General features: G+C 71.4%; 58 protein-coding genes (1 of these 58 only partly in view). 26 read left to right on the forward strand and 32 right to left on the reverse strand.

Annotation, left to right across the window (positions count from 1 at the left end; translation table 11 throughout):
- Positions 1-336: 336 nt before the first annotated feature.
- The 6 genes from LNK82_RS09410 to LNK82_RS09435 form a co-directional block, all read right to left on the reverse strand.
- Complete coding sequence (locus tag LNK82_RS09410; protein ID WP_372470459.1) at positions 337-1,491, reverse strand: sensor histidine kinase; 1,155 nt, start codon at positions 1,489-1,491, stop codon at positions 337-339.
- Positions 1,481-2,158 (reverse strand): response regulator transcription factor, encoded by a 678-nt coding sequence (locus LNK82_RS09415; RefSeq protein WP_230566547.1) that lies wholly within the window; start codon positions 2,156-2,158, stop codon positions 1,481-1,483. Before LNK82_RS09415 ends, LNK82_RS09410 begins: the two co-directional genes overlap by 11 nt.
- 365 nt (positions 2,159-2,523) lie before the next feature.
- Complete coding sequence (locus tag LNK82_RS09420) at positions 2,524-3,156, reverse strand: slipin family protein (RefSeq protein WP_230566548.1); 633 nt, start codon at positions 3,154-3,156, stop codon at positions 2,524-2,526.
- A gap of 230 nt (positions 3,157-3,386) precedes the next feature.
- Positions 3,387-5,285, reverse strand: coding sequence for a 1-deoxy-D-xylulose-5-phosphate synthase (dxs, locus tag LNK82_RS09425; protein WP_230566549.1), 1,899 nt, complete (start codon positions 5,283-5,285; stop codon positions 3,387-3,389).
- Positions 5,286-5,359: 74 nt separating this feature from the next.
- On the reverse strand, positions 5,360-6,589 hold the full coding sequence (locus LNK82_RS09430) for a class I SAM-dependent RNA methyltransferase (protein WP_230566550.1): 1,230 nt from the start codon (positions 6,587-6,589) through the stop codon (positions 5,360-5,362).
- Positions 6,586-8,595, reverse strand: coding sequence for an APC family permease (locus tag LNK82_RS09435; RefSeq protein WP_230566551.1), 2,010 nt, complete (start codon positions 8,593-8,595; stop codon positions 6,586-6,588). Before LNK82_RS09435 ends, LNK82_RS09430 begins: the two co-directional genes overlap by 4 nt.
- Before the next feature lie 247 nt (positions 8,596-8,842).
- On the opposite strand from LNK82_RS09435, the gene LNK82_RS09440 reads away from it, so the two are divergent.
- Complete coding sequence (locus LNK82_RS09440) at positions 8,843-9,505, forward strand: potassium channel family protein (protein ID WP_230566552.1); 663 nt, start codon at positions 8,843-8,845, stop codon at positions 9,503-9,505.
- On the forward strand, positions 9,506-10,162 hold the full coding sequence (locus tag LNK82_RS09445) for a potassium channel family protein (protein WP_053717165.1): 657 nt from the start codon (positions 9,506-9,508) through the stop codon (positions 10,160-10,162).
- A gap of 192 nt (positions 10,163-10,354) precedes the next feature.
- Here LNK82_RS09445 and LNK82_RS09450 read toward each other — a convergent pair whose 3' ends face one another.
- The 3 genes from LNK82_RS09450 to LNK82_RS09460 form a co-directional block, all read right to left on the reverse strand.
- Positions 10,355-10,540 carry a hypothetical protein gene (locus tag LNK82_RS09450; protein WP_230566553.1) on the reverse strand — a complete coding sequence of 62 codons (186 nt, stop codon included), beginning with the start codon at positions 10,538-10,540 and terminating at the stop codon, positions 10,355-10,357.
- Between the two features lie 131 nt (positions 10,541-10,671).
- Entirely contained in the window at positions 10,672-11,439 is a 768-nt protein-coding gene (locus tag LNK82_RS09455; RefSeq protein ID WP_230566554.1) for a DUF3159 domain-containing protein, read from the reverse strand.
- Positions 11,436-11,813, reverse strand: a complete 378-nt coding sequence (locus LNK82_RS09460) for an OB-fold nucleic acid binding domain-containing protein (protein ID WP_033437072.1) — start codon at positions 11,811-11,813, stop codon at positions 11,436-11,438. The genes LNK82_RS09455 and LNK82_RS09460 overlap by 4 nt, the downstream gene beginning before the upstream one ends.
- Before the next feature lie 105 nt (positions 11,814-11,918).
- On the opposite strand from LNK82_RS09460, the gene LNK82_RS09465 reads away from it, so the two are divergent.
- On the forward strand, positions 11,919-12,596 hold the full coding sequence (locus LNK82_RS09465) for an alpha/beta fold hydrolase (RefSeq protein ID WP_230566555.1): 678 nt from the start codon (positions 11,919-11,921) through the stop codon (positions 12,594-12,596).
- On the opposite strand, the gene LNK82_RS09470 is transcribed toward LNK82_RS09465, so the two are convergent.
- Positions 12,593-13,219 (reverse strand): DUF3710 domain-containing protein, encoded by a 627-nt coding sequence (locus LNK82_RS09470; protein WP_230566556.1) that lies wholly within the window; start codon positions 13,217-13,219, stop codon positions 12,593-12,595. The two genes, LNK82_RS09465 and LNK82_RS09470, sit on opposite strands and share 4 nt — an antisense overlap.
- Before the next feature lie 5 nt (positions 13,220-13,224).
- The gene (dut, locus tag LNK82_RS09475) at positions 13,225-13,692 is read right to left on the reverse strand and encodes a dUTP diphosphatase (protein WP_053717169.1); all 468 of its coding nucleotides are present in this window, start codon (positions 13,690-13,692) and stop codon (positions 13,225-13,227) included.
- A gap of 24 nt (positions 13,693-13,716) precedes the next feature.
- Here dut and LNK82_RS09480 point away from each other — a divergent pair, with 24 nt between their 5' ends.
- A complete protein-coding gene (locus LNK82_RS09480) occupies positions 13,717-14,181 on the forward strand; it encodes a DUF3093 domain-containing protein (RefSeq protein ID WP_230566557.1) in 465 nt (154 codons plus the stop codon).
- A 152-nt stretch (positions 14,182-14,333) separates the two neighbouring features.
- On the opposite strand, the gene LNK82_RS09485 is transcribed toward LNK82_RS09480, so the two are convergent.
- Positions 14,334-14,633 (reverse strand): DUF4193 domain-containing protein, encoded by a 300-nt coding sequence (locus LNK82_RS09485; protein ID WP_053717171.1) that lies wholly within the window; start codon positions 14,631-14,633, stop codon positions 14,334-14,336.
- A gap of 430 nt (positions 14,634-15,063) precedes the next feature.
- On the opposite strand from LNK82_RS09485, the gene cei reads away from it, so the two are divergent.
- Positions 15,064-15,786, forward strand: a complete 723-nt coding sequence (cei, locus tag LNK82_RS09490; protein ID WP_230566558.1) for an envelope integrity protein Cei — start codon at positions 15,064-15,066, stop codon at positions 15,784-15,786.
- A gap of 119 nt (positions 15,787-15,905) precedes the next feature.
- Here cei and LNK82_RS09495 read toward each other — a convergent pair whose 3' ends face one another.
- Positions 15,906-16,706: an inositol monophosphatase family protein gene (locus LNK82_RS09495; protein WP_230566559.1), complete on the reverse strand. Its 801-nt coding sequence runs from the start codon at positions 16,704-16,706 to the stop codon at positions 15,906-15,908.
- 95 nt (positions 16,707-16,801) lie between these two features.
- Between LNK82_RS09495 and ppgK the strand changes: the two genes are divergently transcribed.
- The 8 genes from ppgK to LNK82_RS09535 all read left to right on the forward strand — a co-directional run bounded on the left by ppgK (position 16,802) and on the right by LNK82_RS09535 (position 23,714).
- Positions 16,802-17,563 carry a polyphosphate--glucose phosphotransferase gene (gene ppgK / locus LNK82_RS09500; protein ID WP_308257186.1) on the forward strand — a complete coding sequence of 254 codons (762 nt, stop codon included), beginning with the start codon at positions 16,802-16,804 and terminating at the stop codon, positions 17,561-17,563.
- Positions 17,564-17,733: 170 nt separating this feature from the next.
- On the forward strand, positions 17,734-19,062 hold the full coding sequence (locus LNK82_RS09505) for an RNA polymerase sigma factor (protein WP_211363475.1): 1,329 nt from the start codon (positions 17,734-17,736) through the stop codon (positions 19,060-19,062).
- A 176-nt stretch (positions 19,063-19,238) separates the two neighbouring features.
- A complete protein-coding gene (locus tag LNK82_RS09510) occupies positions 19,239-19,667 on the forward strand; it encodes a hypothetical protein (protein ID WP_230566561.1) in 429 nt (142 codons plus the stop codon).
- Entirely contained in the window at positions 19,664-19,951 is a 288-nt protein-coding gene (locus LNK82_RS09515) for a hypothetical protein (RefSeq protein WP_230566562.1), read from the forward strand. Before LNK82_RS09510 ends, LNK82_RS09515 begins: the two co-directional genes overlap by 4 nt.
- Before the next feature lie 26 nt (positions 19,952-19,977).
- Entirely contained in the window at positions 19,978-20,493 is a 516-nt protein-coding gene (locus LNK82_RS09520) for a phosphatase PAP2 family protein (RefSeq protein ID WP_230566563.1), read from the forward strand.
- Between the two features lie 415 nt (positions 20,494-20,908).
- Complete coding sequence (locus tag LNK82_RS09525; RefSeq protein ID WP_015800348.1) at positions 20,909-21,088, forward strand: DUF7455 domain-containing protein; 180 nt, start codon at positions 20,909-20,911, stop codon at positions 21,086-21,088.
- A gap of 150 nt (positions 21,089-21,238) precedes the next feature.
- A complete protein-coding gene (locus LNK82_RS09530) occupies positions 21,239-21,592 on the forward strand; it encodes an RIP homotypic interaction motif-containing protein (RefSeq protein WP_230566564.1) in 354 nt (117 codons plus the stop codon).
- Between the two features lie 7 nt (positions 21,593-21,599).
- Positions 21,600-23,714: a tetratricopeptide repeat protein gene (locus LNK82_RS09535; RefSeq protein ID WP_230566565.1), complete on the forward strand. Its 2,115-nt coding sequence runs from the start codon at positions 21,600-21,602 to the stop codon at positions 23,712-23,714.
- Here the strand turns inward: LNK82_RS09535 and LNK82_RS09540 are convergent.
- The 5 genes from LNK82_RS09540 to LNK82_RS09560 all read right to left on the reverse strand — a co-directional run bounded on the left by LNK82_RS09540 (position 23,607) and on the right by LNK82_RS09560 (position 30,175).
- Positions 23,607-24,779 carry an ROK family transcriptional regulator gene (locus LNK82_RS09540; RefSeq protein ID WP_230566566.1) on the reverse strand — a complete coding sequence of 391 codons (1,173 nt, stop codon included), beginning with the start codon at positions 24,777-24,779 and terminating at the stop codon, positions 23,607-23,609. The two genes, LNK82_RS09535 and LNK82_RS09540, sit on opposite strands and share 108 nt — an antisense overlap.
- Before the next feature lies 1 nt (position 24,780).
- Complete coding sequence (locus LNK82_RS09545; RefSeq protein ID WP_230566567.1) at positions 24,781-26,208, reverse strand: sugar ABC transporter permease; 1,428 nt, start codon at positions 26,206-26,208, stop codon at positions 24,781-24,783.
- A gap of 37 nt (positions 26,209-26,245) precedes the next feature.
- Complete coding sequence (locus tag LNK82_RS09550; protein WP_230566568.1) at positions 26,246-27,019, reverse strand: ATP-binding cassette domain-containing protein; 774 nt, start codon at positions 27,017-27,019, stop codon at positions 26,246-26,248.
- Between the two features lie 124 nt (positions 27,020-27,143).
- The gene (locus LNK82_RS09555) at positions 27,144-28,280 is read right to left on the reverse strand and encodes a sugar ABC transporter substrate-binding protein (RefSeq protein WP_230566569.1); all 1,137 of its coding nucleotides are present in this window, start codon (positions 28,278-28,280) and stop codon (positions 27,144-27,146) included.
- Positions 28,281-28,459: 179 nt separating this feature from the next.
- Entirely contained in the window at positions 28,460-30,175 is a 1,716-nt protein-coding gene (locus LNK82_RS09560) for a DEAD/DEAH box helicase (protein WP_230566570.1), read from the reverse strand.
- Positions 30,176-30,348: 173 nt separating this feature from the next.
- Between LNK82_RS09560 and LNK82_RS09565 the strand changes: the two genes are divergently transcribed.
- Positions 30,349-31,509: a YihY/virulence factor BrkB family protein gene (locus tag LNK82_RS09565; RefSeq protein ID WP_372470448.1), complete on the forward strand. Its 1,161-nt coding sequence runs from the start codon at positions 30,349-30,351 to the stop codon at positions 31,507-31,509.
- Between the two features lie 6 nt (positions 31,510-31,515).
- On the opposite strand, the gene LNK82_RS09570 is transcribed toward LNK82_RS09565, so the two are convergent.
- Entirely contained in the window at positions 31,516-31,764 is a 249-nt protein-coding gene (locus LNK82_RS09570; protein ID WP_141978007.1) for a DUF3039 domain-containing protein, read from the reverse strand.
- 31 nt (positions 31,765-31,795) lie between these two features.
- Between LNK82_RS09570 and LNK82_RS09575 the strand changes: the two genes are divergently transcribed.
- Positions 31,796-32,704 (forward strand): pseudouridine-5'-phosphate glycosidase, encoded by a 909-nt coding sequence (locus LNK82_RS09575; protein WP_230566572.1) that lies wholly within the window; start codon positions 31,796-31,798, stop codon positions 32,702-32,704.
- Entirely contained in the window at positions 32,701-33,591 is an 891-nt protein-coding gene (locus LNK82_RS09580; protein ID WP_230566573.1) for a carbohydrate kinase family protein, read from the forward strand. The genes LNK82_RS09575 and LNK82_RS09580 overlap by 4 nt, the downstream gene beginning before the upstream one ends.
- On the opposite strand, the gene LNK82_RS09585 is transcribed toward LNK82_RS09580, so the two are convergent.
- Entirely contained in the window at positions 33,573-33,887 is a 315-nt protein-coding gene (locus LNK82_RS09585) for a DUF3099 domain-containing protein (protein WP_230566574.1), read from the reverse strand. The two genes, LNK82_RS09580 and LNK82_RS09585, sit on opposite strands and share 19 nt — an antisense overlap.
- Before the next feature lie 150 nt (positions 33,888-34,037).
- Here LNK82_RS09585 and LNK82_RS09590 point away from each other — a divergent pair, with 150 nt between their 5' ends.
- Positions 34,038-35,531 (forward strand): PucR family transcriptional regulator, encoded by a 1,494-nt coding sequence (locus LNK82_RS09590; RefSeq protein ID WP_230566575.1) that lies wholly within the window; start codon positions 34,038-34,040, stop codon positions 35,529-35,531.
- On the opposite strand, the gene LNK82_RS09595 is transcribed toward LNK82_RS09590, so the two are convergent.
- Complete coding sequence (locus tag LNK82_RS09595) at positions 35,521-36,201, reverse strand: TetR/AcrR family transcriptional regulator (RefSeq protein WP_230566576.1); 681 nt, start codon at positions 36,199-36,201, stop codon at positions 35,521-35,523. The two genes, LNK82_RS09590 and LNK82_RS09595, sit on opposite strands and share 11 nt — an antisense overlap.
- 49 nt (positions 36,202-36,250) lie before the next feature.
- Here LNK82_RS09595 and LNK82_RS09600 point away from each other — a divergent pair, with 49 nt between their 5' ends.
- The 4 genes from LNK82_RS09600 to LNK82_RS09615 all read left to right on the forward strand — a co-directional run bounded on the left by LNK82_RS09600 (position 36,251) and on the right by LNK82_RS09615 (position 39,858).
- Entirely contained in the window at positions 36,251-36,631 is a 381-nt protein-coding gene (locus LNK82_RS09600) for a hypothetical protein (RefSeq protein WP_230566577.1), read from the forward strand.
- Between the two features lie 122 nt (positions 36,632-36,753).
- Positions 36,754-38,241, forward strand: a complete 1,488-nt coding sequence (locus LNK82_RS09605) for a DUF7782 domain-containing protein (protein WP_230566578.1) — start codon at positions 36,754-36,756, stop codon at positions 38,239-38,241.
- Complete coding sequence (dtd, locus tag LNK82_RS09610) at positions 38,238-38,663, forward strand: D-aminoacyl-tRNA deacylase (protein ID WP_230566579.1); 426 nt, start codon at positions 38,238-38,240, stop codon at positions 38,661-38,663. The genes LNK82_RS09605 and dtd overlap by 4 nt, the downstream gene beginning before the upstream one ends.
- 202 nt (positions 38,664-38,865) lie before the next feature.
- Complete coding sequence (locus LNK82_RS09615; protein ID WP_230566580.1) at positions 38,866-39,858, forward strand: sigma-70 family RNA polymerase sigma factor; 993 nt, start codon at positions 38,866-38,868, stop codon at positions 39,856-39,858.
- Between the two features lie 184 nt (positions 39,859-40,042).
- On the opposite strand, the gene LNK82_RS09620 is transcribed toward LNK82_RS09615, so the two are convergent.
- A complete protein-coding gene (locus tag LNK82_RS09620; protein ID WP_230566581.1) occupies positions 40,043-40,963 on the reverse strand; it encodes a phosphotransferase family protein in 921 nt (306 codons plus the stop codon).
- Positions 40,964-41,065: 102 nt separating this feature from the next.
- Here LNK82_RS09620 and LNK82_RS09625 point away from each other — a divergent pair, with 102 nt between their 5' ends.
- On the forward strand, positions 41,066-42,724 hold the full coding sequence (locus LNK82_RS09625; RefSeq protein ID WP_230566871.1) for a fumarate hydratase: 1,659 nt from the start codon (positions 41,066-41,068) through the stop codon (positions 42,722-42,724).
- A 5-nt stretch (positions 42,725-42,729) separates the two neighbouring features.
- Here LNK82_RS09625 and LNK82_RS09630 read toward each other — a convergent pair whose 3' ends face one another.
- Together LNK82_RS09630 and LNK82_RS09635 are read right to left on the reverse strand one after the other, a co-directional pair.
- Positions 42,730-42,918 (reverse strand): DUF397 domain-containing protein, encoded by a 189-nt coding sequence (locus LNK82_RS09630; RefSeq protein WP_230566582.1) that lies wholly within the window; start codon positions 42,916-42,918, stop codon positions 42,730-42,732.
- A complete protein-coding gene (locus LNK82_RS09635) occupies positions 42,915-43,763 on the reverse strand; it encodes a helix-turn-helix domain-containing protein (protein ID WP_230566583.1) in 849 nt (282 codons plus the stop codon). Before LNK82_RS09635 ends, LNK82_RS09630 begins: the two co-directional genes overlap by 4 nt.
- 127 nt (positions 43,764-43,890) lie before the next feature.
- Here LNK82_RS09635 and LNK82_RS09640 point away from each other — a divergent pair, with 127 nt between their 5' ends.
- Complete coding sequence (locus LNK82_RS09640) at positions 43,891-44,124, forward strand: hypothetical protein (protein ID WP_230566584.1); 234 nt, start codon at positions 43,891-43,893, stop codon at positions 44,122-44,124.
- Positions 44,125-44,128: 4 nt separating this feature from the next.
- Here the strand turns inward: LNK82_RS09640 and LNK82_RS09645 are convergent, their stop codons facing one another.
- The 6 genes from LNK82_RS09645 to LNK82_RS09670 all read right to left on the reverse strand — a co-directional run bounded on the left by LNK82_RS09645 (position 44,129) and on the right by LNK82_RS09670 (position 50,168).
- Positions 44,129-45,478, reverse strand: a complete 1,350-nt coding sequence (locus LNK82_RS09645) for a jacalin-like lectin (protein ID WP_230566585.1) — start codon at positions 45,476-45,478, stop codon at positions 44,129-44,131.
- 96 nt (positions 45,479-45,574) lie between these two features.
- Positions 45,575-46,093 carry a RodZ family helix-turn-helix domain-containing protein gene (locus tag LNK82_RS09650; RefSeq protein ID WP_230566586.1) on the reverse strand — a complete coding sequence of 173 codons (519 nt, stop codon included), beginning with the start codon at positions 46,091-46,093 and terminating at the stop codon, positions 45,575-45,577.
- Positions 46,094-46,181: 88 nt separating this feature from the next.
- On the reverse strand, positions 46,182-46,661 hold the full coding sequence (locus tag LNK82_RS09655; RefSeq protein WP_230566587.1) for a hypothetical protein: 480 nt from the start codon (positions 46,659-46,661) through the stop codon (positions 46,182-46,184).
- A gap of 215 nt (positions 46,662-46,876) precedes the next feature.
- On the reverse strand, positions 46,877-47,998 hold the full coding sequence (locus LNK82_RS09660) for a hypothetical protein (RefSeq protein ID WP_230566588.1): 1,122 nt from the start codon (positions 47,996-47,998) through the stop codon (positions 46,877-46,879).
- A gap of 14 nt (positions 47,999-48,012) precedes the next feature.
- Entirely contained in the window at positions 48,013-49,269 is a 1,257-nt protein-coding gene (locus LNK82_RS09665) for a glucarate dehydratase family protein (protein ID WP_230566589.1), read from the reverse strand.
- Complete coding sequence (locus tag LNK82_RS09670) at positions 49,266-50,168, reverse strand: 5-dehydro-4-deoxyglucarate dehydratase (protein ID WP_230566590.1); 903 nt, start codon at positions 50,166-50,168, stop codon at positions 49,266-49,268. Before LNK82_RS09670 ends, LNK82_RS09665 begins: the two co-directional genes overlap by 4 nt.
- Before the next feature lie 727 nt (positions 50,169-50,895).
- Here LNK82_RS09670 and LNK82_RS09675 point away from each other — a divergent pair.
- The 3 genes from LNK82_RS09675 to LNK82_RS09685 are packed head-to-tail and all read left to right on the forward strand — an operon-like array spanning position 50,896 to position 54,016.
- Complete coding sequence (locus tag LNK82_RS09675) at positions 50,896-51,678, forward strand: IclR family transcriptional regulator (protein ID WP_073895339.1); 783 nt, start codon at positions 50,896-50,898, stop codon at positions 51,676-51,678.
- A gap of 29 nt (positions 51,679-51,707) precedes the next feature.
- Positions 51,708-52,529 (forward strand): NAD-dependent epimerase/dehydratase family protein, encoded by an 822-nt coding sequence (locus LNK82_RS09680; protein ID WP_308257187.1) that lies wholly within the window; start codon positions 51,708-51,710, stop codon positions 52,527-52,529.
- Positions 52,526-54,016: an aldehyde dehydrogenase (NADP(+)) gene (locus LNK82_RS09685; RefSeq protein WP_230566591.1), complete on the forward strand. Its 1,491-nt coding sequence runs from the start codon at positions 52,526-52,528 to the stop codon at positions 54,014-54,016. Before LNK82_RS09680 ends, LNK82_RS09685 begins: the two co-directional genes overlap by 4 nt.
- A 420-nt stretch (positions 54,017-54,436) precedes the next feature.
- On the opposite strand, the gene LNK82_RS09690 is transcribed toward LNK82_RS09685, so the two are convergent.
- Both LNK82_RS09690 and LNK82_RS09695 read right to left on the reverse strand, forming a co-directional pair.
- Entirely contained in the window at positions 54,437-55,498 is a 1,062-nt protein-coding gene (locus LNK82_RS09690) for an acyl-CoA dehydrogenase family protein (protein WP_230566592.1), read from the reverse strand.
- A gap of 13 nt (positions 55,499-55,511) precedes the next feature.
- A protein-coding gene (locus LNK82_RS09695; RefSeq protein ID WP_230566593.1) for an aldehyde dehydrogenase family protein crosses the window boundary here: on the reverse strand, positions 55,512-56,649 show its 3' portion. Its footprint extends 401 nt past the window's final position; the window shows 1,138 of its 1,539 coding nt (coding positions 402-1,539); the start codon falls outside the window, past its right edge; the stop codon is at positions 55,512-55,514.

Genomic DNA, 56,649 nt, shown 5'->3' on the forward strand with positions numbered 1-56,649 from the left:
GATCGCTCCGAACAACACTGACAAGTAATGTCAGTTGTCCAGTAACAATCTCAAAGGAAACCTCTTGACGAGGTTCATAAATTTACTGGCTATTCGGCACGCTGTTGAGTTCTCAAAGAACACGCGCTCACCGTAACTCACCGCCGTGAGGCGACTCGATCCGGGGCTGATGTTCGCCGCGCTCCGTTCCGGTCTCTCTCCGGCCCGTTCCGCGCTGGCAGAGAGAAAGTTACACCCCGCCCAACGCGGAGACAAATCGGGGGTCCGGAGGCACGTCTGTGCAGGTAGTACCCCCTACGGCGACCCTCAAACCGGATCACGTGTGATCGGGACCACTCAGACCAGTTTTCCATGCGGCGTGGACGGCAGGTGCACGGCCACCGACAGCCCTCCGCCGGGCACCGCCATGGCGTGCGCCTGACCCTCGTGAGCTGCGACGGCGGCCCGCACGATGGACAGCCCGAGCCCGGTGCCGGTGCGGGCGGTCCGGTCGGTGCCACCCCGGCGGAACGGCTCGAACAGCTCCTCCACCCGGTCCGGAGCGATGACGGGCCCGGACGACGACACCCGCAGCAACGTCCACTCGGGCCCGCCTTCGGTGCGCACCTCGATCCACCCACCGGGCAGGTTGTGCCGCACGGCGTTCTCCAGCAAGTTCCCCGCGATCCGCTCCAGCAACGCCGGGTCGCCCACGGCGGGCGCCGGCGCCGTCACGAACGAGACCCGCAGCTGGCGCTCCTCCGCCTCCCCCCGCACGGCACGCCACGCGGACTCGACCACGGCGTTGAGGTCCACCGGCTCGCGCACCGCCAACCCGAGCCCGTCCGTGCGCGCGAGCAGCAACAACGCGCTGACCAACTGCTCGGCGCGTTCCGTCGCGGCGCGCACCACCGCCGCCATGCGCCGCAGCTCCGCGTCGTCGGCGTCCGGGTCGGCGAGAGTGACGTCGAGCTCGGTCCGGATCACGGCCAACGGTGTGCGCAGCTCGTGGGAGGCGTTGGCGACGAACCGCCGTTGCGACTCGAACGCCGCCTGGAGCCGGTCGAGCATCTCGTCGAACGTGTCGGCCAGCTCGGCGACCTCGTCCCGAGGACCGGCCAGGCGCAGCCGCTCGCCGAGGGACTCGGCGGACAGCCGACGGGCCGCGTCGGTCACGTCGTGCACGGGCTGGAGCACGCGGCCGGTGATGGTCCACGCGAGCAGGGCCGCCGCGGCGACCACGCAGAGGAAGGCGATCGAGCCGGATCGCAGCACGTCGTCCCGTGCCTGTTCGCCGAGCAGGTCCATCAGCGCGTCGGCGCCGACTTCGCGGCCGTCCACGATCACGGTGCTGCCCTCGGCGAAGCGGGGCGAGGAGGCGATGACCCGGCCGACGAGCAGCCAGCCGAGCAGGAGCAGCAGGCCGCTGACGAACGCGACCAGTCCGGTCGCGAGGAGGGTGAGCCGCGTCCGCAGCCCGGGTCCGCGCCTGCGGGCCAGCTCAGAGTTCAGCGGAACCTGCCGTGGGCACGCGGTAGCCCGAGCCGACCACCGTGTCGATGATGCCCGGTTCGCCGAGCTTCTTGCGCAGCGTCATCACGGTGACGCGGACGGTCGTGGTGAACGGGTCGGCGTTCTCATCCCACACGCGTTCCAGCAGCTCCTCGCTGGAGACCACCGAGCCCTTGGCGGCCAGCAGCACCTCCAGCACGCCGAACTCCTTGCGGGTCAGGTCGACGGGCTGGCCGGCGCGCCGCACCGTGCGGCGGGCCGGGTCGAGCTCGACGTCGCGAGCGGTCAGCAGCGGCGGGGTGGCCGGGGTGGCGCGGCGGGCGAGGGCCCGGACGCGGGCGACCAGCTCGGGAAAGGCGAACGGCTTGGCCAGGTAGTCGTCGGCGCCGAGGGACAGGCCCGCGACGCGGTCGTCCACGCCGGCGCTGGCGGTGAGCATCATGACCCTGGTCAGGGCGCCTGAGCTGAGGATCTCCTTGCAAAGCTCGTCGCCGGACATGCCGGGTAGGTCGCGGTCGAGCACGACCACGTCGTACCGGGTCACGGTCGACTTCTCATGGCCGGTCTCGCCGTCGTAGGCGACGTCGACCGCCATGCCTTCGCGCCGCAGGCCACGCGCGATCGCGTCGGCCAACGGCACCTCGTCCTCGACTACCAGGATCCGCACCCCACAAAGGTGCCACAGATCCCTGAGAAGGTGCTTAGCGTGAAGCTGTCGGTCGGCTGTTGAGGTGCTGTCGACGGTTGGACGAGGCGCGGGTGAAAGATCAGAAGAGTCCTCGCCGGACTGGCAGATCAGCAGGATGACCCCGGGTTGGTGGTTATGCGCCGGGTCCGTTGTTGGTCGGGTTGCGTGTCATCCCACCGACCTCCCTACGGGCTACCAGACGTATCAAGGGGGCGGTCATCAGTGCACGACCGGGTAGGGGACGCACAGCCCCCTTGACACGCGCGGTAGGGCGGAGCCAGGTCGGCGGGATGACACGAAGCCCTCCCTTTGGGAGGGCGACGGCGTGCCAGTGGACCGGTGGGTTAGCGGTTGCGTTCGACGACGACGGTGTTGGCGGATTGCAGGGCGCGTAGTTGGAGCAGGGCGGGGTGGTCTTCGGCCAGGCGGGCGGCGTTGAGGAGGGTGCGCAGCGCCGCTGTCTCGCCGCGGGCGCGTTCGAGGGACGCTCGGGCTTCCGAGCGGGCCAGGAGTTCGGCCAGGGCGGCTTTGCGGAGTTCGGTGGGCATGACGACGTCGCGGACGGCCACTTCGCGCAGGTCGATGCCCAGGTCGGCGGCGCGGGGGGCGACGGCGGCGAGGATCTCGGCGGCGATGGCCTGGCGTGCCGGGTCGACCTCGTCGTGGGCGCGGGTCAGCACGGCGGTGCGCAGCGCGATCTGGGTGGCGAGGTGGAGTTCGACCTCGGGGGTGGCGGCGGCCTGGACGTGCTGGGCGGGGTCGGAGATTGCCCACACCAGGACGAGCGTGACGCGGATCAGGACGCCGTCGGAGGTCGGGATGTCCTGCCAGCCGGGGGTTTGGGACCGGGGGCGGACGTCGAGGTAGCGGACCTGGTGGCGGAAGCTGCGGCGGTGGCGACCCGGGTCGAGGACCTCGACCAGTTTGCCGTGCCTGAAGACCACGCCGCGTTCCCACGGCATGAGTGTGTGCTTCACCGGTCCTCCTCCTGCGTTGCGCGGACCGCGACCCCGGCCTTGGGGCGGTGGGCGGGAGCACGGGGCTCGCAGGGCCCTGCGCCCCGTGGTCGGCCGGGGTCGCGGCTTGGGTGTCGCAACCCGCCGCGTTGGCAACGCGCCTCTCTGAAAGGTCGCCCGGCTGTGATCGCGGGACTCGGGTTCGGCAGTGCCGTCCGAGCCGCTGACCGGGCGGGAGGAGGGTAACCGGGCTACTTCCGGACCGTCGCGCCCATTTCCGCGGGCTCGCCGGCGACGACCCACTCGGTGATGCGGCGGGAGACGTCCTGGGCGGTCAGGCCGATGTCGGAGAGGACCTCGGCGCGTTCGCCGTGCTCCTGGAACGCCTGGGGGATGGCCAGGTCCCGGAGCGGGGTGTCGACGGAGGCGTCGCGGAGGGCGGCGGCCAGCGTCCAGCCGAAGCCGCCGTGGCGGCCGTTGTCCTCGACGGTGACGACCAGGCGGTGGTCGGCGGCGAGGGCGACCAGGTCGTCCGAGACCGGGAAGACCCAGCGGGGGTCCACGACGGTGACGCCGATGCCCTGGTCGGCGAGGCGTTGGGCGGCGGCCAGGCCGAGTTCGCCGAACGCGCCCACGGTGACCAGGAGGACGTCGGAGCCGGAGCGGTGCAGGACGTCGACCGTGCCGATGCGTTCGAGGGCCGGCAGGTCGGGGCCCACCGAGGCCTTCGGGTAGCGGATGACGGAGGGTCCGTCGGAGATGCGGACGGCTTCGCGGAGTTCTTCGCGCAGCGTGGCGGCGTCGCGTGGGGCGGCCACGTGGATGCCGGGGATGAGGCCGCAGATGGACAGGTCCCACATGCCGTGGTGGGAGGCGCCGTCCGGGCCGGTGATGCCGGCGCGGTCGAGGACGACGGTGACGCCCTGCTTGTGCATGGCGACGTCCAGCAGGAGCTGGTCGAACGCGCGGTTGAGGAACGTGGCGTAGATCGCGACGACCGGGTGCATGCCGCCCATGGCGAGGCCGGCGGCGGAGGTCATGGCGTGCTGTTCGGCGATGCCGACGTCGAAGCAGCGCTCCGGGTAGAGGCCGGCGAACTTGTCCAGGCCTGTCGGGCCGCGCATGGCGGCGGTGATGGCGACCAGGTCGGGGCGTTCGCCGCCGAGGGTGGCCATTTCGTCGGCGAAGACGTGGGTCCACGTGCGCTTGGACGGGCCGATGTTCTCGCCGGTGATCGGGTCGATGACGCCGGTGGCGTGCATCTGGTCGGCTTCGTGGTTCTCGGCGGGCGCGAAGCCGTTGCCCTTGCGGGTGACGGTGTGGACGATCACGGGGCCGCCGAAGGACTTGGCGCGGCGCAGGGCCGATTCCAGCACGGCGTGGTCGTGGCCGTCGACGGGGCCGATGTACTTGAGGCCGAGGTCTTCGAACATGGCCTGCGGGCTGAGGGCGTCCTTGATGCCGCGCTTGGCGGCGTGCAGGGCGGCGTAGACGGGCTTGCCGACGATCGGGGTGCCCTGCAGGGCGTTCTTGCCGCGCTCCAGGGCCCGTTCGTAGCCGGGCTGCAGGCGCAGCGACGAGAGGTGGTCGGCCAGTCCGCCGATGGTGGGCGAGTAGGAGCGGCCGTTGTCGTTGACCACGATGACGACGGGTCGGTCCGTGCCGGAGGCGATGTTGTTGAGGGCTTCCCAGCACATGCCGCCGGTGAGCGCGCCGTCGCCGACGACCGCGACGACGTGCCGCCGCTGGCCGCCGAGCTGGTAGGCCTTGGCCAGGCCGTCGGCGTAGGACAGGGCGGTCGAGGCGTGGCTGTTCTCCTCGACGTCGTGCTCGCTCTCGGCCCGGGAGGGGTAGCCGGACAGGCCGCCCTTCTGGCGGAGCGTGTCGAAGCCGTCGCGGCGGCCGGTGAGGATCTTGTGGACGTAGCTCTGGTGACCGGTGTCGAAGACCACCGAGTCGTGCGGTGAGTCGAAGACCCGGTGCACGGCCATGGTCAGCTCGACGACACCGAGGTTCGGACCGAGGTGCCCGCCGGTCCGGGAGACTTTGTCGACCAGGAAACGCCGGATCTCGTCGGCGAGCACGGGCAGCTCGTCAGGTCCCAGCCGTTTCAGCTCCGCCGGTCCGTGCACGGATTCCAGCAGCGTCACTCGCTCCACCTCGCCCTGTGGTTCGGGTCCCCGATTCGTCCGGTCAGTCTACGGACCACAGGCTGAGACGCCTGTCAGCGTGCGGGCGTCAGCAGGGCGATGCATTCCACGTGGTGGGTCATCGGGAACGCGTCGAAGGCCCTGAGCTGGGCCAACTCGTAGCCGTGCTGGGCGAACGCGGCGATGTCGCGGGCCAGGGCTGCGGGGTCGCACGCGACGTAGACCACACGAGCGGGTCGGCTGCGGGCGATCGCGGTCACCACGACCTTGCCCGCGCCCTTGCGCGGCGGGTCGAGGACCACGACGTCGGGCGGCTGGTCGGTGAAGTCGGGTGTCTCGAGCACGGCTTCGGTGCGGCCCGTGTGCCAGCTGATCTGCGGCTGGTCGGAGAGGTTGAGCCGACCGTCGGCGACGGCGCCGTACGACGACTCGACCACGGCGACGGAGCCGCGGTGGCCGACCTGCTCGGCGAGCACGGAGGCGAACAGGCCGACGCCGCCGTAGAGGTCCCAGGCGCGGTCGCCGGGGCGGCAGTCGGCCCAGTCGCCGACGACCTTGGCGAAGGTGTCCGCGGCGGCCGGGTGGACCTGCCAGAAGCCGTCCGCGCGGAGGTTCCACGTGCGGCCGGCGGCCAGTTCGGTGGCCGTGCCGCTGCCTTGCCGCAGGCGGGAGGGGCCGGGGACGGGGCGTCCCCGGCGGATGATCGGCGGACCGATCTCGGTGACGTGCGTCCGGCCGCCCGCGTCGCGGGTGACGACCAGCTCGGACTTCGGCGGCCACGTGCGGTCGACCACGTCGTCCAGGGCGCCGGGGACGGCGATCACGCAGTCGTCCACGGGGACGACCTGGTGGCTGCGGTGGGCGCGGAAGCCGGGGCGGCCGTCCGGGCCGACGGCCATGCGCATCCGGGTGCGCCAGTCCTCCGGGCCGCCGGGCAGGTCCTCGACGATGACCTCCCAGTCGAGCTTGGCCAGGCGGTGCAGCTGCTCGCTGACCACGGCGGCCTTCAGCTCGCGCTGGGCCTGCCACGACGCGTGCTGCCAGTCGCAGCCGCCGCAGAGGCCGGGACCGGCGAACGGGCACGGCGCCTGCACGCGGTCCGGTGAGGCCTCCAGCACCTCGACGGCGTCGCCGCGGCAGAACGAGCCGCCGGTGTCCTCGGTGATCCGCACGACCACCCGTTCGCCGGGCAGTGCGTGCCGGACGAACACGACGCGGCCCTCGTGCCGGGCCACGCAGTGCCCGCCGTGGGCGACCGCGCCGACCTCGACCTCGATCAGCCGCTGCTTCCAGGTCGCCGTCACTTGCCGTCCTTGTCTTGGCCGCGCTTGTCGAGGCCGCGCCGGATCGCGCCGGGCGCGACCACGTCGTCCTTGTCGGTCACCTTCGAGGATGAGGCCAGCTGCCAGGGCACGCTCGTCACCATCACGCCCGGCTGGAACAGCAGCCTGCCCTTGAGCCGCAGCGCGCTCTGGTTGTGCAGGAACTGCTCCCACCAGTGGCCCACCACGTACTCCGGGATGAACACGGTGACCACGTCGCGCGGGTTGTCCGTGCGGACCCGCTTGACGTAGTCCAGGACCGGTTTGGTGATCTCGCGGTAGGGCGACTCGATCACCTTCAGCGGCACCTTGAAGTTCTCCTTCTCCCATTCCCGCACCAGGCGGCGGGTGTCGCCGTCGTCCACGTTGACGGTGACCGCCTCCAGCATGTCGGGCCGGGTCGCCTTCGCGTACGCCAGGGCCCGCAGGGTCGGCATGTGGAGCTTGGAGACCAGCACCATGGCGTGGTTGCGGGCGGGCAGCAGCTTCTGCCGCTCCTGCTGGCGCAGTTCCTCGGCGACCCGGTCGTAGTGCCTGCGGATCGCCGTCATCAGGGCGTAGAGGGCGGCCATCGCGGCGATGGCGATCCACGCGCCGTGGGTGAACTTCGTGATCAGCACGACGACCAGCACGGAGGCCGTGAGCGCGAGGCCGAAGGCGTTGATCGACTGCGACCGGCGCATCCGGCGGCGGGCGTTCGGGTCGGTCTCGGTCTCGAGCAGCCGGTTCCAGTGCCGGACCATGCCGGTCTGGCTCATCGTGAACGACACGAACACGCCCACGATGTAGAGCTGGATGAGCTTGGTGACCTCGGCGTCGAACGCGATGACCAGCACGATCGCCGCGCCGGCGAGGAACACGATGCCGTTGCTGAACGCGAGCCGGTCGCCGCGGGTGTGCAGCTGGCGTGGCAGGTAGCGGTCCTGGGCGAGGATCGAGCCGAGCACCGGGAAGCCGTTGAACGCGGTGTTCGCGGCCAGGACGAGGATCAGCGCGGTGACCGCGGTGATGAAGAAGAAGCCGACCGGGAAGCCCTCGAACACCGCGCCCGCGATCTGGGCGACCATCGTCTTCTGCTCGTAGCCCTCGGGCGCGTTGACCAGCTGGTGCGCCGGGTCCCCGGCCATCTTCACGCCGGTGAGCTGGGCCAGCACGATCAGGCCCATCAGCATCGTGACCGCGATCAGGCCCATCATGAGCAGCGTGGTCGCCGCGTTGCGCGACTTCGGCTTGCGGAACGCCGGCACGCCGTTGCTGATCGCCTCCACGCCCGTGAGCGCCGCGCTGCCGGACGAGAAGGCGCGCAGGACGAGGAACACGAACGCCAGGCCCATGAGGTGGTCGTCCCCGGCCCGCAGCTCCAGGCCCGCGCTCTCGGCGCGCATCTCGTCGCCCAGGACGAGGCCGCGGAACAGGCCGTAGCCGATCATGAACAGGACACCGACCATGAACGCGTAGGTCGGGATGGCGAACGCGCTGCCGGACTCGCGGATGCCGCGCAGGTTGACGGCGGTGAGCAGGACGATCGCGGCGACCGCGAACTCGGCCTTGTGGGTGGCGACGAACGGGATGGCCGAGCCGATGTTCGCCGCCGCCGCCGAGATCGAGACGGCGACCGTGAGGATGTAGTCGACGAGCAGGGCGCTCGCCACGGTGAGGCCCGCTCTGCGGCCGAGGTTGACCGTGGCGACCTCGTAGTCGCCGCCGCCGGACGGGTAGGCGTGCACGTTCTGCCGGTAGCTCGCGACCACCGTGAGCATCACGACGACCACCGCCACGCCGACCCACGGGGCCAGCGCGTAAGCCGACAGGCCCGCCACCGACAGCACGAGGAAGATCTCCTCGGGCGCGTAGGCCACGCTCGACATCGCGTCCGAGGCGAACACCGGCAGGGCGATGCGCTTGGGCAGCAGCGTGTGGGCTAGGCGATCGCTGCGGAAGGGCCTGCCGACGAGGAGGCGCTTGGCCGCGGTTGCGAGCTTGGACACGGGTCGAGAGCGTAAGGGGTGGTGACCGGGCGGGCGTGGTCGTCCGGTCGGCACCGGGTCGCTTGTGACGTGCGTCGCGGGCCCGGGCGGCGGCTTGAACGGGTGGTCACGTGCGTGGCCGGCGAGTTGTTCGCTCAGGTGTTCGAGGCGTTGGGCTGTGCGGGGGCCGCCCGGTCCGGGACGCACCGGTCTCGTTCACTGATCAGGGGCGGTAGGTTCTCCGTAAGCGTCGTTCGGGGAGGCTTTCGTGCACGTGGTGATCATGGGCTGCGGCCGGGTGGGCTCGTCCCTGGCCAAGGCGCTGGAGCGCCTCGACCACCAGGTATCGGTGATCGACAAGGATTCGCAGTCCTTCCGCAGGCTCGGCCCGGACTTCCACGGCCAGCAGGTCGTCGGCAACGGCTTCGACCAGAAGGTGCTGATCGAAGCCGGCATCGAGCGGGCGGGCGCGTTCGCGGCCGTGTCCAGCGGCGACAACTCCAACATCATCTCGGCGCGGGTGGCGCGGGAGACGTTCGGGGTGGAGGCGGTGGTCGCGCGGATCTACGACGAGAAGCGCGCCGCGGTGTACGAGCGGCTGGGCATCCCGACCGTGGCGACCGTGCCGTGGTCCACCGACCGGTTCCTGCGGATGCTGCTGCCCGAGGGCACCGCGACCGCGTGGCGCGACCCGTCGGGCACGGTGGCCGTGCTGCCGCTGGAGCTGCACGAGGACTGGGTCGGGCGCACCGTGCGCGACCTGGAGGAGGCCACCGGGTGCCGGGTGGCGTTCGTGATGCGGTTCGGGACGGGCGTGCTGCCGGACTCGAAGACCGTGCTGCAGGAGGACGACCAGGTGTACGTGGCCGCCCTGTCCGGCACCGTGACCGACGTGGCCGCGGCTGCGGCTCACGCGCCCGAGGAGAGCTGAGTGCGTATCGCGATTGCGGGTGCCGGCGCGGTGGGTCGTTCCATCGCGGCCGAGCTGGTGTCCGACGGGCACCAGGTGATGCTGATCGAACGTGACCGCACGCACTTCGAGCCGCACACCGTGGAGCAGGCCGAGTGGGTGCAGGCCGACGCGTGCGAGCTGTCGTCGTTGGAGGACGCCGGCATGCAGCTGTGCGACGTGGTGATCGCCGCGACCGGTGACGACAAGGTCAACCTGGTGGTGTCGTTGCTGGCGAAGACCGAGTTCGCGGTGCGGCGCGTGGTGGCGCGGGTGAACGACCCGGCGAACGAGTGGCTGTTCACCGAGTCGTGGGGGGTGGACGTGGCCGTGTCGACGCCGCGCATCCTGTCCGCGCTGGTGGAGGAGGCCGTGACGGTCGGGGACGTGGTGCGGCTGATGACGTTGCGCCAGGGTCAGGCCAACCTGGTGGAAATCACGCTTCCGGGTGACACGCCGTTGGCGGGGTCCCCGGTGAACGGCCTGGCGCTGCCGCGGGATGCCGCGCTGGTGACCATCCTGCGTGGCGGCCGGGTCATCGTGCCGACGCCGGACGACACCCTGGAGGGTGGGGACGAGCTGCTCTTCGTGGCGGCGGCGGACGTGGAGCAGGAGATCCGTTCGGCTCTGGGTTACTGACGCTCGGTTCGTTCCCGGGCGGCTGGGTTGTCTACAGGCGGTCGGGTTGTCCACAGGCGGCGGCGAGCAGCTCGTTTCCGTCAGCGCCGGCCGGCAGGATAAAAGCAGGGGTCCCGTTGGCGAGGACCCCTGCGGAGCACTCGGTGGCTACCGCAGGTCAGGCCGTTGACGGCGTCGTCCGGACGGCGGGCGTCATCGCGGGCGGTCGATCGCGCCGAATGCCGTTTTGCCGCGCGTCATGATGTCCACCGACACGATGAGCTGGGCCTCAGCCAAGAGGTTGGCGCGCTCCTGCGAACCGAGCGGCCACTGGCGTGCGGCGTCCAGCAGGTTCTGCGCGATGTCGACCGTGGTGGGTTCCTTGTCGAAGAACTTCACGCGACCCCTCCGAAGACGGTTGGCCATACGACGTGCGTGAACGCATCGACGATAGCGACCGGCGCGGATCGGTCCTGCCCCACCGGGCCTGCTGACGTGCCGCAGAACCGGTGGGGTGCAGGTCGGAGGGGTTATCTGTCCTCGGCCCGGGCGGGTGCCGGGTGGGGGTGGTCGGTCGACGTGTCGAGCAGTTGGTCGTAGATGTTCGGCTCGCCGTCGGCCTCGGCCTTGGCGCGGAGGCGTTCCTCGGCTGCCCGGTTCTCCTCCTCCTCGCGGGCGAGGGTGGCTTTCAGGCGCTTGTCCGAACGGCGCACCGCCCAGACCGTGGCGATCAGCGCCACCGCCATCAGCGGGTAGCCCATGGCCAGGCGCGCGGCCGCCAGCCAGCCCACCGACGCCTCGTCGTACAGCCACCGCTGCACCACGAACCGCGCCAGGAAGACCAGCGCCCACACGAGGGTGGCGATGTCGTAGTCCCGGACGCTCGCCTTGTCCTTGCGCCACGCCTGGCCCTGGCCGTTGAGGAACGACCAGATCACGCCCGCGAGAGGCCACCTGACCAGGATCGACAGGATGAACCCGCCGCCGTAGACGAGGCTCTGCCAGATGCCGAACAGGAAGAAGCCCTTGGCGTCCCCGGTCCGGTAGGCGATGAAAGCGGCGATGCCGACGCCGAAGACCGCCGAGACGGCCGGCTGCACCGAGCCCTTGCGCATGGCCAGCACGATGCCGATCGCGACCGAGAACGCCAGCGCGCTCCAGATCGCGGGCATGAGCCCGGCGAAGGCGTTGACCAGCACGAACACCACGACGGGCAACGAGGAGAACAGCAGGCCGCTCACGCCGCCCATCTGCTCGAGGAGGGTGGGCTGCTTCTCGGACTCGTTCGCTTGTGTCATGAAGCGTTCTGCAACTCGTAGTAGGGGTTGTAGAGCACCTTGCGCCCGTCGCGCACCGCGATCCGGCCTCTGGCCTTGATGGTGCGCCCCGGCTCGATGCCCGCGATCCGACGACGGCCCAGCCAGACCAGCGTCACGCCCTCGGTGCCGTCGTACAACTCCGCCTCCAGGGTGGCCGCGGCGTCACGGGGGCACAGCTCCACGCTGCGCAACCGGCCCAACACCGTCACCTCTTGCCCGGACTTGCAGTCGCACGCTCGGATGGCCCCGACGGCCTCGGCTTTTCGAGACAGGTCGTCGGCGTCCAACTCGCTGACGTCGGTGGTCAGCCGACGCACGAGGCGGCGCCAGTAGCCACCCCCAGTACCAGTCATCCCCGACTCCTGGAATGCGCGGGGCCTCGACGACGAAGCCCGTCCAACAGCCAGCGTAACCGGGTGCACCCGACCGGGTATCCGACTGGGGGAGGATCTGACGTCATGAGGTCGTCACGTGCCGTTCTGCTGCCGGGCACCGCGTCCGACGAGGTGTTCGTCTCCTCGGTGTTCGCCCGCCCGCTGGCCGAGGCCGGGTTGGTGCTTGTCGCACCCCCGTCACGGGGCGTCCAGGAGCACGTGGAGGCGTTGGACGCCGCCTGGGACGGCACGCCGCTGGTCGTGGGCGGGGTGTCGCTGGGCGCGCACGTGGCGGCGGCGTGGGCGGTGCGGCACCCCGAGCGGTGCGCCGGGCTGCTGGTGGCGCTGCCCGCCTGGAACGGCGCGGCGGACGGCGCGCCCGCGGCGGCCGCGGCACGGGCCAGCGCCTCGGTGGTGGAGTCGGAGGGCGTCGAGGCCGCGTTGACCGGCGTCGACGGGTGGCTCGGCGACGAGCTGCGGCGGGCCTGGCCCCGGTTCGGCCCGCGGCTCGCCGACGTGCTGCGGGAGGCCGCCGGGTCGTCCGCGCCGACGTTGGCCGAGCTGGGCCGCCTCACGGCGCCGGTGGGGGTCGCGGCCTGCACCGACGACCCCGTTCACCCGTTCGAAATCGCCCGGGCGTGGGTCGGAGCGCTCCCCCGTGCCGCTCTGCGCACGACGACGCTGGCGGCGTTGGGCGCGGACCGGGAGTCCCTGGGCCGCGCCGCGCTCGACGCCTACCGCTGCGCGGCGGTGGCGGGTTAGCCCTGCTGCTGTGCCTGGATGTGCCGGGCGATGGCCTCGGGCAGCTCGATCGGCAACGGCGTGCGCACCGGCATCGCCTGCTCGCCGCGCACCACGACCGTGTCCCGCATCAACGCGTAGAGGGCCTCGGTCGCCTTGAAGCTCTGCTCTTCGGTCGGCGCCGCCGCGATGCCCCGCAGCATCCAGCGCGGCCCGTCCACGCCGACCACCCGCAGGTGCACCTCGTTGTTGCGGGCGGTGATCTCCTCGCCCCACTCGCCGTTCTCCCGCAGGATCCGGAAGCCGTCGCTCTTGAACTGGGCGATCATCTCGCCGCTCACGTCCGGCCACAGCCGGTCCTGCTTCGGCGCGGCGAACGCGCTCACGGTGAGCTGGCCGACGGTCGTCAGCAGGTGCACCGCCCGCACCGCGCCCGCCGGGTCCATCTCCACCTGCAGCTGCACGCCCTCGGGCACGGGCAGCCGGATCGAGCCGAGGTCCAGCCGGTTCAGGCCGTCGTCCGGGGCCCGCGTCGAGTCGAACGGCCCCTCCTCGGCCTCCTCGGCGGCGTCGAACTCGACCTCGGGTTGCGCCGTCCCCCGGTTCGCGGAGTGCCTACCGCGCTTGCGGCGCTTTCCGAACATCGCCTTCACCCCTCCGTCCGGGCGAGCACGTCGTGCCCGCCTGTAGAGCCGTAGCCGCCCGCGCCCCGTGCGGAGTCGGGCAGCTCGTCGACTTCGCGGAACACCGCGTGCTCCACCTTCTGCACCACCAGCTGGGCGATCCGGTCACCGCGCGTCAGCACTACGGGCTCGCGCAGGTCGTGGTTCACCAGGCACACCTTGATCTCGCCCCGGTAGCCCGCGTCGATCGTGCCCGGGGTGTTGACCACGCTCAGGCCGACGCGCGCGGCCAGGCCGGAACGCGGGTGCACGAACCCCGCGTACCCCTCCGGCAACGCGATCGCGACACCAGTGCCTACCACCGCCCGCTCCCCCGGTTCGATCACCACGTCGGTGGTGGTCACCAGGTCGGCGCCGGCATCACCCGGTCGGGCGTAGGCCGGGAGCGGCACGGCGGGATCGAGCCGGGACAACAGGACCTCGACGCTGGGCACGGCGCGCGAGACTACCCTGGTGGCGTGAGCGAGACTGCTGTGACCGCCCCGATCGCGTTCCGCGAGCGGTTGTACGTGCCCTGGTGGGGTTGGCCGCTGCCGCTGGCCGCGGCCGTGCTGCTGGCCGCCGAGATCCACATGGGGTTCCCCGGCGTGCGGTCGTGGCTGCCGTACGTGATCACGGTGCCGCTGGCCGTGCTGCTGATCGTGCGGATGGGCTCGGCGAAGGTCGAGGTGTCCGGCGGCGAGCTGCGGGTCGCCTCGGCGCACGTGCCGCAGGACCTGCTCGGCGAGGTCGAGGTGTTCGACTCGAAGAGCAAGCGGAAGGCGATGGGCCCGAACCTGGACCCGATGGCGTTCGTCACCCACCGGGGTTGGGTCGGGCCGATGGTGAAGGTCGAGCTGCGCGACCCCGCGGACCCGACGCCGTACTGGCTGTTCAGCGTGCGTTCGGCGGAGGAGCTGGCGGTCCTGCTGCGCGATCGGTGACGTGGATCGGCAACGGGACCGGGCGCCACCCCGGCGGTGGGGGTGAGCGCCCAGGTCTGGTCGTAGGTGCGTGTTCGGTCGTGCCCGGGTGCCGGTCGTGCGGTGCCTTGCGGTGGTGCTGGTCGTGCGGGTTCGTGCCCGGTGGACGTGCCTCAGGCGCAGTCGCGGCAGATGTACTGGCCGTTGACTTCCTCGGCCAGCCTGCTGCGGTGGTGCACCAGGAAGCACTTCGAGCACGTGAACTCGTCCGCCTGCTTCGGCAGGACCTTGAACGTGAGCTCCTCACCGGACAGGTCGGCGCCCGGCAGCTCGAAGTTCTCGGCGGTCGCGTCCTCGTCGATGTCGACGACCCCGGACTGCGTTTCATTGCGCCGCGCCTTCAGCTCCTCGAGGGAGTCCTCAGCGAGTTCGTCCGCCTCGCTGCGACGCGGTGCGTCGTAGTCGGTCGCCATACTTCTTTCACCCCTGCGGTCAACGGAGACTGTTCGTGTCGCTGGTTAACGCACCAGCGCCCCTATTTGTGCCCTCCGTCCCCAGTGACGGAGGTCTCGCTCGCGCGGCCGGGCGCCAACCCCCTGTTCGTCGACGCTTCCAGGTGTCCGGCAGTGCGCGGAGCGCCGAGAGGGTAGCTCATCGATCGGGCGGTCGCGCAGCGGGTTCCCCCTAATTGAGCAGACGGGTGACAGGCCCTTCACACGCTGGCCAGATAGGCTTGGACGGGCACCACCCACCCGGTCCTCCCGTGCTCCGCCGCCAGACCAGGGCGTTGACCGTCCGCGACCGGGTGATCGCACCCCGCTACAACCCCGCCCGAGGCGCGGGGCGGCGGGGCGCGGCATAGCCTGATCACTGTCAACACTGCGCCAGGGGAGGTCGACGGACGTGGGACGACCCGGTACGGGGAGCGGCGGGTCGTCGCGGTACCGCAAGCGGCGACCGTTGCCGGCGCTCGTCCTGTTCCTGGTGCTCGCCGTGACCGCCGTCGTGGTGTGGAACCGCGTGCTGACGGACGCGGGCGACGTGGACGCGGCGATCAAGTGCAACCCGCCCGGCGGTGTGCCCGCGCCGTCGTCGGGCGCGCCCGTCGCGCCCGCGGCCGAGCCCGCGCCGCCGTTGGGGACGGTGCTGGCGCACGACGCCCTGGACCGGACCGACCCGGTGCCGGTCGGCGGCGTGCAGTTCCGGGTGTTCAACGCGAGCACGCAGCGCAACCAGGCGCGGTTCGTGGCGACGACGTTGACCGAGCTGGGCATGAAGCAGGCGGCCGAGCCGGGCAACGACCCGGTGTACCCGGCGCAGGACATGGACTGCCGCGGCCAGATCCGGTTCGGTGCGCCCGGCGCGGGCGCGGCGCGGACGTTGAGCCTGGTCGAGCCGTGCCTCGAGCTGGTGCGCGACGAGCGCCAGGACGCGACGGTGGACGTGGCGATCGGGCAGAAGTTCAGCGAGGTGAAGCCGAACAGCGACGCCCGCAAGGTGCTCGACCAGCTCGCCGAGTGGGCGATGCAGCAGCCGGAGCAGCAGGGCGGCCAGGCGGCCGAGGGCTCGACGCCGCTGGCGCTGAACGCCGACAACCTCAAGGCCGCCCGCGACACCGCCTGCTGACCGCTTCGCCCCGCGCGTGTCGAACCTCCAGCGCCCGCGTGTCGAACGTTCAGGACCCCCGAGTTCAACGTTCCGGACGTTCGACACGCGGGACCTGAGCGTTCGACACGCGCGTTCGGTCAGACCTTACCGAAGCCGCACTCCACGAGAGCGGTGAACAGGGCGTCCGCGATGCCCGGCGCGGCGGCGAAGACGGCGTCCCCGCCCAGCTCCGGAGCTTCACCCGGGAGGTGGACGACCGCGCCCGCCTCACGGGCCAGCAGCGCGCCCGCCGCCCAGTCCCACCGACCGAGGCCGTGCTCGGCGTAGGCGTCCAGCCTGCCCGCCGCCACCGCGCACAGGTCCAACGACGCCGCACCGGCCCGCCGCATGTCCCGCACCCTGGTCGCCAGGCCCGCCCACGCGTCCGCCTGCCGCTGCCGCCGCTCCGCCTGGTAGGCGAAGCCGTAACCCAAAAGGGACAGATCCAATCGGGTGGCGTCGGAGACCCGGAGCCGCCGACCGTCCAACCAGGCCCCGCCGCCCCGCGCCGCCGTCCACACCCGACCGCTGACGGGCTCCACCACCGCCCCCGCCACGGACACGCCGTCGACCTGCGCGGCGATCGACACGGCGTACTGGGGGATGCCGTAGAGGTAGTTCACGGTGCCGTCGATCGGGTCGACGACCCAGGTCAGGCCCTCGACGGCGGCACTGCCGCCCTCCTCCTCCCCGATCACGGGCTCACCCGGCCGCAACTCGGCGAGCCGCGCCCGGACGAGCTGTTCGGACGCGTGGTCGGCCGCGGTCACCACGTCGGTGGCGCTGCTCTTGGTGTCGACATCGGTCAGGGCGGCATCGCGGGTCGTCACCACCAGCTCGCCCGCCTCGCGGGCCACGAGCACGGCGACATCGACCAATGAGCGCGGATCGAAACGCAACTGTTCCTCCTGCGTCACTCTCACGGGACTATCGGAGAACTGCAGGCTAATGTCTGCGGCCACGGTTACTGAATCGAGTAGGAAGGGCCACGGGGATGGGCATGACCCGCGGGTTCGGCGTGGACATCGGCGGTTCCGGCATCAAGGGCGGGCTCGTGGACCTCGAAGCGGGGGCGCTGGACGGTGAGCGCCTGCGCATCACCACGCCCCAGCCGTCGACCCCGGACGCGGTCGCCGACGTGGTCGCCGAGATCGTCGAGAAGTTCAACTGGGACGGTCCCGTCGGCGTCACCCTGCCGTGCGTGGTGAAGCACGGCGTCGCGCACTCCGCCGCGAACGTCGACAAGGCGTGGATCGGCACGGACGCCGCCGCGCTGTTCGCCGAACGGCTCGGCCGACCGACCGACCAGGTCGTCGTCCTCAACGACGCCGACGCCGCCGGCATCGCCGAGATGCGGTTCGGCTCCGGCGTCGACCGGGACGGGCTGGTGGTCCTGCTGACGTTCGGCACCGGCATCGGCAGCGCCCTGTTCCTCGACGGCAAGCTCGTGCCCAACACCGAGTTCGGCCACCTCGAGGTCGACGGCCACGACGCGGAGAAGCGCGCCGCGGCCTCGGTGAAGGAGGACAAGGGCCTGACGTGGGCCGAGTGGACGCCCCGCGTGTCCCGGTACATCAACGTGCTGGAGGACCTGATCTGGCCGGACCTGGTCATCGCGGGCGGCGGGGTCAGCAAGAAGGCGGAGAAGTGGCTCCCGCTGCTCGAGGTGCGCACCGAGGTGGTGGCCGCCGCGCTGAAGAACGACGCGGGCATCGTGGGCGCCGCCGTGGCCGCCGCGCAAGGTCTCCGGCACTGATTTCCGCAGCGTTCCACCTGCGAGAACGCGTGCCGGACCACCTCGGATGACGCCGGGGGGCAACGGCACGCGATTCTCGTCGTTACAATGGAACGGTGCCCCGCTGACGAACGATCCGGCGGGGGATCCCCCGTACTCAGGCGACCGAGGTTCGCGCCCTTCGGTCGACCTTGATCGACAGTCGCGAAAGGGCGTACGTGGCAGCCGCGAAGACGACTCAGGCAGCTAAGGCTGACGCCGAGGAGACGCCCAAGGCCACCTCGGCGAGGAAGGCCCCGGCGAAGAAGCCGGCGGCGAAGACCGCCGCGGCGGGGAAGACGGCCACGCGGGCGCCGCGCAAGACGGCCGCCAAGGCCGCCGCTGCCGCGCCTGGCAAGGTGAAGAAGGACGGCGAGGAACCCGAGGACCTGGAAGGCGCTCCAGACGCCGAAGACCTGGTCGACGACGTCGAGTTGATCGACGAGCCGGTCGAGGAGGAGCCCGCCGAGGAGGAGGCCAAGCCCGGCGAGGGCGACTTCGTCTGGGACGAGGAGGAGTCGGAGGCCCTGCGGCAGGCCCGCAAGGACGCCGAGCTCACCGCCTCCGCCGACTCGGTCCGCGCCTACCTCAAGCAGATCGGCAAGGTCGCCCTGCTCAACGCGGAGGAGGAGGTCGAGCTCGCCAAGCGCATCGAGGCCGGCCTCTACGCCGCCGAGCGGGTGCGCCGCGCCGAGGACGAGCAGGAGAAGCTGACCCCGCAGATGCGCCGCGACCTGCGGTGGATCGTGCGGGACGGCGAGCGGGCCAAGAACCACCTGCTGGAGGCGAACCTCCGGCTCGTGGTGTCGCTGGCCAAGCGCTACACCGGTCGTGGCATGGCGTTCCTGGACCTGATCCAGGAGGGCAACCTCGGCCTGATCCGCGCGGTGGAGAAGTTCGACTACACCAAGGGCTACAAGTTCTCCACGTACGCGACGTGGTGGATCCGCCAGGCGATCACCCGCGCGATGGCCGACCAGGCCCGCACCATCCGCATCCCGGTGCACATGGTCGAGGTCATCAACAAGCTGGGTCGCATCCAGCGCGAACTGCTCCAGGACCTGGGCCGCGAGCCCACCCCGGAGGAGCTCGCCAAGGAAATGGACATCACCCCGGAGAAGGTGCTGGAGATCCAGCAGTACGCCCGGGAGCCCATTTCGCTCGACCAGACGATCGGCGACGAGGGCGACAGCCAGCTCGGTGACTTCATCGAGGACTCCGAGGCCGTGGTGGCGGTGGACGCGGTGTCGTTCACGCTGCTGCAGGACCAGCTGCAGTCGGTGCTGGCGACGTTGTCCGAGCGCGAGGCGGGTGTGGTGCGGCTGCGGTTCGGCCTCACCGACGGCCAGCCGCGCACGCTGGACGAGATCGGCCAGGTCTACGGCGTGACGCGCGAGCGGATCCGGCAGATCGAGTCGAAGACGATGTCGAAGCTCCGGCACCCGTCGCGGTCGCAGGTGTTGCGCGACTACCTGGACTGACCCCGGGCTGGAGATCACGCTGAGCCAGGACCCCTCGACCGTTCGGTCGAGGGGTCCTGGTCTTTGTGCGCTTCTTCACTCGAACGACCGCTGCCATCGATCACTCTCCGTGGTGTCCCGGGTGGGGCGCGGCCGCCGGGGGCGGTCACGGGGAGCTCCGAAGCAGGGGGAACTCCATGAGTGAACGTCGCACTGAAGCACGCCTTTCGCGCCTGGCGTCGGCCGAGGCGTTGGACCGGCAGCCGTGGCCGGAGCACGTCAACAACGGCGAGGAGGGCGACTACCCGCACGTCGCCAACTACAGCAAGGGCCTGCCGCACGACGAGGCGGGCGAGGTGCGCCCCGAGGCGTACAACACGCTGCTCAGAGCCCTGTCCACGGGTCGGTCGGAGGACTTCGAGCGCATCCCGCTCGGTCGGGGCGTCAAGCTCACCAACCCGCAGGCCGGCCTGGCGTTCGACCTGGAGGGCCCGGACCCGCGGTCGCTGGCCCTGCCGCCCGCGCCGCGCATCGACAGCGCGCGCAACTCCGCCGAGGCGGTCGAGCTGTACTGGATGGCGCTGACCAGGGACGTCCCGTTCGACCAGTACGACCGGCACCCTTGATCGCGCAGGCGGCCGACGAGCTGTCGCGGTTGAGCGACCACCGGGCGCCGAAGGTGGACGGCCGCGTGACGCCCGCGACGATCTTCCGCGGCGGCACGCGCGGCGACCTGCGGGGACCGTTCCTGTCGCAGTTCCTGCTGCGCGACATCCAGTACGGCACGCTGCGCATCCCGCAGCTGCACGACACGGTGCGGCCGGACCGCGACTTCCTGACCGACTTCGACGCGTGGCGCGCGGTGCAGGAGGGCGCGACCACCAAGCCGATCAAGCGACGCGGGCGTTGAAGGCGATGTGGTTTTAGAAGTGGTACGTGCACCGCAGGCTGCGGCCGGAGGCGTTCGGCGGTCGGGTCCACGCGCACCTGTCCGGGATGCGCGACTACTCCGTGATCGACCGCGAGGTGCTGGACTCGGAGGCGGTCAAGCTCTCCTACGAGAAGCACGGCTCGTACCTGCTGCCGCAGGCGTTCCCGGAGGGCTCGCCGACGCACCCGTCGTACCGCTCGGGTCACGCGACCGTCGCCGGGACGTGCGTCACGGTGCTGAAGGCGTGGTTCGACGAGTCCTGGGTGCTGCCCGACCCGGTCGTGGCCAACGCCGACGGCACGGCCCTCGTCCCCTACACCGGCGGCGAGCTGGACAAGGTGGCGGCGAACATCGCGACCGCCCGGAACATGGCGGGCGTGCACTGGCGGACCGACTTCACCGAGTCCGTGCTCCTGGGCGAGGCGGTCGGCATCGGGATCCCGCGGGAGCACGTCCGGGTCAACCACGAGGACGCGTCGTTCGGCCTGACCCGGTTCGACGGGCTCCGCCTGACCATCTGAACGGGCGGTGGAACGGCCCGTGAACCGGACGGATCATGTCCGGATCGTGGAACGCGGGGCCGTGTTCGCTCTGGGCTGACCAAAGTGTTACCCGTCACACCGGCGAGGTCCGAGGACCGCCCTTCTGGAGCATCAAGGGTGCGTCGAACGCCGTATCCGCAGGTCGGAAATCCGTTGGCACGACAGCGGAACGTGAGCACGGGCGGATCGAACCGGTGGAAACGGCAGGTTCCGACCACCCGGGCGCCGGGTAAATGAGGAGTGACGCGGGTCGCCACGGTCAGGGGAACACTGACTTCCGCCCGAACGTCTGCAAGAGTGAAGGCAGCGAACACGGCGCACCCGCCAGATGCGAAGTGGTCGCAGCTAGGTGTGAGGGCACCGATCCCCGGTGCCGGGACGGAGGGAGATTTCCATGACTACGACGCTCACCCGCCCCGCGTTGACCGCTGCCGACCGCTGCGACCGCTGCGGGGCTGCTGCCCAGGTTCGCGCCGTGCTCCCCTCCGGGGGCGAGTTGCTGTTCTGCGGGCACCACGCCCGTGAGCACAGCACCAAGCTGCGTGAGCTCGCTGCCGAGTTGCAGCAGGGCTGAACACCACGAGTCCCCGCACGGGGCTCGTAGCACCCTAGCCGTCCGGGGCGGGGATCCGAGAGGATCCCCGCCCCCCTCATTTTCGGCGTCACGCTCGCCGTGGTTCCGCCGATACTCCTGGTGACGGGTGCGGACGGGAGTTGGTGCGTGGTGATCGAGTCGGTTGACCTCGTGGTGGCGGCGTTGGCCGCCGGTGCGGCGGCGGGCGTGACGGACACGGCCTCGGCCGCCGTGAAAGACGCTTACCAGGGCCTGAAGTCGCTGACACGGCGCGCGTTGCGCCGGGGTGGGGTGGCCGAGGAGCCGACCGACCCCGAGGAGTTGAAGGCCGCTCTGACGGCCGCGGGCGCCGGGTCGGACGTCGAACTGGTCGCGGCGGCGCGCGAGGTGCTGGCGCTGGCGGACCCGGAAGGCGCGGCCAAGTACCGCGTCGACGTGCACGACAACCAGGGCGTGCAGGTCGGCGACGGCAACACGATGACGCTGAACTTCGGCGACAAGTAGCTCCGCCGTGGAAGTCCACGACAACGTCGGCGTGCAGGTCGGTGACGGGAACACGCAGTACCTCCAGCTGCCCCCGGCAGCCCCGGTGACGTGGCCCGTGCGGGTCGGCGTGCTGCCGCCGGTCGCGGACCGGTACCAGCACCGGGCAGCCGAGGCCGAGCTGTCCGGAAAGTCCGCGGTGCTGTCCGGTCTGGGCGGTGTCGGCAAGTCCCAGTTGGCGGCGCGTCACGCGCACGCGGTGTGGCGGGACGAGTCGGTCGACCTGGTGGTGTGGATCGCCGCCGTGACGCGGGTCGCCGTGATCAGCGCCTACGCGGACGCGGCCGGTCGGGTCCTGCGCGACGCCGGTGGCACGCCCGAGGACGCGGCGGCCGCCTTCCAGACGTGGCTCAGCTCGACCGACCGGCGGTGGCTGGTCGTCCTGGACGACGTGCAGGACCCCGCCGACCTCAAGGGCCTGTGGCCGCCGAGCAGCCCGACCGGCCAAGTGGTCGTGACGACCCGGCGCCGTGACGCCGCGCTGTCCCGCGATGATCGCCGGTTGGTCGAGGTGGGCGTGTTCACCGAGGCCGAGTCGCTGGCCTACCTGACCGCGAAGCTCCCCGGTCACGACCAGCTCCCGGCCCTGGCGGACGACCTGGGCCACCTGCCGCTGGCCTTGGCTCAGGCGGCGGCGTTCATCGCGGACAAGCCGCTGCTCACCGTCGCCGACTACCGCAAGCGCTTGGCCGACCGCCGTTCCCTGGCCCAGGTGCTGCCGACGGAAGGCGAACTGCCCGACGAGCACCGGGCCACGGTCGCGGCGACCTGGTCGTTGTCGATCGAACGCGCCGACGCGCTGCGCCCGGAAGGACTCGCGCGGCCACTGCTGGAGATCATCAGCCTGCTCGACCCGGCGGGCACCCCGGTCGCCGTGCTCACGGCCGGCAACGTCCTGGCGTCCCTGGTCGTCGACGCCGACGACGTCCACGACGCTCTCGGGTGCCTGCACCGGCTGAGCCTCATCACGCTCGACACCGGCACGATCCAGGCGCACGCGCTGCTCCAACGCGCCGTCCGCGACACCATCGGGCCGTCACGCATCACTCCCCTGGCCCACCTCGCCGCGGACGCCCTTCTGCTGACCTGGCCGGGGTACGAGGCGAACAGCGCGCTGGCCGGCAGCTTGCGGTCGGCGGCGGCAGCCCTCCACAGGAACACCGCACCGGCGCTCTGGGAGCCCAGGGGACACGCGATCCTGATCCACGCGGGCAGGTCCACGGGCGAGGCGGGCCTGTACACCGACGCCATCGACTACTTCCGCGAGCTGCGACGACAGGCGGAGCACCACCTCGGGCCCGACCACGAGGACAGCTTGAACGCGCGCAACGAGATCGCCACCTGGAGCGGCCGGGCGGGGCGGCACGACGAGGCCGTCGCCGAGGACGAGCGGTTGGTGGCCGACACGACCCGGGTCCTGGGCCCCGACGACGTGAACACCCTCGCCGCGCGCAGCAACCGCGCGCACTGGCGCGCCGAGGCCGGCGATCAGGCGGGTGCGATCGCGGAGCTCGAACGGATCCTCTCCCACCGGATCGAGGTCCTGGGCCCCGACCACCAGCACACCCTCGGCACCCGGCACAACCTGGCCGGGTGGCGAGCCGCGGCGGGTGACCACGCGGGGGCGATCGCCGAGTTCGAACGGGTGGTGGCCGACCACGTCCGCGCGCTCGGGCCCGACCACCCGCAGACCCTCACCGCCCGCTACAACCTGGCCGCGTGGCGCGGGATGGCGGGCGAGCACGGTCGGGTCGTCGGCGAGTTCGGCCGGCTCGTCGTCGATCGCGGGCGCGTCCTGGGCGTCGACCACCCCGACACCCTCATGACCCGGTTCAACCTCGCGCTCGCCCGCTTGAAGTCCGGGGACCTCGCGACCGCGTTGGTCGAAACGCGGGAACTGCTCGCCGACCACGTCAGGGTGCTCGGGCCCGACCACCCCGACACGGTGATCATCGGACGAGCGGTCCGGGAGTGGTCAGACCTCGCCCAGGACGGGCTCGAAGGCCAGCTCGGCGGCGCCGATGAGCTTGGCGTCACGACCGAGGGGCGAGGAGACGATCCTGGTGCCGCCGACCGCGCGTGACACCAGCGACCGCTTCTGCACGGCGCGCCGCAGCTGGTCCACCAACGACTCCGGCAGCGCCGTGAACAAGTCGCCCAGCACCACCAGTTCCGGCCCGAGCATGTTGACCACCGTGATCAGCCCCATGGCCAGCCACTCGGTGAACTCCCCCAACCGGTGCGCGACGCTGTCCGGCGAACCGGCCAACGACCGCAGCTCCGCCACCACCGTGCCGCGCGGCGCGTCCTCGGGCAGGGCCAGCGCACGGCACAGCGCCGCCTCGCCGACCTCGGTCTCCCAGCAGCCCTGGCAGCCGCAGTAGCACCGGCGGCCACCGGGGCGCACGACCATGTGCCCCAGTTCGCCGACGTACCCGCCGGTGCCGCGCAGCGGGCGGCCGCTGGAGATCACGCCGCCGCCGATGCCGACGTCGGCGGAGATGTAGACCATGTCCGACGAACCGCGGGCCGCGCCGCGCACGTGTTCGGCCAGCGCGCCCAGCTCGGCGTCGTTGCCGACCTGGACGGGGACCTTGAGCACCGACGACAGCCGTTCGCCCAGCGCCACGTCGGTCCAGTGCAGGTTCGGCGCCTCGTGCACGAGACCGTCGGCACGGCGCACCACACCGGGCACGGAGACGCCGACGCCGACCGCCTGCACGTCGAGCTCGTCGGCCAGGAGCTTGGCCGAGTCGGCGATGTGCGTGATCACCTCGCCGGGGTCGCGGGACCGGTGGTGCAGGTTCCACGAGTCCCGGCCGAGGATGTCGCCGCCGAGGCCGACCATGGCCATCGCCACCTGCTCGACGCGGATGTCGATGGCCATCACCACGGCCGCGTGCGGCTGCGGCAGCACGAGCAGGGACGGCCGGCCGGCGCCGGAGCGCTGCGCCGGCACGCGTTCGGCGACCACGCCGGACTCGGCCAGGCCGTCCACCAGGGCTTTGATCGTGCTGCGGTTGAGGCCCAGCTCAGCCGCGAGCGAGGCCCTGGTGGAGGGCCCGTCCACATGGAGTCGGCGCAGCAGCGCCGTCCTGTTGTGCCTGCGTACCTCGTCGGGTCGGGCTCCCGCGGTCGGTGTGCTCACGTCAGCGGACGGCGGACGCCGCCCGGCGGCGGGACAGCGCGTCGACGCTCGCGGCCAGGAGCAGCACGAGGCCGGTCACGATGAACACCACGGCGGCGGGCTGGTCGAGCAGGCCCATGCCGTTCTGGATGATCGCGAGCACCGCGCCACCGATCACCGCGTCGCGCAGCTTGCCCTTGCCGCCGAACAGCGACGTGCCGCCGATCACGGCCGCGCCGACCGCCATCAGCAGCGTGTTGCCGCCACCGGCGTTCGGGTCGACCGAGCCGACCTTCGAGGAGTAGACGATCGCGCCGATGGCCGCCATGGTGGAGGCGATCACGAACACGCTCATCCGGATCTGCGCCACGTTGATGCCGGCGCGGCGGGCGGCTTCCTGGTTGCCGCCGACGGCGTAGACGTGCCGGCCGTAGCGGGTGCGTTCGAGCACGAACGTGCCGATGACCAGCAGCACGAGGACGATCGGCACCACGAACGGCACACCGGTGATCACCACGAGGTCGCTCTTCGAGCGGTTGAGCGTCAAGGCGTAGGTGGCCACCGCGCCCAGCACCAGGACGATGCCGACCTTGATCAGCACGATCGGGGTCGGCGACGCGACCAGGCCGCGGCGCAGCCTGCTGAAGTGGCGGCCGAGCACGACCGCCGCGTACCCGCCTGCGGCGATGACGAACAGCGCCCACGAGCCGGCGGTGCTCAGGTTGCCGTTGGCGACGTTGAAGATCACGTCGTCGCGCAGGCCGAGCGTGCCGCCCTCGCCGATGAACTGGAGGATGACGCCGCCCCAGGCCAGGAACAGCGCCAGCGTCACCACGAACGACGGGATGCCGACGCGGGCGACGAGGAAGCCGGTGATGCAGCCGATGGCGGTGCCGACGCAGACGGCGAGCAGCATCTCGACCCACGGGTTGGCCGGCACGCCGAACGCGGCGATGCCCAGCGCCACCAGCGACATCGCGGTGCCCGCCCAGATGCGCATGAGCGCGGCGAGCACGGCGCCCAGCGCCAGCAGGGCGCAGAACAGGTAGAAGACGGTGTCGCCCATGCCGCCCAGCAGGTTGCCGCCCTTGACCAGGTGCAGCGCCATCACGGAGGCGGTGACGCCGGACGCGGTGCCCGCGGACAGGTCGATCTCGCCCAGGAGCAGGACGAACACCAGCCCCATGGCGATGATCACGACGCTCGCGCCCTGCGCGAGGAGGTTGGCGATGTTGCCCAGGGTCAGGAAGGTGTCGGCGAGGGAGCTGAACACGATCAGCAGCACGACCACGCCGAGCAGCGCGGGCAGGGAGCCGAGTTCGCCGCCACGCAGCCGGGCGACGTAGTCGCGCACCGCCTCGCCGGTGGACTGGGACGTGGTGTCGATGCCGAAGTCGGAGATCGCGCCCTGGGGGGCGTCCGGGGACGTCTCGCTGGTGGTGTTGGTCATGCTGCGTTCCTCGTCGTGGGTGCCTTGCGCGGCGGCATCAGATGGTGGCGGTCTCGGGACGGGCGATGCCCAGGTCGCCGGACCGGCCGGCGGTGATCAGCTCGACCACTTGGCCGTGGGTGACGTCCTTGGTGTTGACCTCGGCCGCCATCCGGCCCAGGTACAGGCAGGCGATGCGGTCCGCGACCTCGAACACGTCGTTCATGTTGTGGCTGATCAGCACGACGCCCAGGCCCTGCTCGGCGAGCCTGCGCACCAGGTCGAGGACCTGGCGGGTCTGCGCGACGCCCAGCGCCGCGGTCGGCTCGTCCAGCAGCACGACCTTGCTGTTCCACAGCACGGCCTTGGCGATGGCCACGGTCTGCCGCTGGCCGCCGGACAGGGACGCGACCTGCGTGCGCACCGACTTGACCGTGCGCACCGACAGCGAGGTCAGCGTCTTGCGGGCGGCCTGCTCCATGTCGGCCTCGTCGAGCATGCCCAGCTTGCCGCGTTCCCGGCCGAGGAACATGTTCTGCACGATGTCGAGGTTGTCGCACAGCGCGAGGTCCTGGTAGACGACCTCGATGCCCAGGTGCGCGGCGTCACGCGGGCCGTGGATGTGGACTTCCTCGCCGTTGAACAGGACCTGGCCGGAGTCGGTGGGGTGGATGCCCGCGATGCACTTGACCAACGTCGACTTGCCCGCGCCGTTGTCGCCGACGAGGGCGGTGACCTGGCCGGGGTGCACGTCGAAGTCGATGTCGTGCAGGACGTGCACGGGACCGAAGCTCTTGTTGATGCCGCGCAGCTCGAGGATCGGCTCGCTCACTGGAAATTCCTCCGTCTAACCCGTCTGAAGGGGTCCAACCCGTTCTCGGGTGCAGCCCCACACGTGGGTGGGCGCGCCGGAACGGGGTGCGTCTGGCACACCCCGCCCCGGCGCGAGCCTTGACTTACTTGATGCCGAGCTCGGTGCAGACGGCGGCCAGGTCGGCGACGCAGACCTCCGTCGCCTTGACGAAGCCGGCGTCCACGACGACCTTGACCTTGTCCTTGGTGATCAGCTGCGCGGGCAGCAGGACCGACTTGACGTCGCGGTTGCCCGTGGTGTCCTTGGTGACGCCGGTCGCCATCTTGTCGGCGGCGGCCGTGTCGCCCTTGGCCAGCGCGCCGGCCAGCTTGGCGGTGGCCTCGGCCTGCTCGTTGATCGGCTTGAACACGGTCATGAACTGGTCGCCGCGCAGGATGGCCTGCAGGCCCTCCGGGGTGGCGTCCTGGCCGGTGACCGGGACCTTGCCGTTGAGGCCGTACTTCTTCAGCACGGTGATGATCGCGCCCGCGAGGCCGTCGTTGGCGGCGACCACGCCGTCCACCTTCTGGCCGTTGCCGGTCAGGATCTGCTCGAAGGTGGTGCCACCGACCTGGTTGTCCCACTTGTCGATCGGCTTCGACTGGACGAGCTTCAGGTCGCCGGCCTCGTACTTGGGCTTGAGGACCTTCTGCTGGCCGTTGTAGAACAGCGTCGCGTTGTTGTCCGTCGGCGCGCCCTCGATCTCGATGATCTCGGCCGGCTTCTTGCCCGGCGCCAGCGCGGCGAGGCCCTCGACGAGGCCCTGGCCCTGCAGCTCGCCGACCTTCTCGTTGTCGAACGAGACGTAGTACTTCGAGCTGCCGCCCAGGTTCAGCCGGTCGTAGTCGATGACCGGGATGCCCTGCGCCTCGGCCTTCTTCGCGACCGTCGCGCCGATCTCGCTGTTCGGCGTGGCGATGATCAGGACCTTGACGCCGGCGTTGATCATGCCGTCCGCGAGCGTCGAGAACTTCTGGACGTCGCCCTGGGCGTTCTGGATGTCCGCTTGGAGGCCCTCGGCCTCCAGCGCCTTCTTCAGGAGCGGCTTGTCGAAGCCCTCCCAGCGCGCGGAGCTGGCGGTCTCGGGGAGGATGACGCCGACCTTCGCGCCGCCCGAGCCGCTGTTCGTGTTGGTGTCCGACGCCGGTGTGTTGCCGCCGGACGTGTTGGCGCCACATGCCGTCATGGCAACGGCAAGGCCGGTGCCAAGGGCGATGAGAGCGAGGCTCTTGCTGCGCATCCGCCATCCCTTTCACGCAGGAGCGTAAATGTTGTGGCGCACAACGTATGCCGGGACAGGCGGTGACCGGAAGCACACTTGACCGGTCAAGTAGGCACGATGCGCTAACGACGAGGTAACCGAACGGACATCTGACTACGTCTAATGCAGTAACCGGTTACGGCAGGTCACAACAAAGGTCACCACGAGCGCAGCGTGGCGATCCGCTCCTCGAGCTGCTCGATGCTGGCCATCGCCGTCGGCGGGCCCCCGCAGTACTCGCGCAGCTGGTTGTGGATCTTGCCGTGCGGCTTCTTCGTGCGGTGGTGGTGCATGGCCACCAGGGTGTTGAGCTCCTTGCGCAGCTGCGCCAGCCGTTCCTGCACGCCCGCGGGGCGCGTCGCGGCGGGTGGCGGCGCCGGCGCGGCGACCTGGCGCTTGCTGGCCTCGACCAGCTGCTTCTCCTGCCGCTGCCGCAGCAGGGCGCGCACCTGGTCGGGCTCCAGCAGGCCCGGCAGCCCCAGGTACTCCTGCTCCTCGTCGCTGCCCGCGAACGCGGCCGTGCCGAACGACGAGCCGTCGTAGATCACCTGGTCGAGCTCGGCGGAGGCGCCCAGCGCGGTGAACGCCTTCTCCTCCTCGCCCGGCTCGTCCTTGGCCTGGTTGGCCTGGGCCAGCAGCTCGTCGTCCCAGCCGTCCTTCTCCCGGTGCGGCTTGCCGAGCACGTGGTCGCGCTGCTGCTCCAGCTCGCTGGCCAGCCCGAGCAGGACCGGCACGCTGGGCAGGAACACGCTGGCCGTCTCGCCCTTGGCGCGCTGCCGCACGAACCGACCGACGGCCTGGGCGAAGAACAGGGGCGTCGAGGCGCTGGTGGCGTACACGCCGACGGCCAGCCGGGGCACGTCCACGCCTTCCGACACCATGCGGACCGCGATCAGCCAGCGGTCCTGCGACGCGGCGAACTCGGCGATCCGGCCGGACGCCTTCGGGTCGTCGGACAGCACGAGGGTCGCGTCGTGGCCCGTGGTGCGCTTGAGGATCTCGGCGTAGGCCTTGGCCACGGTCTGGTCGGTGGCGATCACCAGGCCGCCCGCGTCGGGCATGCCGCCCTGGCGCAGCTGGGTCAGGCGCATGTCGGCGGCCTTGAGCACCGACGGCATCCACTCGCCCGTCGGGTCCAGCGCCACCCGCCACGCCCGCGCCGTCTGCTCCTGCGTCAGCGGCTCGCCGAGCCGGGCGGAGAACTCCTCGCCCGCGCTCGTGCGCCACTGCGCCTCGCCCGAGTAGGCGAGGAAGATCACCGGCCGGACGACGCCGTCGCGCAACGCGTCGGAGTAGCCGTAGGAGTGGTCCGCGCGGCTGCGCTGCACGCCGTCGGGGCCCGGCTCGTAGCTGACGAACGGGATCGGCGAGTCGTCCGAGCGGAACGGCGTTCCGGTCAGGCACATCCGCCGCACGGCCGGCGTGAACGCCTCGCGGATCGCGTCACCCCACGACTTGGCGTCGCCGCCGTGGTGGATCTCGTCGAGCAGCACGAGCGTCTTGCGGTTCTCCGTGCGCACCCGGTGCAGCATCGGGTGGGCGGCGACCTGGGCGTAGGTCAGCGCGACGCCGTGGTAGTCGCGGGAGGTCATCGCGTTGGTGTTGCGGAAGTTCGAGTCGATCGCGATGCCCGCCTCGGCCGCCGCCCGCGCCCACTGGTGCTTGAGGTGCTCGGTGGGCGTGACGACCGTGACGGCCTCGACCGTGCGGTCGGCCAGCAGCTCGGCGGCGACGCGCAGGCCGAACGTCGTCTTGCCCGCGCCGGGCGTGGCGACGGCCAGGAAGTCCTTGGGCCGGGCGGCCAGGTACTTGGTCAGCGCGCGGCGCTGCCAGGCGCGCAGCGGTCGGGTCGCGACGACTTGCGGTTGCGACAACCTCGAACCCCTTCTGCGCTGATCAGCGGCTGTGCCGCGCGGTCGTGCGGCGGTGTTGCGGCGGTGGACACGCAAATGCCCTCGGTGCGGGTGACCGTCGAGGGCATCGACAGCCTACCCGCTCGGTCCGCGACGCACGGTCACCGATGCCGCGAAATCACCCGCCATGCACCATGCTTGATGTTGCGATGGGTTCGCCGAGGGACGACACAGCACGCAGCGCGGGTCGCAAGGGACCCCTGCGCCTGTTGGCGCGCACGTTGTCCAAGGCCTGGGACGGCAGCATCTTCTCCGAGGCGGCCGAGGCGGCGTTCTGGCAGGTCCTGTCGTTCCCGCCGCTGCTGCTGGGCCTGCTGGGCAGCCTCGGGTACCTCGGCGACTGGTTCGGGCCCGAGGTCGTGAGCGCGGTCAAGGACCGGATCATCTCCACGTGCCGGACGATCTTCAGCCCGGACGTGGTCAACGGGGTGATCGTGCCCACCGTCGACCAGATCCTCACCACGGGCAAGGGCGAGATCGTCTCGGTCGGGTTCCTGATCTCGCTGTGGGCCGGGTCGTCGGCGATGTCGTCGTTCGTGGACGCGATCACCGCCGCGCACGACCAGTACGGCGTGCGCAACGAGGTGTGGCAGCGGATCTTCGCGCTGCTGCTGTACATGGCGAGCCTGGTGCTGCTGATCATCGGCCTGCCGGTCGTGGCGCTGGGTCCGGACCTGCTGCCGCAGGTGTTCCCGGACTCGTGGCAGCCGACGATCGAGTCGTGGCTGAGCGCGTTCTACTACCCGGGCATGGCCGTGCTGCTGGTGCTGGCGCTGGCGACGCTCTACAAGCTGTCGCTGCCGAACAAGCTGCCGTGGCACCGGCTCGTGCCGGGGGCCGTGCTGGCGATGGCCGTGTTCCTGCTGTCGTCCATCGGGCTGCGGCTGTACATCCGGTGGATCACGACGACCGGGTACACGTACGGGGCGTTGGCGACGCCGATCGCGTTCCTGCTGTTCGCCTACCTGATCGGGCTGGCGATCACGCTGGGCGCGTACTTCAACAGCGCGTTGCAGGAGATGTGGCCGGCGAGGATGACCAGGCGCCAGCGGCGGCGGTGGCAGCGGCTGGAGCTGGAGCGGGCCGCCGAGCGGATCCGGTCGGACGAGGGCAGGCAGGTGTCGCCCGGCCCGCCGCCCGCGTCGGGAGCCAGGCCGGACCTGAACCACACCGCGTCGTCGCCCGCGGACACCAACCACACCGTGCCGTTGCCGGTGGAACGCCGAACGGCGCGCGAGACGCCCGTCAGCGGGCACGGGTCAGGCCCCGGCGGTTCGACGCCGGGGCCGTCCTAGCGGGTCCTACTCGCCGCCGCCCTTGGGCAGGCCGTCGTAGATCTTCTTGCACTCGGGGCAGACGGGAGAGCCCGGCTTGGGCGACTTCGTCACCGGGAACACCTCGCCGCACAACGCCACCACGTGCGTGCCCATCACCGCGCTCTCCGCGATCTTGGCCTTGCGCACGTAGTGGAACATCTTCGGGGTGTCGTCCCCGGTGTGGTCCGTGCCTTCCGGCCGGGTCTCCACCTCGGGCAGAGTCTGCGTGCTCACGCGCACAGCGTACCTGGGATGATGGCCCCTCGTGAGCAAGCCGAGCGTCACCGAAGAGGTCCGATCCGCCCTGGCCGAGAACCGGCCGGTGGTCGCGTTGGAGAGCACGATCCTGTCCCACGGGCTACCGCCCGGCCGCAACCGCGAGGTCGCCGAACGGCTCGAAGGCGTGGTGCGCGCCGCGGGCGCGGTGCCCGCCACGATCGCCGTGCTCGGCGGCGTGCCCAAGATCGGGTTGACCCCCGCCGAGCTGGACCACGTCTGCGACCCGGCCGGCGACCTGGTCAAGCTGTCGCGGCGGGACCTGGGCGCGGCGTACGCGTTGAAGCGCGACGGCGCGACGACGGTCGCGAGCACGGCCGCGCTGGCGCACGCCGCGGGCATCGGGGTGTTCGCCACCGGCGGCCTGGGCGGCGTGCACCGGGGCGCGCGCGAGACGTGGGACGTGTCCGCCGACCTGGACGTGCTGGCCACGACGCCGGTGCTGGTGGTGTGCTCGGGCGTGAAGTCGATCCTGGACATGGGCGCGACGCTGGAGCTGCTGGAGACCCGTTCGGTGCCGGTGATCGGCTTCGGCACGGACCGCTTCCCCGCGTTCTACCGGCGGGAATCGGAGTTCGGCGTGCCGTGGCGGGTCGATTCGGCCGCCGACGCCGCCGCCGTGGTCGCGGCGCACCGCGGGGTGCCCGGTGCGGCGGGCGTGCTGCTGGCCAACCCGATCCCGGTCGAGTTCGAGATGGACGCCGACCTGCACGAGCGGCTGCTGTCGGAGGGCCTCGACCTGCTGCGCACCCGGAACGTGCACGGCAAGGAGGTCACGCCCGTGCTGCTGGAGCACTTCCACACCGCGAGCGGCGGGGTGAGCCTGGACGCCAACGAGGCGCTGGTCGTGTCGAACGCCACCCTGGCCGCGGCGGTGGCCGTGGAGCTGGCGGCGTGACCGGGATCGTCGTCGTCGGCGACGCCGGGTTGGACGTGGTGGCCCGGCACGCGGGACCGATCGTGCACGGCGGCGACTCGCGGGCGGCGGTGACCATCGAGCCCGGCGGCGCGGGGGCCAACACGGCGGTGTGGCTGGCCGCGTGCGGCGCGTCGCCGGTGCTGGTGGCGCGGGTCGGCGCGGACTCGGCCGGACGTCAGGTGCACGCCGAGCTGACGTCGGCCGGGGTGCGGTGCGCGTTCGCCGTGGACCTGGAGGCGTCGACGTGCTGCGTGGTGGTGCTGGTGGACGAGACCGGTCAGCGCAGCATGCTGCCCGACCGGGGCGCGAACGCCCGCTTCTCGCCCGGTGACCTGGACGAGGGGTTGCTGCGGGACGCCTCGCACCTGCACCTGTCCGGGTACGTGCTGCTGGACGCGTCGTCGCGGCCGGCGGGGTTGGCGGTGCTGCGCGCGGCCCGGGAGGCGGGGCTGACCACGTCGGTCGACCCGCAGTCGTCGGCGTTGATCTACGACGGGTTCCTGGACGACATCCGCGGCGTCGACCTGCTGCTGCCCAACACCGAGGAGCTGGTGGCGCTCACCGGGTCGGCTGAGCCGTCGTCGGCCGCGGCGCTGCTGGACGTGGTGGGCGCGGTGGCGTTGACGTCCGGCGCGGAGGGCGCGAGCTGGGTGGACTCCGACGGCGTGGTGTCCGTGCCGGCCGAGGACGTCGAGTGCGTGGACTCGACGGGCGCCGGCGACGCGTTCGACGCGGGGCTGCTGGCGGCGTGGCTGTCCGGCGGGTCACGGGTGGACGCGCTGCTCGGCGGGGTGCGCGCGGCGGCACGGGCGGTGTCCGCGGTCGGGGCGCAGCCCGTGGGAGCGCGTCAGCCTTCGATGATGTGATGCGGGCGCGCCTCGATGGCGCGGTGCTCCTTGACGAACCGGCTGGCCTTCTCCGCCTTGCGGGGAGGCCGGTCGTTCGCGATCAGCACGGCCATCCACGGCAGCGGCACGGACAGCACGATCAGGGCCAGGGCCAGCCACCAGGTCTGGTAGAAGACCATCGCCAGGATCAGGCACGGGATGCGGGCGCCCATCATGATCGCGTACTTGCGCTTGCGCGCGGCGTGCTGCTCCTCGTAGGAGGGCGCCGCCTCGGTGATGAGCACCGGTGTGCCGTCGCGCTCGGGACTGACCATGCGTCCATCATCCCCCTGCGCGGGCCCGGCGGATACCTGCCCTGTGTGTTTTTGATTGCTGTGTTCATGGCCGCCGCTCCGCAGACGGCGGCGATGTCGCCTGGAAATCGATCGGCCGCGCGGGCGTGCCGGTGACCTTAGGATCCCGTTGTGGTCGCCCTTGATCGCCTGGTGGACGTGCTCGGGAGCCTCGGCACGCACCTGAGCTGCGCGCCGCGCGGGCGGGACGTGGAGTTGCGCGGGGTGGCGTTGCACGACCCGGCGGAGCACACCGCGGCGGCGGCGGACGACGTGCTGCTCGGGCTGGGCGTGCCCTCCCCCGCCGCGGCGGCGCGGTTGGTCGGCGGCACGTCGGCGGCGGCGGTCGTGCTGCACGGTTCGCCGCCGTTGGACGAACGGGTGCTGGCCGCCGCGAAGCGGTCCGGCGCGGCGGTGCTGCTGGTGGACCCGTCGGTGCCGTGGGGGCAGTTGGCGAACGTCGCGCAGACCCTCGTGCTCGGCGGACAGGGGTCCGGCGACCTGTTCGCGGTGGCGGACGTGATCGCGGCGGTGGTCGGCGGGCCCGTGACGATCGAGGACCAGCAGTCCCGGGTGCTGGCGTACTCGTACCGGCAGCAGGGCGTCGACCCGGTGCGGGTGCAGACGATCCTGGGCAGGCGGGTGCCGGAGGAGGCCTGGCAGGCCCTGGACGCGTACGGCGTGTTCACCCACCTGGCCCGGTCCGACGAGCCGCTGTTCGTGCCGAAGCTGACCGACCAGCTCGGCGGGCGGCTGGTGGTGGCGGTGCGGGCCGGGCGCGAGCTGCTCGGTTCGGTGTGGGTCGAGGTGGACGACCCGGTGGACGCGGTGCGGGCGGCGGCGCTGGTGGACGGTGCGCGGACGGCGGCGTTGCACCTGCTGCGGGCGCGGGCGTCGGCGGACCTGGAGCGCCAGGCCGAGGCGGACCTGGTGATCGAGGCGCTGGACTCGGGGTCGCCCGCGAACCTGGCCCGGCTGGGGTTGCCGTCGACCGACCTGCGGGTGATCGCCGTGCAGGCGCACGCCGGTGAGGGCGAGCACGGGGCGGCGCTGCTGGCGTTCTCCCGGGCGACGGCGGGTTTCGGCTGGTCTCGGCCCGGCCGGTCGGCGTTGTTCGGCAACGTGCTCTACACCGTGCTGCCGTGCGGGGACGATCCGGCGGTGGCGGTGGACTGGGTGCGCGCGCTGGGGCGTGAGCTGCCCGCGGAGGCCGTCGTGCTGGCCGGCGTGGGCGGCAGGGCGGACGCCGGGTCGCTGCCCGCGTCCCGCGGCGAGGCCGACGAGTGCCTGGCCCTGGCCGAGGACGAGCCCGTGGTCTACGACCAGGCGTGGGCGCGCGTGTTGTTGCGGCGGTTGGCGGCGGTGGCGGAGGCCGGGCGGTTGCCGTCACGCGGGCCGGTGGCGGACCTCGTGCGGCACGACGCCGAGCACGGCACGCAGTACGCGCTGACGTTGCGGGCGTGGTTGGCGGCCCAGGGCGACTCCCGGGAAGCCGCACGGGTGCTGTCGGTGCACCCGAACACGCTGCGCTACCGGATGCAGCGGATGGCGGCGGTGACGTCGCTGCCGTTGGACGACCCCGAGCAGCGGCTGGCCATGGCCATCGCGCTGGCGATCACGCCCTGAGCCCGCCGAGCAGCATGTCCAGGCCGAACTCGAACCGCTCGGCGGCGGTCTCGGCGGTGAACAGGTGCCCGGTGGCCAGCATGTTGGCGAACGCGTCCGGCGGCAGGGAGTTGAGGTACTCCCCCATCTGCCGACCGCGGGCCGCGATCTCGGTCTGGTCGACCGCGCGCCAGGTGCTGCCCTCGTACGCGAAGGCCTTCGTGTAGAGCGCGAGCGCGTCGGCGGCGTACGCGGCGCGGGTGAGCGACAGGCCGCCCGCGCGCAGGAGGCTGAGCAGCGCTTCGGCGTGGCGCAGGGCGTTCGGGCCGACCGGGATCATCACCTGCCACGCGACCTTGGCGATGCCCGGGTGGGCCAGCATGGCGTCGACCTGGTCGCGCAGCAGGTCCCTGATCTGGTCCTGCCACCGGTGCGGGTCGGGCGCGGGTAGCGGCACCTCTTCCAGGACCTGGTCCAGCATCAGCTCGAGCAGCTCGTCCTTGGTCGCGACGTGGGCGTAGAGCGACGCCGGTCCCGTGCCGAGGGCTTGCGCGACCCGCCGCATGCTCACGGCGTCGAGACCTTCCCGGAGCAGCACGTCCAGCCCGGTGCGGACGATCAGCTCCTGGGACAGGCGGGGCTTGGCGACCGGCTTGACGGGCGGCGTGCGCCAGGGCGGGTCCTGCGTCATGCGAACACCGTACTTGACACGAACACCGTTCGTCCGGAACATCGTTCGCATGACGAACACCGTTCGATTCGCGCCGATGATCGAGCTGACCGCGGCCGTCGCCGCGCCGCCGGACGTCGTGCTGGCCAGGGTGGAGGCGGCGATCCGTGACGCGGGTGGCGGCCGGGTCGAGGTGGACCGCGAGCGGCGGACGGTCGCGGTGCAGGGTGGCTGGTGGTACCGCGGCGAGTACCAGGTGGACGCGACCGCCGACGGCGCGCGGCTGACCCACCGCGTCCGCAACGTCGCCCGGCGGGGCCGGTGGGCCGTGCCGCTGGCCAACCGCCTGTTCGTCGGCTACCGCGCGCAGACCGAGCGCAACTTCACCGCGTTCGTCGCGAACCTGAACGGTGAATTCGGGGGTCCTGAGCGTTCGACACGCGGGCGCTGAACGTAGGACACGCGCGTGAGTCCTACGTTCGGATCGCGAGTGTCCTACGTTCGGAACGGGTGAGTTGAACGTTCGGGTGGGCTGGTCAGGCGGCCGACGGTGGGGCGCGAGACCATGACCGCGTGCTCCCCGATCTTTCTGCCGACCTGACCACAAGGCTGCGCGAGGCGTTCCGAGCCGCCGACTACGACGCGGACGGGGTGGTCGACGTGCTCGGGCCCCAGGCCCACGCCGCGCTCGGCCGCGGCGAACCGGAGGCCGCCCGGCGCGCCACCCGGGACGCGGGCGCCCTCGGCACCCTGGTCCGCCTGTTCCTGCTCGGCGACACCGAGTCCGAGGCCGCCGTGCGGGCCGCGCTCCCCGACGTCGACCTGGACACCGCCGTCAAGGCCGAGGTGCTGCGCGGTGACGGCGACGGGCTGCGGGCCGGGCTGGACATCCGCCCTTATGGCGACGACGAGGGCTCCTGGTGGGTCATCGCCGACCAGGACGCCGACCAGCGCGGCGGGCCCGTCCCGGCCGACCACGTGCTCGGCGTCGGCCACGCGTCCATCAGCCTCGCCCGCGCCACGTCACGCCGCCAGGTCGACACCCTGCTCGACCTGGGCACCGGCTGCGGCGTCCAGGCCCTGCACGCGAGCAGGCACGCGCGCAGGATCACCGCCACGGACCTGTCGGAGCGCGCGCTCGCCCTGGCCGCGGGCACGTTCCGGCTCAACGAGGTCGACGTCGAACTCCGCCAGGGCGAGTGGTTCGGCCCCCTGCGCGGCCGGCGGTTCGACCAGGTCGTCTGCAACCCGCCGTTCGTCGTGGGCCCGCCCCGGGTCGACTACACCTACCGCGACTCCGGCCTCGCCGGCGACGACGCCAGCGCCCTGGTCGTGCGCCAGATGCCGTCGTTCCTCAACGAGGGCGGCGTGGGTCAGCTCCTGGCCTCCTGGCTGCACCGCAAGGGCGAGGACTGGGCCGACCGCGTCTCCACGTGGCTGCCGCGCGGCGGCGTGGACGCCTGGTTCGTGCAGCGCGACGTCGCCGACCCCGCCCTCTACGTCGGCACTTGGCTGCGTGACGCGGGCGTCGACCCGCGCAGCGCCGAAGGCCGCGCCAAGGCCTCCGCCTGGCTGGACTGGTTCGCCGAGAACGACGTCGAGGGCATCGGGTTCGGCTTCGTCACCCTCCGCCGCACGGACACCGAGCACGCCGAGGTCGTGTGCGAAGACCTCCGCCACGCCTTCGACGACCCGCTGGGCCCGGAGTCGGCCGCCTGGCTGGACCGGGTCGCCTGGCTGCGCGCCACCGACAACGCTCAGCTCCTGACCACCCGGTTCACCGTGCCCGAGACCGTCCTGCTGGAGGAGGTCTCCTCCCCCACCGACGAGGGCTGGGAGCCGGTCGTGCGCCGCCTGCACCGCGTGGACGGGCCCGGCTGGCAGCACGAGCTGGACGAGACCGCGGCGAAGCTGCTCGCGGGCTTCCGGGGCGCGCTGCCGCTGGAGGACCTCGTCACCCTGCTGGCCTACGCGCACGACCTGGACGCCGACGCGCTCGCCGAGTCCGCCCTCCCGATCGTCCGCGACCTCGTCCGGCACGGCATGGTGGTGCCCGCGTGAGAGCGGTTGTGGCACGCGTCACAGAGGCGTCGGTCACCGTGGAGGAGGAGGTCGTGGGCGCGATCGACGAACCGGGCCTGTTGGTGCTGCTGGGCGTCCACGTGGACGACGACGCCGATAAGGCGCACGTGATGGCCCGAAAGCTCTACGAGTTGCGCGTCCTGAGGGACGAGGAGTCGTGCGCCACGACCGGTGCGCCCCTGCTCGTGGTGAGCCAGTTCACACTTTACGGAGAGACGCGGAAGGGGCGGCGGCCGTCGTGGACCGCCGCCGCACGGCCCGCGCACGCCGAGCCGTTGGTCGCGGAGGTGGTCTCGGAACTGCGCCGGAAGGGCGCCCGAGTACAAACGGGACGGTTCGGCGCGATGATGTCGGTGCGGAGTGTGAACGACGGTCCGTTCACCGTGTTGGTGGAACTCTAGATCCTTCTCAGCCAATCCTCAGGATTCGCTGCGCAACCGCTGTGACGGCAGTGACGTCTTGTGGTCGTGGGAAGCGGGAACCATTTCGCCCCGGTTCGCGTTTCCACCAGTGTCAGACACCGAAAGGTGTGCCGCGCAGCGCAGCGCGGAGTGTGCGACACGACCGCACTGCCAGCCCGCGACACAAGGGGGAGGGAGCTCCATGACCGTCCCGAAGCTCCTCGACCGTCAGGTCGGGAACGAGACGACCACCACGAGCGCCGAGTTGGACCTCGACGCCCAGGGACCCGCCGCAGACCTGGTTCGGGTGTACCTGAACGGGATCGGCAAGACAGCGCTGCTGACCGCGGCGGACGAAGTGGAGCTCGCCAAGCGGATCGAGGCGGGCGTCTTCGCGCAGCACAAGCTGGAGACGCACCCGGAGCTGCCGGACGACCGCCAGCGCGAACTGCGCGCTTTGATCCGCGATGGTCACGTGGCAAAGAACCACCTTCTCGAAGCGAATCTCCGGTTGGTCGTTTCCCTTGCGAAGCGATACACCGGTCGCGGAATGCCGCTGCTCGATCTGATCCAGGAAGGGAACCTGGGCCTGATCCGCGCGGTGGAGAAGTTCGACTACACCAAGGGCTTCAAGTTCTCGACCTACGCGACCTGGTGGATCCGCCAGGCGATCACGCGGGGAATGGCGGACCAGGGTCGCACGATCCGGCTGCCCGTCCACCTCGTGGAGCAGGTCAACAAGCTCGCCCGGATCAAGCGCGACCTGCACCAGCAGCTGGGCCGTGAGGCGACCAACGAGGAGCTGGCCAAGGAGTCGGGCCTGACGCCGGAGAAGGTGGTGGACCTGCTCGACCACGCCCGCGACCCGGTCAGCCTGGACATGCCGGTCGGCACCGAGGAGGACGCCCCGCTGGGCGACTTCATCGAGGACTCCGACGCCACGGACGCGGAGAGCGCGGTCATCTCCGGCCTGCTGCAGGACGACCTGCGCCGGGTGCTGGCCACGTTGGACCCGCGCGAGCAGGCGGTCATCCGGCTGCGGTACGGCCTGGAGGACGGCCAGCCGCGCACGCTGGACCAGATCGGCAAGCAGTTCGGCCTGTCGCGGGAGCGGGTGCGGCAGATCGAGCGCGAGGTCATGTCGAAGCTGCGGCAGGGCGAGCGGGCCGCCAAGCTGCGGGCGTACGCGAGCTGAGCTGACGCGATACAGCGACGATTCAGGGGTCGGTCACCGCTGCGCGGGATTGACTTGTGACGCCAGTCACGGCACGGTCGTGCGTTACACGAGCCAAGCGACACCTCCGCCCCATTGCGCGGAGGTGCTCGCACGCTGAGGAAGGTCGGGGCGGTCGGGGGCCGGCCCGGCCTTCCGCATTTCTCTACAGTTCCAGGTACTCCGCGAGCTTCTCGCGGAAGAACCGCACGTGCGCCTCGCGTTCCTCGCCGGCATAGCCGCGCGGCACGCCCTCCACGATCATCACCAGGCACAGGTACGCGCGGTAGAGCGCGATCCGGGTCTCCTCGGCCGCGGTGAACCCCTCGATCCCGTAACCGGCCTTGTAGTCGTCGTCCAGGTCGGTGAACAACGCCACCGTCGCGATCTCCGCCAACGGGTCGCCGAACATCGCCCGTTCCGGGTCGATGATCCCCTCGACGTGGCCGTCGGCGAGGAAGACGTTCGCCTCCCAGAGGTCGAAGTGCACCAGCACCGGCTCGGTGACCTCGTCCAACAGGTGCCCGCGGGCCGCGACGGCCGGTCGCACGTCGGGCAGCTCCACGCCGAACCGGTCCGCGTCGGCCAGCACCGCGTCCACCATCCCCGTGAACGCCTCGCGCCACGTCGCCGCGTTCGGCCCCTGCACGTAGCCGAACACGTCACCCCGGATGGTGTGCAGCTCGCGGACGATCGTGCCCAGCTCACGGCGCAGCGCACCGTGCTCGGCATCGGTCAGCCGGGGACGCGCGGCCGACCACGGTTCGCCCCGCAGCGCCGTCATCAGCAAGAAGTCGTCTTCGTGGAGCAGCACCTCCGGCACGGGCAGGCCGTGCGCCGCCATCAGCTCGAACGCCAACGCCTCCGTGCGCATCAGGTCCCGCTCGTAAGTGAGCAGCGGCACGCCCGGCGGCGGCGCGACCTTCAGCACGGTCTCGCGACCGTCGGCGGCGGTGAGCCGGTACGCGGTGTTGAACATGCCGTCGGTCAGCTCGACGTGCGCGGCGAGCGGAACGCCCAGGGCACGGCGGACCAACGCGTCGAGGGCGGCGGCGGAGAGCCGGCGCTTGGTGAGGCTGTCGACCACGACGCGAATCACACCACGTCGTGCGGACTCGGCGGCGCGATCGGTATAAGTTCGGCGGAACCCGAAGCGCGCAAGGGAGCCCGCGACGTGACCTCGTCGAACCTGTTGGGACCGACGTTCCAGTACACCGACGTCCTGCCTCTGGCCAAGGACAACCACACCGACTACCGGCTCGTGACGCCGGACGGCGTGTCGGTCGTCGAAGCCGCCGGCCGCACGTTCCTCCAGGTCGAGCCCTCGGCGTTGACGCTGCTGGCCAAGGAGGCGATCCGGGACATCCAGCACCTGCTGCGCCCCTCGCACCTGGCCCAGCTGCGCGCGATCGTGGACGACCCCGAGGCCAGCGGCAACGACCGGTTCGTCGCGATGGACCTGCTGCGCAACGCGTGCATCTCCGCAGGCGGCGTGCTGCCCATGTGCCAGGACACCGGCACGGCGATCGTGATGGGCAAGCGCACCGAGTCCGTGCTCACCGGCGGCACCGACGAGGAGGCCCTGTCGCGCGGCATCTTCGAGGCCTACCAGGAGCTGAACCTCCGGTACTCGCAGATGGCGCCGGTCACCTTCTGGGACGAGAAGAACACCGGCACCAACCTGCCCGCGCAGATCGACCTGTTCACCGCGCCGGGCGTGGAGCCGAAGTACGAGTTCCTGTTCATGGCCAAGGGCGGCGGTTCGGCCAACAAGACGTTCCTGTACCAGGAGACGAAGGCGCTGCTGAACCCGTCGCGGCTGGCCAAGTTCCTGGACGAGAAGCTGCGCTCGCTCGGCACGGCCGCGTGCCCGCCGTACCACCTCGCCGTGGTCGTCGGCGGTCTGTCGGCCGAGCAGAACCTGAAGGTCGCCAAGCTCGCGTCCGCCCGCTACCTCGACGGCTTGCCCACCGAGGGTTCCGCCGCGGGGCACGCGTTCCGGGACGTCGACCTGGAGCAGCAGGTGCTGGAGCTGACCCGGAACTTCGGCATCGGCGCCCAGTTCGGCGGCAAGTACTTCTGCCACGACGTGCGCGTGATCCGGCTGCCCCGGCACGGCGCGTCCTGCCCGGTCGGCATCGCGGTGTCGTGCTCGGCGGACCGGCAGGCCAAGGCGAAGATCACCCCCGAGGGCATCTTCCTGGAGCAGCTCGAACGCGACCCGGCGCACTTCCTGCCGGACGTGACCGGTGAGAACCTGTCCGACGAGGTCGTGAACATCGACCTGACCCGGCCCATGGCCGAGATCCGCGCAACGCTGTCGGCGTTGCCGGTGAAGACGCGGGTGTCGCTGACCGGCCCGTTGGTGGTGGCGCGGGACATCGCGCACGCCAAGATCAAGGAGCGGCTGGACGCGGGCGAGCCGATGCCGCAGTACCTGAAGGACCACCCGGTGTACTACGCCGGACCGGCCAAGACGCCCGAGGGTTACGCCTCCGGGTCGTTCGGGCCGACGACGGCCGGTCGGATGGACTCCTACGTCGAGCAGTTCCAGGCCGCCGGCGGGTCCCTGGTGATGCTGGCCAAGGGCAACCGGTCGCGTCAGGTCACGGACGCCTGCCGGACGCACGGCGGGTTCTACCTGGGCTCGATCGGCGGACCGGCGGCGCGGCTGGCCCAGGACTGCATCCGCAAGGTCGACGTGCTGGAGTACGCCGAGCTGGGCATGGAAGCGGTCTGGAAGATCGAGGTGGAGGACTTCCCGGCGTTCGTCGTGGTGGACGACAAGGGCAACGACTTCTTCGCCGAGACCTCCGCCCCGACCCTCCAGATCTCGTTCCGGAAGTAGCCGCTCTACAGGTCGAAGACGCCGAGCTTGGCGCCGCGCGTGAAGAAGTCCCACTCGCTGTGGGTGAAGCGCTGTGGGACTTCTTCAGGCCGGTTGCTGTTGCGGACGAGCACCTCGTCGGCCGTGCGCATGACCTCGACGCAGTTCGAGCCGCCGCCGCTGAACTTCGTCCACTCGCCGGGCTTCAGGGTCATGTGGTCTCCTCCGTGATCCGGGTCAGGAGTTCGCGGCTTTCCTCCACCCCCAACGCCTTCGCACGCGTGTGGTCGAACCAGCGGCTCGTCTTCTCCACGTGGTTGGCCCCGTCCTCGAAGTGGTCTCCGAACGGGGTGTCGACGCTGACCAGCGATGGCAGCTTCTCGGGCAGCCGGAACAAGGTCAGCGTAGTACCGGACAACGCGTGGGCCCCGGCCCCTTGCGGCATCACCTGCACCACGACGTTCTCCAGCTCGGTCAGGGCGAGCACGTGCTTGAGCTGGTCGCGCATGACCTCGGGGCCGCCGACGTTGGCCCGGAACGCCGGCTCCGCGATCACCGCCCACAACCGCAGCGGCGGTTCGCGGTCGGTCAGCAGCGCCCGTCGTTCCAGGCGCAGCTGGAGGTTCTTCTCCAGGGCCTCGCCGCCGAGGCCGACGCCGGTCATCAGGGTGCGGGCGTACTCCTCGGTCTGGAGCACGGCCGGGAGCAGCTCGAACGACGAGTAGAGGGCCTCGGTGGCGATGGCCTCGACGTCGAGGATGCGGCGCAGCCAGGGCTGGATCGTGCCGCCGATCTTGCTCTTCGGCCGGCGGCGGTGCGCCTCGGAGTTGAGCGCGAGCAGGTCCTCGCGGGTCGCCTCGTCGGCCCCGTAGAGGTCCAGCAGCTTCTCCAGCTCGGCCTGCTTGACGCCGCTGATCGCGTTCTCGATGTTGCTGATCTTGGTCATCGTGCAGTGCAGGACCTCGCCCACCTTCTCCCGGGGCACGCCCGCCTCTTCGCGCATGCGGCGCAGCGTGGTGCCGATCTGGATGCGGGCGGCGCTGCGGTGTGGGCTGGTCATCGCTCTCCTCGATCTCACCCGATCGGGACTTGTGCACATCCTGTACGTACGAGATAGTCGTCCCGAATTCAGAGAGTATACAGCCACATGCGGGGAGTGAGTGCGAATGGGGTCGCGTTTCCACCAGGTGAGCTTGATCGAGACGTCCGGGACCGGGGTGTACTTCCGGACGGTCGCGCGGGAGCTCGTGGACGAGGAGGAGGACCTGCACGCGTGGATGACCCGGGTGCTGCTGGCGCACCGGTGCGACCTGGGGCTCTACGTCGGGGAGACGGGCACGATCGCGGCGGACGAGGACCAGGTCGACGCGGACCTGTGGCTGGCGTGGGACGGGGTGGCGTCCTTCGCGACCGCGGAGTGAGGGTTCAGCGGGTGTAGATCACGCCGAGCCGGTCGACCTCGGCGCCGGCCCGGCCCGTGAAGCCGGCGATGTGCCGGCCCGCGGGCGCGGTGAAGGTGACCTGGTCGGCGGTGGGCGTGCCGGCGGCGACGGTTCGACCGAGGGTGGTGGTGATGCGGACGGAGAAGATCCGGGTGCGGCCGTCGCGTTGGCCTCGGGTGAGCGTGGCTGCCGTCAGGCGCTCACCGGGCTGGAGGGTGAGCGTGGTCGGGGTGCCGCCGGTGCCGCCGTGTGCGAGCGCGGTGCCGTCCGCGAGCGTGATCCCGACGCGGTCGAGGCGGGCGCCGCCGCTCAGGGTCACGTCGCGCACCGTCGCGCCGGGGTGGATGGCGTCGACGTCGGTGAACGGTGTGCCGTGCGGGCCGCCGAACTCCTCGCTCAGGCGCAGGTGGTCGGCGAGCCGCCAGGAGAAGCCGACGGCGTGCGGGTAGTGGTCGGACAGCGGTTCGCCGTCCGGGTCGAGGAAGGAGGTGTGGTCGTTGCGGTAGGAGGCGGCGGTGAGGTCGACGTGGGCGTTGTCGCGGTAGAAGACCTTGTCGACGACCTCGCACGTGTCGGTGACGTTCGCCGGGTCGCACACCAGCGCGGGTGCGCCGAGGGCGGGTTCGACGCCTCCCCGGACGCGCTCCACCCAGGCGTCGGTGAGGCCGTTGGCGCGGACCAGGTCGCGGATGTTGTCGCCGGTGCGGGTGTAGCGGGTGTTGGTGTCGCCCATGATGATCACCGCGTTGCCGGCGGAGTTCCGGGTGACGTACTGCGACAGCTGGGTGATGTTCGCGCGGCGGGCGGCCAGATCGGCGTCCGTGCTGCCGGCGTTGGCGTGGACGTTGTAGAGGTCGACGTGGACGCCTTCGGCCAGGCGAAGTCGGGCGTAGGTGAAGCCCTTGGGCGTGAGGCAGTCCGTGCCGTTGCACTGGTTCCACTTCACCCGCGTGAAGTCGCTGTACGGGTAGGCCGAGAGGGTGTTCAGGCCGTCGCCGAACGGCACTCCCCCGCTGGTCGGCGTGCGGTGCGGGTGGTTGTCGGCGGCGTACAGGGCGGCGTGGTAGTTGAAGTCCTCTTGGACGTTGACCACCGAGTAGTCGCGGATGCGTGCGCCGATGAGCGGCGTGTTCTCCGCGGGGTTCGACCCGGAGAGCGGTTCGGGGAGCCCGGCGACGTTGTACGTCAGCACGGAGAACTGCCCGTTGGTGTCGGCGGACGCGACGGTGTCGGCGGACGCGGGAGTGGCGGTCAGCGCGGTGGTGGCGGTCAGCGCGGTGGTGGCGGTCGCCGCGAGCACGACGGCGAGCACCAGGCCGAGAGGTCGTCTCACGTCATCGGAGTCTGGCGGTTCCCGCTGCCCCACCGGAAGCCGTGACGCGAAAGTTCCTCAGGTATTCACCCGGACGGCCCGCTGCCCGCCCACCGCTCAGGCCCGGTCCTGGCGGGCCTCCAGGACGAGGCGGCGCGAGCCGAGGGGCGCGTCGAGGGTGACGTTCAGCGGCACGTCGCGCAGTTCCTGCGTGCACTGGACGCCCGTGGGCGGCGGGTAGTAGGTCGTGACGAGGGTGATCGACACCTGGTCGCCGGACTGGGCGGTCACCTCGGCGCTCGCCCTCCGGCAGCCGCCCGCGATGCCGACCACCTGGATCGTGCGGCCGTCCGCCGAGGTCCACGCCTGTCGTTTGTAGTGGTCGGGCAGCGTGCCGCCGTCGACCTGGGCGGCCGACACCTCGGTCGACCCGCCGGCCAGCGGCGCGGCGCTGGTCTGCGGCGGCGGTGCGGTCGGTTGGGCGTCACCGAGGGATGACAACGTTGTCGGGGCAGCCGACGAACCTGTCGTGGTGACTGCGGTGGACGACTCGCCGGGCGGGGCGCTGTCGGTGGTGGTGCTGCACCCCGCGAGCGCGAGCAGGGCGAAGGCGACGGCGACCTTGACGTTCCTCATAGCTGGAGGACGGTACTCGGGGTCGTGAGGTTGCAGGGTGGGCGATGCCCGGCCGACCGGGGGCAGGCCGACCGGGCACCGGAGGGGATTACTTCTGGTCCTGTCGGGTGCTCAGGACGACCGTGCGGTCACCGAGCGGCGCGTCGAGCTTCGCGGTCAGCGGCGGGTAGCGGATGTCCATCGTGCAGACCGGCTGGTCCAGCGGCGTGGTCTCGACCAGCACCACCTTCACCACCTGGGCGTTCTGCTCGGCGATCTCGACGCTCGCCTTGCCGCAGCCGGCTTCCTGGGCGATGACGCCGAGCACGCTGCCGTCACCCTCGGTCCACGTGGTGGTGGGGTTGCCCTCGGGGACGGCCGCCGCGTCGATCCGGTTCTCGGGCACTTCCTTGCCGCCCGGCGGCACGGGGCTCTCGAACTCCGGCTCCTCGACGCCGGTCGAGGTCGGTTCGGCCGAGGTGGTCAACGTCGGTCCGCTGTTGCCCGGACCGACGGGCGTGGACGTTGCGCAGGCGGCGAGCACGACCAGCAGCACACCCGCGCCGATAGCGGTTCCAAGGCTTCTCATATCCCCAGGACGGACCGACCACCCCTCCCGGTTGCCCACCCTTCTTCACAGTTACCCAATCCAGTGAACCCGCGCGTGTCGAACGTTCGGGTCCCGCGTGTCGAACGTTCAGGACCCCTGAATTCAACGCTCAGCGCACGTGGTGAGCGACGTGAATGTTGCACTCGGGGTACCTGAACGTTCGACACGCGGGCGCTGAAGGTTCGACACGCGGGTTAGCGGAGGGCTTGGTTCAGGCCCTTGATGGCGTGGCGGAGGGCGGCCAGGCGGGGTTCGGAGGCCAGGCCCGCGTGGTACAGGTGGAACTCCTGGACGCCGGCCTCCGCGTAGGCCAGCCACTCCTTCAGCAGCTCGTCGCCGTCCACCGGCTTCGGCGGCAGGGCCAGCACGTACGCGGCAGTGCGCACGTCGGCTTCCGCGCGCAAGGCGCGGATCGCGGGCAGCGACGCGTCCACGCCCGGCCAGCAGGTCACCGTCAGCACGTCGACGTCGGCGTCGACTCCCCCGGCCACCGTGGCGAACGGCCCGGTGCCCCACGGGTCGGCCGTCGCGTGCGCGGCGATGCGCGTGCCCGGCGACGTCGACCTGATCAACCCCACGAGCTCGCGCCGCAGCGAACGGGACAGCCCCGTGCGCACCTCGCGGACCGAGGCAGCACGGTCGCCGAGAGCCTCCTCCACGCTGCTGACAGCGTTGTCGACCCCCGCGCGAACCAGCGCGCGCAACCCGTCGGGGTCGTCATAACGCCCCACGCAAGCCCCGCAGAAGCACAACGACAGCAGCTTCTGCTGCACGGCCGACCAGTCCGCGCCGTCGGTCTTCTCGTGGTGCCCGCCGTGGAAGAACCCCAGCGGCCCGCACGCCTCCAGCACGATCCCGTCCGGCCGCCCGAGCGAGAGCACCTCGGACACCAAGGTCCGGGCGTACTCGACCACTTCGTCGTTCGACGGGCACAGCGCGTACGGGTACAGGTCACCGAAAGCGTTACGCACCGCCACGTCCGGATGAGCGTCGCCCAGCCGACTGCTGTGCGTCAGCACGGTCCACGCGTACACCGGCAACCCGGCCGCCCGCAGAGCCTCGGCCGCCGAGCCGTAGGAGTCGTCGCCCTCCATCCAGGACGGCGAAGCCGGCACCAACCGCTTGCCCCGCCACGCCTCCTCCCTCACCGGCAGGTAGAACGCCGCGTGCCGCGCGTCCACCATCCGGTGCGACGGGTGCAACGGCGTCGCGGCCCGCACCGTGTGGTAGGACGCGGCGAGGGCCACCGCGTCCACACCCAACGACGCGACCCGTTCGACAGCGGACGGGTCGCCTACGACATCCCAGGGGTACACGTGCGCAACGGTGGTCACCACCGGGGGCGCTTCCTCTCGTAGGACGGATCGTGCTTCTGCATGTAACCGGTGTCGTCGCGCTGCACGAGGCCGCACGTCCGGTAGTTCTCCGCCAGCCGCGCCAACGCGTCGCGGTCCAGCTCGACGCCCAGCCCGGGCGTGGTCGGCACCGGGATGGCGCCGTCCACGAACGTGAACGGCGTGGTGATCACGTCGTCCGCGACGTTCCACGGGTAGTGCGTGTCGCACGCGTAGTTCAGGTTCGGCGTGGACGCGGCGAGGTGCGTCATCGCGGCCAGGCTGATGCCCAGGTGCGAGTTGGAGTGCATGGACAGGCCGATGCCGAACGTCCGGCAGATCCCGGCCAGCTCCTTCGACCGCGACAGGCCGCCCCAGTAGTGGTGGTCGGACAGGATGACCTGCACCGCGTCCACCTCCACCGATCGGGCGATGTGCTCGAACGCGATCACGCACATGTTCGTCGCCAACGGCATCGGCGCGCGTGCCGCGACCTCCGCCATCCCGTCGATCTCCGGCGCGGGGTCCTCCAGGTACTCGACCACGCCGTCGAGCTCCTCGGCGACCTTCAACGACGTCTCCGGCGTCCACGCCGCGTTGGGGTCCAGCCGCAGCGGGTGGTCGGGGAACGCCTCGCGCAGCGCGTGGATCGCCTCGATCTCCTGGTCGGGCGGGTACACGCCGCCCTTGAGCTTGATCGAGCCGAACCCGTGCCGCTCGATGAGCAGCCGGGCCTGCGCCACGATGCCCGCCGGGTCGAGCGCCTCGCCGAACTCGTCCGGCTCCGCGCCGGGGTGACCGGCCCACTTGTAGAACAGGTACGCGCTGTACGGCACGGCGTCCCGCACGGCGCCGCCGAGCAGGTCGCTCACCGGGCGGCCGAGGGCCTTGCCCCGGATGTCCCAGCACGCCACCTCGAACGGCGAGAACACCCGGTCCACAGTGGACTCGACGGTCAGCGGCCCGGTCAGGCCGTGCCGGTCGGACCCCGCCTCGCCGCCGAGCGCCGTCGCGATCCGGGTGTGCATCTCGTTCAGCGCGTGCACGTCCAGGCCGATCAAACCCGGCGCGGCCGCACGCATCCGGGTGAGGTGGCCGATGTCGCCGTAGCTCTCGCCGAGCCCGGAGATCCCCTCGTCGGTGTGCACCTCCACGATGGTGCGCAGCGCCCACGGCTCGTGCACGCCGACCGAGTTCAGCAGCGGCGGGTCGCGGAAGGCGACGGGGGTGATGGTGATGTCGGTGATCTTCATGCGGACAGGCTCCGACCGGCCGCGACGACCTTCTCCAGCTCCGCCACGTGCTCGGGCGTCGGGTCGAGCAGCGGCGCGCGGACGCCGCCGACGTCGAGCCCGGTGGCCCGCACGGCCGCCTTAACCAGTGACACCGCGTAGCCGGGCACCTTGTCCCGCAACTCGACCAGTGGCTTGTAGAACTCCACCAGGTACCGGTTGACCAACGCGTCGTCACCGTCGCGCACGGCGTGGTAGAAGCCGAGCGAGATCTCCGGCGCGAAGCAGAACACCGCTGACGAGTACAGGTCCACGCCGATCCCCCGGTACGCGGGCACCGTCAGCTCCGCGGTCGGGAGGCCGTTGAAGAACTGGAACGGCTTGTCGACCGCCGAGCGCACCGCGAGCACGATGCGGTGCAGCAGGTCGATGTCGCCGAGCCCGTCCTTGAACCCGACCACGGTCGGCAGCGACGCGACCTCCACCGCCGTCTCCGGCGTGAAGATCGCGTTGTTGCGCTGGTAGACGATCAGCGCCAGCCCCGACGCGCCCGCCACCTCCGTCACGTACCTGACCAGCCCCTTCGGCGGGTTGGTCACCAGGTACGGCGGCAGCAGCAGCAAACCGTCCGCACCAACTCGTTCGGCGGCCCGCGCGATCCGCTTGGCCGTCGGCAGCGGGCCGCCGACACCCGCGAACACCGGCACCCGCCCGGCGGTCGCCTCGACCGCGACCGCCACCGCCCGCTCGACCTCCGACGGCTCCAACGCGTGGAACTCGCCCGTGCCGCACGCGATGAACACGCCGCCCGCGCCCGCCGCCACCCCTCGTTCGACGTGCTCGGCCAGCACGTCCTCCGCGAGCGCGCCGTCCGCGTCGAACGGCGTCACCGGGAAGAACAGCACCCCATCCAGTTGCATACCCAGACCTTCATCCCTTGATCGCTCCCGTGGTGATCCCACGCAGGAAGGACTTGTGCGTTTCCTCGCGCGGCAGCGCGCAGGCGGCGAGCGCGCTGACGGCGAAGTGGAGCAGCAGGGGCACCATCGGCGCTGATGAGCGAGTCCCCGCCGACGTGACAATGGTTCGGGTGTGGTTCCGTGGGGCGACCCCGATGGCGGGATCGCCCCACGGGGTGGGCCGCGACGGCACCGCCGCCACTGGCCGTCGCCCCCACGTCCAAGGCGGTGTCGACCGGTGTCACCGGGACACCCTGAGCGAATGGACGGCCCGAGTCCAGGACTTGCGCAACCCGGGCCGTTCGCGGGAATTCACCGGTTCGGCGGAGGCCGTCGTCCCGGTGGGGTCTGCCTCGACGCGGAGCCGCGCGCCGGGAGACTGGGTGCGGACCTCGGGCGAGCTCGGCGCGCGGCGCGTTCGGGCCGAGGGCGGCGCTTGGCGGCGCGCCGCTCCGTCGGACGGCCGGTAGCCGCAGGTCGGGTGCGTGATCGGACCCGCAACGGTCACTACAGCGACGGCCGTGGCGCACCGGCGGGAGAGTGTCATGGACGGCGACTCCTGTTCACGGCCGTACCGTTCATATATATGAATCGGGGTCGTACTTGTGAACGTGTTGGGCGGACTGTAAGAATCGGCGCAGCGACGTGTCAAGAGCGTGTTGCCGGAACGTTTCCCGTGGAGGACTTGGTGACTGGACCCGCGTCACCCGCTCGGCCGAACGCGGTCAAGTCGGCCGATCGGACTGTGGAACTGCTCGAAGTGCTGTCGGCGTCGGACCGCCCGCTGACCCTGACCGAACTGCACCGCGAGCTGAGCTACCCGAAGTCGAGCCTCTACATGCTGTTGCAGACGCTCGTCGCCAGGGGGTGGGTGGAGCTCGACCCCACCCGCGGCACGTACGGCATCGGCGTGCGCGCCCTGCTCGTCGGCACGTCGTACCTCGACCACGACCCGGTGGTGCAGGTCGCCATCCGCGTCATGGAGCAGGTGCGCCGGGAGATCAACGAGACGGTCCACCTGGCCCGACTCGACGGTGCCGACGTGGTCTACCTCGCCAGCCGCGAGTCCGAGCACCACCTGCGCGTGGTGTCCCGCGTCGGACGGCGGCTGCCCGCGCACTCCACGTCGCTGGGCAAGGCTCTCCTCGCCGCCCGCACGCCCGCCGAGGTCGACGCGATCCTGCCCGCGCGGCTGACGCCGTTGACGCCGAACACGATCATCGAACGGCCGGCGCTGCACGCCCAGCTCGCGGGGTTCCGCGCGGTCGGGTACGCGCACGAGCGCGAGGAGAACACGCCCGGCCTCGGCTGCTTCGCCGTCGCCCTGCCCTACCGCAACCCGGTGCTCGACGCGATGAGCTGCTCGGTGCCGCTGGGCAGGCTCGACCCGGACCACGAGCGCCAGGTCGTCGAAGCGCTGCTGCACGCGGCCCGCACCATCACCGAACTGCTGCGCCAGTTCGGCCGCTGATTCCTGTTCCGATTCCGAAAGGGCTCGACGTGACCGAGCGAATCCTCATCACCGGCGCCGCCGGCATAGTCGGCACGCTCATGCGCACCCGACTGGCCGCGCCGGACCGGACCTTGCGCCTGCTCGACATCGCGCCGCTGCCGGCCGCCGCCGACGGTGAACGGGTCGAGCTGGTCACGGCGTCGGTGACCGACCAGGCCGCGATGGAGGAGGCGTCCGCGGGCGTCGACGCGGTGATCCACCTCGGTGGGCACAGCCTGGAGCGGCCGTGGGCGGAGATCCTGGACGTCAACATCAACGGCACGCACGTGGTGCTGGAGGCGGCGCGGCGGGCCGGGGTGTCCCGGGTGGTGCTGGCCAGCTCCAACCACGCGGTCGGGTACTACGAGCGCGCGTCGGGTGAGGCGGGCGACTACCTGTTCCCGCAGCCGGACACGTACTACGGCGTGAGCAAGGTGGCGTTGGAGGCGTTGGGCAGCCTGTACGCGTCGCGGTACGGGATGGACGTGATCGCGGTCCGGATCGGGTCGTGCTTCGAGAAGCCGCGTGACGCTCGGATGTTGTCGACGTGGTTGTCGCCGGACGACGGCGCGCGGCTGTTCGAGGCGTGCCTGTCGGCGCCGTCGCCCGGGTTCCGGGTGGTGTGGGGCGTATCGGACAACGCGCGGCGGTGGTTCTCGCTGAGCGAGGCGGAGGCGTTGGGGTACAAGTCCGCCGACGACTCCGAGGTGTTCGCGGAGGAGGTCCTGGCGGCGGGCTCGCCGGATCCCGATTCGCCGGCCATGACGTACTTGGGCGGCGTGTGGTGCACGCCCGAGTTCGACACCGCGGTGAAGGAGGCGGGCCGATGAGCGTGCAGGGTTACAACCCGCGGACCGGTGAGCCGGTGGGCGAGGCGGTGCCGGAGACGTCGGACCGCGAGGTGGACGCGCTGGCCCGGGCGGGTGCGGCGGCGTTCCCGGCTTGGTCGTCGTTGCCGGCGGTGGAGCGGGCTTCGGTGCTCGACGCCGTGGCCGATGCGCTGGACGCTTCGGCTGACGCGCTGGTGGAGCTCGCGGACGCGGAGACGGCGCTGGGCGTGCCGCGGTTGACGGGGGAGTTGAAGCGGACGACGAACCAGCTGCGGCTGTTCGGCGAGGTGCTGCGCGAGGGCAGCTACGTCGAGGCGACGCTGGATTCGGCGGACCCGGGCATCATCCCGCCGCGGCCCGTGCTGCGGCGCATGCTCCGTCCACTGGGGACGGTGGGCGTGTTCGCGGCGTCGAACTTCCCGTTCGCGTTCTCGGTGGCGGGCGGCGACACGGCGTCCGCGCTGGCCGCGGGCTGCCCGGTGATCGTGAAGGCGCACCCGTCGCACCCCGGCACGTCGCGGGAGACGGCGCGGATCGTGGCCTCCGTCGTGCCGGCCGGGGTTTTCGGGATCGTGCACGGCCAGCAGGCCGGCGTGGCGCTGGTCAAGCACCCCGCGATCAAGGCGGTCGGCTTCACCGGCTCCACCGCGGGCGGTCGCGCCCTGTACGACCTGGCCGGCGCGCGCCCCGACCCGATCCCGTTCTACGGCGAGCTGGGCAGCGTCAACCCGACCGTGGTCCTGCCCGACGCCGCCGCCGCGCGGCCCGAGGGCTTCGCGGCCGAGTTCGTCGGCTCCCTGACCATGGGCGTGGGCCAGTTCTGCACCAACCCGGGCCTGCTCTTCGCCCCGGCCTCCCTCGTCCCCGCCTTGGCGGACGCCGTCTCGGCCGCCGCGGGCGGGCCCATGCTGAACGAGCGGATGCGCGACTCGTACCGGTCCGGCACCGACGGCCTCGCCGCTTCCGGCCTGGTCGACCTGGTCGCCGAGGGCACCGCGCCCACGGAGGGCTGGAGCGTCGAACCGCGTCTCTTCCAGGTGCCGCTGGCGACGTTCGCGGACAACCTCGAGAAGCTGACCGAGGAGCACTTCGGCCCGGCGGCGGTCGTGGTGACCTACACCGATCCGGCCGAGCTGGAGCCGGTCCTCCCCCGGCTGGCGGGCACGCTCACCGGCACCGTGCACGCCGCCGAGTCCGAGCACGAGGACGCGGGGCGCGTCGCCGAGGCGCTGCGGCCGGTGGTGGGTCGGCTGATCTTCAACGCCTGGCCGACCGGCGTCGCCGTGGCCTGGGGCATGCACCACGGCGGGCCGTGGCCGGCCACCACCAACCCGCTCCACACGTCCGTCGGGGCCACCTCGATCAGACGCTGGGTGGCACCGGTGACCTACCAGTCCTGGCCGGACGCCCTGCTGCCCGCCGAGCTGCGTGAGGGCAACCCGTTGGGCATCCCCCGGCGGGTGGACGGGGTCCTCGGGGTCCACTGAGCCGGCTCGGGTCCGCTGCGTTCGGCCGCTTGGTCTGCCTGGTTCGCTCGGGCCGGGTCCACCTGGTTCTCGCGCCTGCGCCCGGTCCATCCGGTTCGCTCGCTGAGCGGTAGCGGTCCCTGGGGATGTTTCCCTGGGGACCGCGGCTTTGGTGCGGGCGGCGGGTTTGGCGGTGGGTTTGGCGGTGGCGGGTCGGGTCGGGTCGGGTCGCGAGGGGCGGAAGCGCGGGGGTTGGGGTGGATGGTCGGACGGGGGGTTGGTCGGGCCTCCTCTTCGTTTCAACCGACGTTTCAGGGGTTGGAAAACGGCGTTTTGTTTGATGGGATTTTTTGGATTCACCCGATCGTGGATCGGATGATCATGGCGGGCTTGGTCAGGATAAGGGTGATCCGGTAGGGCTGCCAGTTGGAAGTTCGCTGGTCAGACACCCAGTCGGGTGGCTTTGGGGTGAGCAGGCTCGGCGCGGGCGGTGAAGGTGGTGAGGTGATCGGCGGTTGGGGGTTGGGTGTTGAGGGACGTCGCCTCGCGGAAGCGGCGTTCGACTGCCGAACGGGTCGGTGGCGGGATGTCGGCGGAGGCCTTCAGGGCCTGGTCGGTGACGGTGGACAGGGCTTCGGCGGCGTGCACGGCCAGCTGGCACAGCTTGCGTCTCGCCCTGTCCGGCTCCCAGTCGACGGCGGCGAGCGCGTCGGCGTGCAGCACCCGCACGGCGTCCGCGCGCAGCCGCAGGCGGATCAGGTCGGAAGCGCCGATGTGCGACGCGACGGCGTCGATGGCTCCGCACATGACGCCCAACGCCACCGACGCGCCCAGCACGACGTACCAAGGCAGCACGTGGTGCACGACGGTGTCGAAGGATCGACCGTCCGGACCCAGTAGGCAGTCCGCGGGCACGTGGGCGGGATCCGCCCGGACAGTGGTGGTGGAAGTGCCCCTTAGCCCAATGCCGGGGAGGTTCGCCGGGACGAACAAGCCCGGGGCGTTCGCCGGAACGTGCCACAACGTGGTGGTGCCGTGGGCGGCGAGGGGCGTGCTCGACCAGACGTAGCTGTCGGCCTCCCCCGCCGCCACGACACCGCTCTTGCGATCACGCAGGTCCACCACGTCGCCACGACGCGAAGCCGTGCCCGACGGCAGCAGGAAGTGCGACCCCGGCGTGAAGACCGCCACCGTGCTCAGGTGCCCGCCGGCCGCGACCGCCGCCCGCGACGCCCGACCGCCCAGGCGATCCACCGCCGCCACCGCCGCGAAGTGCGAACGCAGCACCGCACCCGTGCTGCCGCACGCCGCCGCGACCCGCTCGACCACGTCCGACGCCTCGGCCAACCCACACCCGCGCCCACCGACCGCACGGGACATCGTCAGGCCGAGCAGCCCGCCCAACGCGGTGACCGACGCCCTGGGGAAGGCACCGTCGCGGTCGACGGACGAGGCGGCGGGCGCGACCACGTCGCGGACGATCCGGTCCAGGCCGACAGACATGCGAGCCTCCGACTCAGGTGGGCGGGTACAGGGAGTACGACGGGAAGTTGCCGTAGAGCCGTTCGCCGGGCGGGCCTTCGGTGACGGCGTGCACCAGCAACGAGCCGCCGACGAACGCGCCCCGCCACGACGCACCACGTCCGCCGAACACCTCGGCGCGGTCGCCGCGGGACCGCGCCTTGTTGTGGCCGAACTTGAACGCGTTCACCCCACCGGCCAGCCGACGGGCGACCGCCTCGTCGTCGCACGACAGCGACGCCACCAGCGCGCCGTTGCTCGCGTTCATCGCGGCCAGCAGCTCGGCTTCCGTGTCGACCAGCACGATCGTGTCCACCGGTCCGAACGGCTCGGCGTGGTGCAGCGGCGAGGACGGCGGCGGGGCCAGGATCGCGACCGGCGCGAAGTACGCCGACGTCTGCTGGTCGGGCAGGAACCGGCCGGCGTCCACCGAGCCCCGGTGCAGCGGCACGCCGCCCTTGGCGATCGCCTCGTCGACGACGTCGGCCAGTTCCTTGGCCTTGGCGTCGGTGATCAGCGGGCCGAAGTCGAGGTCCGGCAGGTCGTCGTCGGGTGACGCGACGGCCAGCGGGTGGCCGAAGGTGATCTCGCGGACCGCTTCCAGGTACACCGAGAGGAACGAGTCGAACAACGACCGCTGCACCACGTACCGGGGGTAGGCGGTGCAGCGCTGCTTGGCGTAGTCGAACGACTTGCGCAGCTGCGGGCGCAACGCCTCCCAGTCGCTGAACTCCCAGACGCCCCAGCAGTTCAGCCCTTCCTGTTCCAGGACGTGCCGCTGGGTGGCGTCGAGGCCGGTGACGATCTCGCCGCCGGCCCCGCGCCCGCCGACGAACGACAGGCAGCCGATGTCCGGCGAGCCGACCAGCGCCGGCGACAACTCGCGCCCGCCGCCGCTGACCAGGGTGAGCGGCAGGCCGTGCCGGACGGCGAGGGCGCACGCCAGGGTCAGGCAGCTGACGCCGCCGTCGGTGGGCACCTTGGCGATGACCGCGTTGCCCGCCAGCGCCTGCACGAGCATCGCGTGCATCAGCACGCTCATCGGGTAGTTCCAGCTGGCGATGTTGCTGACCGGGCCGTGCAGCGGCGTGCGGCCGTGGAGCATGGGGTCGATCTGCTCGACGTACCACTCG

Source organism: Saccharothrix luteola, from assembly GCF_020859565.1.
GTDB classification, from domain to species: Bacteria; Actinomycetota; Actinomycetes; order Mycobacteriales; family Pseudonocardiaceae; genus Actinosynnema; species Actinosynnema luteola.

What these genes read in the sequence shown, in the direction of transcription:
- LNK82_RS09665 (WP_230566589.1), bottom strand. Translation starts at nt 49,269, where the DNA reads ATGAAGATCACCGACATCACCATCACCCCCGTCGCCTTCCGCGACCCG.
- LNK82_RS09585 (WP_230566574.1), bottom strand. Translation starts at nt 33,887, where the DNA reads ATGGTCAGTCCCGAGCGCGACGGCACACCGGTGCTCATCACCGAGGCG.
- LNK82_RS09635 (WP_230566583.1), bottom strand. Translation starts at nt 43,763, where the DNA reads ATGACCAGCCCACACCGCAGCGCCGCCCGCATCCAGATCGGCACCACG.
- LNK82_RS09465 (WP_230566555.1), top strand. Translation starts at nt 11,919, where the DNA reads ATGAGGTCGTCACGTGCCGTTCTGCTGCCGGGCACCGCGTCCGACGAG.
- LNK82_RS09510 (WP_230566561.1), top strand. Translation starts at nt 19,239, where the DNA reads ATGAGTGAACGTCGCACTGAAGCACGCCTTTCGCGCCTGGCGTCGGCC.
- LNK82_RS09545 (WP_230566567.1), bottom strand. Translation starts at nt 26,208, where the DNA reads ATGACCAACACCACCAGCGAGACGTCCCCGGACGCCCCCCAGGGCGCG.
- ppgK (WP_308257186.1), top strand. Translation starts at nt 16,802, where the DNA reads ATGGGCATGACCCGCGGGTTCGGCGTGGACATCGGCGGTTCCGGCATC.
- LNK82_RS09565 (WP_372470448.1), top strand. Translation starts at nt 30,349, where the DNA reads ATGCTTGATGTTGCGATGGGTTCGCCGAGGGACGACACAGCACGCAGC.
- LNK82_RS09655 (WP_230566587.1), bottom strand. Translation starts at nt 46,661, where the DNA reads ATGAGAAGCCTTGGAACCGCTATCGGCGCGGGTGTGCTGCTGGTCGTG.
- LNK82_RS09485 (WP_053717171.1), bottom strand. Translation starts at nt 14,633, where the DNA reads ATGGCGACCGACTACGACGCACCGCGTCGCAGCGAGGCGGACGAACTC.
- LNK82_RS09460 (WP_033437072.1), bottom strand. Translation starts at nt 11,813, where the DNA reads ATGACTGGTACTGGGGGTGGCTACTGGCGCCGCCTCGTGCGTCGGCTG.
- LNK82_RS09470 (WP_230566556.1), bottom strand. Translation starts at nt 13,219, where the DNA reads ATGTTCGGAAAGCGCCGCAAGCGCGGTAGGCACTCCGCGAACCGGGGG.
- LNK82_RS09555 (WP_230566569.1), bottom strand. Translation starts at nt 28,280, where the DNA reads ATGCGCAGCAAGAGCCTCGCTCTCATCGCCCTTGGCACCGGCCTTGCC.
- LNK82_RS09600 (WP_230566577.1), top strand. Translation starts at nt 36,251, where the DNA reads ATGACGAACACCGTTCGATTCGCGCCGATGATCGAGCTGACCGCGGCC.
- LNK82_RS09690 (WP_230566592.1), bottom strand. Translation starts at nt 55,498, where the DNA reads ATGTCTGTCGGCCTGGACCGGATCGTCCGCGACGTGGTCGCGCCCGCC.
- LNK82_RS09525 (WP_015800348.1), top strand. Translation starts at nt 20,909, where the DNA reads ATGACTACGACGCTCACCCGCCCCGCGTTGACCGCTGCCGACCGCTGC.
- LNK82_RS09650 (WP_230566586.1), bottom strand. Translation starts at nt 46,093, where the DNA reads ATGAGGAACGTCAAGGTCGCCGTCGCCTTCGCCCTGCTCGCGCTCGCG.
- LNK82_RS09615 (WP_230566580.1), top strand. Translation starts at nt 38,866, where the DNA reads ATGACCGTCCCGAAGCTCCTCGACCGTCAGGTCGGGAACGAGACGACC.
- LNK82_RS09630 (WP_230566582.1), bottom strand. Translation starts at nt 42,918, where the DNA reads ATGACCCTGAAGCCCGGCGAGTGGACGAAGTTCAGCGGCGGCGGCTCG.
- LNK82_RS09455 (WP_230566554.1), bottom strand. Translation starts at nt 11,439, where the DNA reads ATGACACAAGCGAACGAGTCCGAGAAGCAGCCCACCCTCCTCGAGCAG.
- LNK82_RS09685 (WP_230566591.1), top strand. Translation starts at nt 52,526, where the DNA reads ATGAGCGTGCAGGGTTACAACCCGCGGACCGGTGAGCCGGTGGGCGAG.
- LNK82_RS09595 (WP_230566576.1), bottom strand. Translation starts at nt 36,201, where the DNA reads ATGACGCAGGACCCGCCCTGGCGCACGCCGCCCGTCAAGCCGGTCGCC.
- LNK82_RS09670 (WP_230566590.1), bottom strand. Translation starts at nt 50,168, where the DNA reads ATGCAACTGGATGGGGTGCTGTTCTTCCCGGTGACGCCGTTCGACGCG.